The organism is Streptacidiphilus sp. BW17, from assembly GCF_041262485.1.
Taxonomy (GTDB): Bacteria; Actinomycetota; Actinomycetes; order Streptomycetales; family Streptomycetaceae; genus Streptacidiphilus.
Map to the genome: position 1 here is coordinate 339,120 of NZ_JBGCCR010000004.1, position 43,017 is coordinate 382,136.

The 43,017-nt window shown below is 69.9% G+C and carries 40 protein-coding genes and 2 rRNA genes (1 of these 42 cut by a window edge); 18 read left to right on the forward strand and 24 right to left on the reverse strand.

Annotated elements, in window-relative coordinates:
• Nucleotides 1–8: the 5' end (the start) of a pirin family protein gene (locus tag ABH940_RS07380; RefSeq protein WP_370104827.1), read on the reverse strand. 760 nt of this gene lie to the left of the window's left edge; only the first 8 of its 768 coding nucleotides appear in the window; the start codon lies at nucleotides 6–8; its stop codon lies off the left edge, out of view.
• Nucleotides 9–148: 140 nt separating this feature from the next.
• Here ABH940_RS07380 and ABH940_RS07385 point away from each other — a divergent pair, with 140 nt between their 5' ends.
• From ABH940_RS07385 to ABH940_RS07395, 3 genes are all read left to right on the forward strand, one after another.
• Nucleotides 149–652, forward strand: a complete 504-nt coding sequence (locus tag ABH940_RS07385; RefSeq protein ID WP_370104829.1) for a MarR family winged helix-turn-helix transcriptional regulator — start codon at nucleotides 149–151, stop codon at nucleotides 650–652.
• Between the two features lie 153 nt (nucleotides 653–805).
• The gene (locus ABH940_RS07390) at nucleotides 806–1,225 is read left to right on the forward strand and encodes a nuclear transport factor 2 family protein (RefSeq protein ID WP_370069098.1); all 420 of its coding nucleotides are present in this window, start codon (nucleotides 806–808) and stop codon (nucleotides 1,223–1,225) included.
• A gap of 104 nt (nucleotides 1,226–1,329) precedes the next feature.
• Nucleotides 1,330–1,863 (forward strand): YceI family protein, encoded by a 534-nt coding sequence (locus ABH940_RS07395; RefSeq protein WP_370104831.1) that lies wholly within the window; start codon nucleotides 1,330–1,332, stop codon nucleotides 1,861–1,863.
• A gap of 16 nt (nucleotides 1,864–1,879) precedes the next feature.
• Here the strand turns inward: ABH940_RS07395 and bla are convergent, their stop codons facing one another.
• Entirely contained in the window at nucleotides 1,880–2,797 is a 918-nt protein-coding gene (gene bla / locus ABH940_RS07400) for a class A beta-lactamase (RefSeq protein ID WP_370104833.1), read from the reverse strand.
• Nucleotides 2,798–3,080: 283 nt separating this feature from the next.
• Between bla and ABH940_RS07405 the strand changes: the two genes are divergently transcribed.
• Nucleotides 3,081–3,839 (forward strand): hypothetical protein, encoded by a 759-nt coding sequence (locus ABH940_RS07405; RefSeq protein ID WP_370104835.1) that lies wholly within the window; start codon nucleotides 3,081–3,083, stop codon nucleotides 3,837–3,839.
• Nucleotides 3,840–3,867: 28 nt separating this feature from the next.
• On the opposite strand, the gene merB is transcribed toward ABH940_RS07405, so the two are convergent.
• Both merB and ABH940_RS07415 read right to left on the reverse strand, forming a co-directional pair.
• On the reverse strand, nucleotides 3,868–4,572 hold the full coding sequence (gene merB / locus ABH940_RS07410) for an organomercurial lyase (RefSeq protein ID WP_370069090.1): 705 nt from the start codon (nucleotides 4,570–4,572) through the stop codon (nucleotides 3,868–3,870).
• Between the two features lie 128 nt (nucleotides 4,573–4,700).
• Nucleotides 4,701–5,339 (reverse strand): helix-turn-helix domain-containing protein, encoded by a 639-nt coding sequence (locus tag ABH940_RS07415; protein WP_370069088.1) that lies wholly within the window; start codon nucleotides 5,337–5,339, stop codon nucleotides 4,701–4,703.
• A 135-nt stretch (nucleotides 5,340–5,474) separates the two neighbouring features.
• Between ABH940_RS07415 and ABH940_RS07420 the strand changes: the two genes are divergently transcribed.
• The 3 genes from ABH940_RS07420 to ABH940_RS07430 are packed head-to-tail and all read left to right on the forward strand — an operon-like array spanning nucleotide 5,475 to nucleotide 8,523.
• Entirely contained in the window at nucleotides 5,475–6,599 is a 1,125-nt protein-coding gene (locus ABH940_RS07420) for an aryl-sulfate sulfotransferase (protein WP_370104837.1), read from the forward strand.
• A 41-nt stretch (nucleotides 6,600–6,640) separates the two neighbouring features.
• Nucleotides 6,641–8,059, forward strand: a complete 1,419-nt coding sequence (locus tag ABH940_RS07425; RefSeq protein ID WP_370104838.1) for a uracil-xanthine permease family protein — start codon at nucleotides 6,641–6,643, stop codon at nucleotides 8,057–8,059.
• Complete coding sequence (locus ABH940_RS07430; RefSeq protein ID WP_370069083.1) at nucleotides 8,056–8,523, forward strand: hypothetical protein; 468 nt, start codon at nucleotides 8,056–8,058, stop codon at nucleotides 8,521–8,523. Before ABH940_RS07425 ends, ABH940_RS07430 begins: the two co-directional genes overlap by 4 nt.
• Before the next feature lie 76 nt (nucleotides 8,524–8,599).
• Here ABH940_RS07430 and ABH940_RS07435 read toward each other — a convergent pair whose 3' ends face one another.
• From ABH940_RS07435 to ABH940_RS07445, 3 genes are read right to left on the reverse strand one after another with little or no spacing between them, the layout of a single operon-like run.
• Complete coding sequence (locus ABH940_RS07435; protein ID WP_370104840.1) at nucleotides 8,600–10,066, reverse strand: sodium:solute symporter; 1,467 nt, start codon at nucleotides 10,064–10,066, stop codon at nucleotides 8,600–8,602.
• Nucleotides 10,063–10,344 carry a hypothetical protein gene (locus ABH940_RS07440; protein WP_370104842.1) on the reverse strand — a complete coding sequence of 94 codons (282 nt, stop codon included), beginning with the start codon at nucleotides 10,342–10,344 and terminating at the stop codon, nucleotides 10,063–10,065. Before ABH940_RS07440 ends, ABH940_RS07435 begins: the two co-directional genes overlap by 4 nt.
• 28 nt (nucleotides 10,345–10,372) lie before the next feature.
• A complete protein-coding gene (locus tag ABH940_RS07445) occupies nucleotides 10,373–11,803 on the reverse strand; it encodes an amidase (RefSeq protein WP_370104844.1) in 1,431 nt (476 codons plus the stop codon).
• Between the two features lie 178 nt (nucleotides 11,804–11,981).
• On the opposite strand from ABH940_RS07445, the gene ABH940_RS07450 reads away from it, so the two are divergent.
• Nucleotides 11,982–13,205, forward strand: coding sequence for a CaiB/BaiF CoA transferase family protein (locus ABH940_RS07450; RefSeq protein ID WP_370104846.1), 1,224 nt, complete (start codon nucleotides 11,982–11,984; stop codon nucleotides 13,203–13,205).
• Nucleotides 13,202–14,755, forward strand: coding sequence for a carboxyl transferase domain-containing protein (locus tag ABH940_RS07455; protein ID WP_370069075.1), 1,554 nt, complete (start codon nucleotides 13,202–13,204; stop codon nucleotides 14,753–14,755). Before ABH940_RS07450 ends, ABH940_RS07455 begins: the two co-directional genes overlap by 4 nt.
• Here ABH940_RS07455 and ABH940_RS07460 read toward each other — a convergent pair.
• Nucleotides 14,657–15,664, reverse strand: a complete 1,008-nt coding sequence (locus tag ABH940_RS07460; protein ID WP_370069073.1) for an Lrp/AsnC family transcriptional regulator — start codon at nucleotides 15,662–15,664, stop codon at nucleotides 14,657–14,659. The genes ABH940_RS07455 and ABH940_RS07460 overlap by 99 nt on opposite strands.
• Before the next feature lie 171 nt (nucleotides 15,665–15,835).
• On the opposite strand from ABH940_RS07460, the gene ABH940_RS07465 reads away from it, so the two are divergent.
• From ABH940_RS07465 to ABH940_RS07475, 3 genes are all read left to right on the forward strand, one after another.
• Nucleotides 15,836–16,516, forward strand: coding sequence for an FAD-dependent oxidoreductase (locus ABH940_RS07465; RefSeq protein ID WP_370104848.1), 681 nt, complete (start codon nucleotides 15,836–15,838; stop codon nucleotides 16,514–16,516).
• Nucleotides 16,426–17,010 carry an FAD-dependent oxidoreductase gene (locus ABH940_RS07470; RefSeq protein ID WP_370104850.1) on the forward strand — a complete coding sequence of 195 codons (585 nt, stop codon included), beginning with the start codon at nucleotides 16,426–16,428 and terminating at the stop codon, nucleotides 17,008–17,010. Before ABH940_RS07465 ends, ABH940_RS07470 begins: the two co-directional genes overlap by 91 nt.
• A gap of 303 nt (nucleotides 17,011–17,313) precedes the next feature.
• On the forward strand, nucleotides 17,314–20,004 hold the full coding sequence (locus ABH940_RS07475) for a bifunctional YncE family protein/alkaline phosphatase family protein (RefSeq protein WP_370069069.1): 2,691 nt from the start codon (nucleotides 17,314–17,316) through the stop codon (nucleotides 20,002–20,004).
• 77 nt (nucleotides 20,005–20,081) lie between these two features.
• Here the strand turns inward: ABH940_RS07475 and ABH940_RS07480 are convergent, their stop codons facing one another.
• From ABH940_RS07480 to ABH940_RS07530, 11 genes are all read right to left on the reverse strand, one after another.
• Nucleotides 20,082–21,953 carry a carbohydrate-binding module family 20 domain-containing protein gene (locus tag ABH940_RS07480; RefSeq protein WP_370069067.1) on the reverse strand — a complete coding sequence of 624 codons (1,872 nt, stop codon included), beginning with the start codon at nucleotides 21,951–21,953 and terminating at the stop codon, nucleotides 20,082–20,084.
• 226 nt (nucleotides 21,954–22,179) lie between these two features.
• Nucleotides 22,180–22,986: a hypothetical protein gene (locus ABH940_RS07485; RefSeq protein WP_370069065.1), complete on the reverse strand. Its 807-nt coding sequence runs from the start codon at nucleotides 22,984–22,986 to the stop codon at nucleotides 22,180–22,182.
• Between the two features lie 156 nt (nucleotides 22,987–23,142).
• Entirely contained in the window at nucleotides 23,143–24,867 is a 1,725-nt protein-coding gene (locus tag ABH940_RS07490) for a carbohydrate binding domain-containing protein (protein WP_370104852.1), read from the reverse strand.
• 222 nt (nucleotides 24,868–25,089) lie between these two features.
• Nucleotides 25,090–25,707 (reverse strand): dihydrofolate reductase family protein, encoded by a 618-nt coding sequence (locus ABH940_RS07495; protein WP_370104854.1) that lies wholly within the window; start codon nucleotides 25,705–25,707, stop codon nucleotides 25,090–25,092.
• Between the two features lie 152 nt (nucleotides 25,708–25,859).
• Nucleotides 25,860–26,804 carry an alpha/beta fold hydrolase gene (locus tag ABH940_RS07500; protein ID WP_370104856.1) on the reverse strand — a complete coding sequence of 315 codons (945 nt, stop codon included), beginning with the start codon at nucleotides 26,802–26,804 and terminating at the stop codon, nucleotides 25,860–25,862.
• Between the two features lie 137 nt (nucleotides 26,805–26,941).
• Entirely contained in the window at nucleotides 26,942–27,580 is a 639-nt protein-coding gene (locus tag ABH940_RS07505; RefSeq protein ID WP_370104858.1) for a hypothetical protein, read from the reverse strand.
• A gap of 100 nt (nucleotides 27,581–27,680) precedes the next feature.
• Nucleotides 27,681–28,313: a lipid II flippase MurJ gene (locus ABH940_RS07510; protein ID WP_370104859.1), complete on the reverse strand. Its 633-nt coding sequence runs from the start codon at nucleotides 28,311–28,313 to the stop codon at nucleotides 27,681–27,683.
• A 185-nt stretch (nucleotides 28,314–28,498) separates the two neighbouring features.
• Entirely contained in the window at nucleotides 28,499–29,524 is a 1,026-nt protein-coding gene (glnII, locus tag ABH940_RS07515) for a glutamine synthetase GlnII (RefSeq protein ID WP_370104861.1), read from the reverse strand.
• A gap of 220 nt (nucleotides 29,525–29,744) precedes the next feature.
• Nucleotides 29,745–30,992 carry a beta-ketoacyl synthase gene (locus ABH940_RS07520; protein WP_370104863.1) on the reverse strand — a complete coding sequence of 416 codons (1,248 nt, stop codon included), beginning with the start codon at nucleotides 30,990–30,992 and terminating at the stop codon, nucleotides 29,745–29,747.
• A 226-nt stretch (nucleotides 30,993–31,218) separates the two neighbouring features.
• Nucleotides 31,219–31,854, reverse strand: coding sequence for a YigZ family protein (locus ABH940_RS07525; RefSeq protein WP_370069049.1), 636 nt, complete (start codon nucleotides 31,852–31,854; stop codon nucleotides 31,219–31,221).
• 96 nt (nucleotides 31,855–31,950) lie between these two features.
• The gene (locus tag ABH940_RS07530) at nucleotides 31,951–32,292 is read right to left on the reverse strand and encodes an antibiotic biosynthesis monooxygenase (protein WP_370069047.1); all 342 of its coding nucleotides are present in this window, start codon (nucleotides 32,290–32,292) and stop codon (nucleotides 31,951–31,953) included.
• A gap of 157 nt (nucleotides 32,293–32,449) precedes the next feature.
• Between ABH940_RS07530 and ABH940_RS07535 the strand changes: the two genes are divergently transcribed.
• Nucleotides 32,450–33,637: a DUF5685 family protein gene (locus ABH940_RS07535; RefSeq protein ID WP_370104865.1), complete on the forward strand. Its 1,188-nt coding sequence runs from the start codon at nucleotides 32,450–32,452 to the stop codon at nucleotides 33,635–33,637.
• A gap of 31 nt (nucleotides 33,638–33,668) precedes the next feature.
• Here the strand turns inward: ABH940_RS07535 and ABH940_RS07540 are convergent, their stop codons facing one another.
• Complete coding sequence (locus tag ABH940_RS07540; protein WP_370104867.1) at nucleotides 33,669–34,574, reverse strand: alpha/beta hydrolase; 906 nt, start codon at nucleotides 34,572–34,574, stop codon at nucleotides 33,669–33,671.
• A 138-nt stretch (nucleotides 34,575–34,712) separates the two neighbouring features.
• Nucleotides 34,713–35,651 (reverse strand): transcriptional regulator CynR, encoded by a 939-nt coding sequence (gene cynR, locus ABH940_RS07545; RefSeq protein WP_370069041.1) that lies wholly within the window; start codon nucleotides 35,649–35,651, stop codon nucleotides 34,713–34,715.
• A gap of 125 nt (nucleotides 35,652–35,776) precedes the next feature.
• Here cynR and ABH940_RS07550 point away from each other — a divergent pair, with 125 nt between their 5' ends.
• From ABH940_RS07550 to ABH940_RS07570, 5 genes are all read left to right on the forward strand, one after another.
• Entirely contained in the window at nucleotides 35,777–36,364 is a 588-nt protein-coding gene (locus ABH940_RS07550) for a carbonic anhydrase (protein ID WP_370069039.1), read from the forward strand.
• A gap of 77 nt (nucleotides 36,365–36,441) precedes the next feature.
• Nucleotides 36,442–36,912 (forward strand): cyanase, encoded by a 471-nt coding sequence (gene cynS, locus ABH940_RS07555; protein WP_370069037.1) that lies wholly within the window; start codon nucleotides 36,442–36,444, stop codon nucleotides 36,910–36,912.
• A 91-nt stretch (nucleotides 36,913–37,003) separates the two neighbouring features.
• Nucleotides 37,004–37,501, forward strand: coding sequence for a nucleoside deaminase (locus ABH940_RS07560; RefSeq protein WP_370069035.1), 498 nt, complete (start codon nucleotides 37,004–37,006; stop codon nucleotides 37,499–37,501).
• Between the two features lie 135 nt (nucleotides 37,502–37,636).
• The gene (locus tag ABH940_RS07565; RefSeq protein WP_370069033.1) at nucleotides 37,637–37,960 is read left to right on the forward strand and encodes a DUF6412 domain-containing protein; all 324 of its coding nucleotides are present in this window, start codon (nucleotides 37,637–37,639) and stop codon (nucleotides 37,958–37,960) included.
• Between the two features lie 163 nt (nucleotides 37,961–38,123).
• Entirely contained in the window at nucleotides 38,124–38,783 is a 660-nt protein-coding gene (locus ABH940_RS07570; protein WP_370104869.1) for a YidC/Oxa1 family membrane protein insertase, read from the forward strand.
• A gap of 24 nt (nucleotides 38,784–38,807) precedes the next feature.
• Here the strand turns inward: ABH940_RS07570 and ABH940_RS07575 are convergent, their stop codons facing one another.
• From ABH940_RS07575 to ABH940_RS07585, 3 genes are all read right to left on the reverse strand, one after another.
• Nucleotides 38,808–39,428, reverse strand: a complete 621-nt coding sequence (locus tag ABH940_RS07575) for a TetR/AcrR family transcriptional regulator (RefSeq protein WP_370069029.1) — start codon at nucleotides 39,426–39,428, stop codon at nucleotides 38,808–38,810.
• A gap of 90 nt (nucleotides 39,429–39,518) precedes the next feature.
• A 5S ribosomal RNA gene (rrf, locus tag ABH940_RS07580) occupies nucleotides 39,519–39,635 on the reverse strand.
• A gap of 66 nt (nucleotides 39,636–39,701) precedes the next feature.
• Nucleotides 39,702–42,804: ribosomal RNA gene (locus ABH940_RS07585) — 23S ribosomal RNA — on the reverse strand.
• Between the last annotated feature and the right edge of the window lie 213 nt (nucleotides 42,805–43,017).

Consider the following 43,017-nt stretch of genomic DNA (forward strand, 5'->3'; position numbering starts at 1 on the left):
CCGGGCATGGGCGCCTCGCCTTGCTAGATATTCAACATTCAACTTCAGACTATGCCGCCATGACATGAATGTTCAAGTGACAGCATGCGGAATCGATGCCTTCCCATCGCCCATGTCGTACGCAGCATGCGGCTGATACGCTGCCAGGATGAGCATTCAGGACGAGGCGCCGACCACCCAGTCAGACGAGCATGCGGCCCCGTGGCTCAGCTCCGGCGAGCTGGACTCCTGGATGGCGGTGGTCCGCCTGATGACCCGCCTCCCCTGGGCCATCGACACCCAGCTGCAGCGCGACGCCGATCTGAGCATGGTCGAGTACATGGCGCTCGCCATGCTCTCCGAGGCCCCGGAGTGGACCCTGCGCATGAGCGCGCTCGCCGAGCACACCAGCACCTCGCTGTCGCGGCTCTCGCACATGGTCAAGCGGCTGGAGAGCCGTGGCTACGTGCGCCGCGAGCCGGATCCGGCCGACGGCCGGTTCACCAACGCGATCCTGCTGCCCGCCGGCATGGCGAAGCTCGAATCCGCCACCCCGGCGCACGTGGCCTACGTCCGCCATCTCGTCGTTGACAACCTCTCCGGCGAACGCCTGCGCCGCCTCGGCCAGGACGCCGAGCGCATCCTGCAGCGCATCGACTCGCCGGCGCGGTGACCTGACGCGTCAAGCCATCGTCGATCAACTTGCTTGAAAATTCTGCAGTGCATCTCCTTGCGTTCTGGGATGACTTGAATGTTAAAGTTAATCCGTACGCGGAAGCCACCCGGCGACCACTCATCCGGCCGTCGACGGACCAGGAGAGTCGAGATGTCCCACGACAACGAGAAGATCATCCGCGCCGCATACCAGGCCGCCGAGGAGCAGGACGTCGCGGGCTGGATCGGGTCGTTCACCGAGGACGGCACCTTCACCGACATGTCCCTCCCGCTCACCTACAAGGGCCCGGACGAGCTGGGCAAGACCGTCGAGGTCTACGCCGAGGCCTTCCCGGACATGCACCGCTCGCTGGAGCGGTTCTACGTCACGGGCGACATCGTGGTCGTGCAGCTGCGCCTGCAGGGCACCCAGAACGGCCCGCTCCAGCTGCCCACCGGCACCGTCCCGCCGACCGGCAGGCGCATGGACGCCCCGTGCTGCGACGTGTTCGAGCTGGTCGACGGCAAGATCAAGCGCTTCGACTGCTACCCCTCCGGCACGGTCATCGCCGCCCAGCTCGGCCTCGCCTGAGCCATCCGGGGAATGCGACCCCGCTCCGACACGCTGCAACTTGAGCCTTCAATTCGGCGGGGCTAGGGTTTTAGTTGAAGGCTCAAGTCAAAGAGGAGGTCATCATGACCACCGCAACGCCGAAGCCGGGACGCTACGCCATCGACGTCCCCCGCTCAGAGATCACCTTCACCACCAAGCACATTTTCGGGCTGGGCACGGTCCGTGGCAGCTTCCGGCTGCGCGGCGGCACCGTCTCCCTGGCAGAGCCGCTCACCGAGACCCGGGTGGACGCCGTCGCCGACGCGGCCAGCTTCGACACCGGCAACAAGAACCGGGACCGCCAGGTCCTGTCCAAGGCGCTGCTGCACACCGAGGTCTACCCCGACATCGTCTTCGCCTCGACCGGGGCCGAGCTGGACGGGTCCGGCGTCTGGGCCCTCCAGGGACACCTGACCGCCCACGGCGTCCGCGCGCCCGTCACCTTCACCGTGGCCAAGGCCGAGGTCGACGGCGAGGAGATCACCGTCGAGGCGACCGGAACCGTCGACCGCTACGCCCACGGCGTCACCAAGCTCAAGGGCATGGCTGGACGCCACCTCGTACTGGTCGCCACCGTCCGCGCCCGCCGCACCGACGAAAGCACCGCCCAGTCCTGACAGTGAGCGGTGAGTATCAGGCGAACGCGGTCGCCAGCAGCGCGGCCGTCTCGGCGAGCAGCGGCTCGTCGGTCGGCGCGGTGGCGTCGTGTTTGGTGGACAGGACGGCCATGACGATCGGGCGCCGGGCGGGCGGCCACACGATGGCGACGTCGTTGGTGGTGCCGTAGCTGCCGCTGCCGGTCTTGTCCGCGACAGTCCAGCCGGTGGGCAGTCCCGCCCGAAGACGCTTGCCACCGGTCGTGTTCGCCAGCAGCCAGTCGGTCAGGCGCTCCCGGTCCGCCCGGTCGAGGGCGTCGCCGAGGGTGAGCCGGGCGAAGGTCCGGCCCAGGGCGCGCGGGCTGGAGGTGTCGGTCACCCGGCCCGGCTCCGCCGAGTTCAGCTCGGGCTCCCAGCGGTCGAGCCGGGTGACCTCGTCGCCCAGGGAGCGGCAGTAACGGGTGATCGCAGTCGGGCCACCGAGCAGGCGCAGCAGCAGATTCGCCGCCGCGTTGTCGCTGTAGTCGAGCGCGGCGGCGCACAACTGACTGACCGTCATCCCGTCGGCCAGGTTCTCCGGCAGGCCGGTGATCGGCGCGTAGCCCGAGCGCGTGACGTCCGCCTGCGTGTAGTGGATCCGCTCGGCGAGGAACGTACCGTCACGGTCGAGGTCCCGGAGCACCGCCGCGACCTCGACCGCCTTGTACGTCGAGCACATCGGGAACAGCTCGTCGGCCCGGTGGAGCACCGCCCGGCCGGTGTGCAGGTCGCGTGCGAAGACGCCAAGCCGGGCGGAGTGCGCCCGTTCGAGCGCGCGGAACCGCCCAGCGATCCCCGCCTGGGCGGCGTCGTCCGCGTCCTGGGCGAAGGCCGGCCCCGCGCCGGGAAGAGCCACGGTGAGCGCCGTCAGGGCAGCACCGGCAAGAAGGCCGCGTCGGCTCGGGTGCAACTCCATGAATGTCTTCCTCCACCTGTGCGTACGCGACATATCCCCGATTACTGACGCAACACGCTGCAGGCCAGTTCCCCGACGTGACGGCGACGGAGCTGACGGCCCATCAACTCGGACGGGTGCCCGCCATGCCGCCATCCGGTGCAGCTTGCGCGCCGTAATGGCGCGTTGACGGCTGGGCCACCAGGTCGTCTGTCACGGTGAATCACCCCGATCGGGGGCAACGACGCAGCTCACCGACCGACGTACTGGTTCGCCCGCAGGGGCGGGACATCACGGAGTCCTCATGCAGCAGAGTCCGCACCTCGACCGTCAAGCCCGCCTGGCCCGGAAGGCCCTCGGGCTGGCGCTCGCCCTCGGCGCCGTGGTGGGCGCCGGCGCCCCGGCCATGGCCGCGCAGAGCAGTGCAGCGAGCAGTGCGCAGAGCGGTACGCAGAGTGGCGCGCACGCGGTTCCGGCGCGGCCGGACGGCATCGGCCCGCGTACCTGGAGCCAGGTGCCCGGCTCCGCCCGGCAGATCGTCCTGGTTCAGGGCGCGGGCTGGAACTCCTCGCACAACACCGTGTCGCTCTGGCAGTTCAGCAACGGCAGCTGGCAACGCGTGGCCCAGTGGAGCGGCCACAACGGCGAGCGCGGCTGGACCTCGGACCACTATGCGGGCGACATGCACACCCCCACCGGCGTCTACACCCTGCACAACGCCGGCGGCCGACTCCCCAACCCCGGGACCCGGCTCAGCTACCAGTACTCCCGCGGCCTCTACGCCCTCGGCGGCCACTCCGCCAACGGGGCCTCCCGGTCCCGCCTCTTCGACTACGTCGTCGCCATCGACTACAACCGGGTGGTCGGCGCCCCGCCGACCGACCAGCGCCGCCCGATGGGCTACTACCGCGGCGGCGGCATCTGGTTCCATGTCAGCGACGGGAACTACACCGCGGGCTGCGTATCCAATCCGGAGAACGACATGCGGCTCACCGAGCGCTGGCTCGACCCCGCCGCCCATCCGGTGATCGTCATGGGACCGTCGTCCCTGGACGCGCAGTGACGATCGGGGCCGCCGTTGCCGTTCCGGCTCAGTCGGGCAGGCCCCAGAACGGGCCGTGCAGTCCCACCTCGGCGAAGTAGGCCGCGGCGGAGGCGGGATCGCGGCGCTGGTAACCCCGGTCCATCCGGCCCGCGTACCAGTGGCGGGCAAGACGCCACAGGGTGGGCAGGTCCATCACGTAGCCGCGTGGCCGGCCGGTGCGCTCCAGCCAGGCGTCGACGCAGTCGGCCGAGCAGAACAGGCGCTGGTGCGCGCAGGTGTGCACGACGTCGTCCCAGACGCGGTCCGCCGGGGTGAGGAAGTGGGCCATCTGCGCCCCCGGCGGCGGGGCCTGACGACCGACCACCCACGCGTGCGGGGTGTCGCACGCCGGGCAGCGGGTGGCGACGAGGACGTCCGGCTCGTCCTGCAGCAGGTGGGGAACGGCGAAGGAGTCCCAGGCGCAGCCGCCCCACCACAGGGTGCTTCGACCCATGACCGAGAAGCCGAGCGGGATCGACGCGAACGGATGCGCCATGACGATCCGGTCCGGATCCTCCGCGTCCAACACCACGTCGCGATGCCCGTGCAGGGCCTGCAGCACGCGCCGGACGACGGCCTGCGGCAGGCCGGTCCCGGCGGCGAGGTCCGCCGGGGACGGCGCGTCCCCGGTGCGGGCGAAGTGGGCGTAGACGGCCAGGCGGACCTGCTCGGTGTCCGCCGCGTGCAGCGGTGCGCCGGTGGCGTCGTTCACGGCGGCACTCCCTTGCTCTCCTGCGGGCTTGCGGTGCTGCGGGCTTGCACCGCTCCAGGCTTGCTCTGCTGCGGGCTTGCTGTCCTACGGGCTTGCTGTCCTACGGGACGGGGTCCGGACCGGCCGGGTCAGCGAGCGGGTGGCGGTCCTCCGGCGGCGTGGTCGGAGACCGCGACCACCAGCACGCGGGTGTCGGGACTGAGGCTGCGCCAGCGGTGGCGGACGCCGCCGGAGAGGTAGAGAGTGTCGCCGCGGCGGAGGTGGTGGATCCGGCCTTCGGCCTCGACCTCCGCCGCGCCGTCGGCGACGTACATCAACTCGTCGCCCAGGTGCAGGAATTCGCGGTCGGCCTGCTGGTCGCCGGTGAACTCCAGGGCGTGCAGCTGACGGCGTCCACGGACCAGCGGGCGGACTCCCGCGTCCGGGGACAGACCCGCGTCGGCCCCGGCCAGGACGACGTCGACCGGGCGGTCGGCGGCATCGGCGGTGGCGAGCAGGTCGACCGCGGTGGTCTCCAGCCCGTCGGCGATCCGTTGCAGCGAGCGCATGCTGGGGCGGGCCCGGTCGTTCTCGATCTGGCTGAGGAAGGGGACGGACAGGCCGGTCCGCCGCGCCACCTCGGCGAGGGTCAGGTCGAGGGCGCGGCGTCGGCGGCGGACCGCGCCGCCGAGGCGCTGCTCGGCGCGCTCGCCGTCACCGCCACCGGTCGTCCCCGCCTCTGCGTCCGCGCCCGTGCCCATGCCCGCGCCCGAGGCCGATTCACCCATGATCGCCACACCTCCCTGCGGCCACCTTACGCACCCGCACGGCACGTTTCGTACGGCTGCAACACAGCCGACACACCACGCTCCTATCGTCGAAGCACTTTGACGTCATCAAACAAACTTTGATGGGAGCGTTTCGTGGCACGAGTCGACCAGAACCAACGACGCCGTCGCGGCACCGGGCTGATCGCCCTCGATCCGGACGCCGCCTTCCCCGGCTTCACCCTCTTCGCCCCGTTGACCGGCGGTGGCGAGGTGCACCTGGTGGACCTGCACGGGCGGCCCGCGCACCGCTGGCGGTTCCCGTACCGGCCGGGGCGGCACGCCCGGATCGTGCGCGGCGGCGAGCTCGCCTACAACGGCGTGCTGCCCGGCGTGGCGGCACTCTTCCCGATGTGGCACAAGTACCGGGGCGGGGTGATGCTCCGCGCCGCACCGGACGGCGAAGTGCTGTGGGAGCACCGGGACCCGCGCCAGCACCACGACGCCCACCACCTCGACGACGGCGGAGTCCTCTACACCGGTGTCGAACCCCTGCGGGGCGCGGAGGCGTCGACGGTCCTCGGCGGGGTGTCCGGCTCGGAGGCCGACAGTGCGACGGTGTGGGCCGACACCATCACCGAGGTCGGACCGGACGGGTCGATGCGCTGGAGCTGGCGTGCCGCCGAGCATCTGGACCGTGCCGCGTTCCCGCTCCACCCGGACTACGCCCGTGAGCACTGGCCGCTGATCAACAGCGTCACCCCGCTCGCCGACGGCAACGTGCTGGCCAGCCTGCGCAGCGTCTCCGCGGTGGTGGTGATCAGCCGCAGCACCGGCGAGATCCTGTGGCGGACCCCGCCCGGCACGGTCTCCCAGCAGCACTGCCCGACCGAGCTGGACGGTGGCCGCCTGCTCGTCTTCGACAACGGCGTCTTCCGACCCGGCCACGACGTGCCGTACTCGCGGGTCGTCGAGATCGACCGGACCGACGGCAGTGTCGCCTGGGAGTACCACGACCCGGCCAAGGAGGCGTTCTTCGCGCCCTTCATGGGTGCGGCCCAACGGCTGCCGGGCGGCAACACCCTCGTCACCGACTCGCCCGCGGGGCGCCTCTTCGAGGTGACGGCGGACGGCTACCTGTGCTGGGAGTACGTGGTGCCCCACTTCGGCGCATACGCCGAGACGGAGGTCCGGTCGCTGTTCCCCGCCGAGCCCAACGCCGTCTTCCGCGCCTACCGCTACGCCCCCGAGGAGATCCCGTGGCTGAACACGCGCCCGTGACGGCCCCAGACATGAGAGCCGCGGACATGAGAGCCCCGGACATGGGAGCCGCGGACGCGCGGCAGCCGCTCCGACGTCTGGTCCCGCTCGCGTGCCAGCACGTCCTCGCCATGGCGGCCACGCCGGTCTCCGCCGTCTTCCTCGTAGGGACCTCGCTCCGGCTGACGCCTGGTCAGACCGCGTCCCTGCTGGCCACGGTGCTGGTGCTGTCGGGAGCGGGCTCGGTACTGCAGTCGCTCGGAGTGTGGTCCTTCGGGGCCCGCCTGCCCTTCGTCATGCTGCCGGGCGGGGCCGCCACCGCGCTCTTCCTGCAGATCGCCCATGTCCACGGACCAGCCGTTGCGTCCGGCTCCGTCCTACTCGCGGCGGCGCTGCTGCTCGCGGTCACCCCCGTGTACGGACGGGTGGTCAGGCTCTTTCCACCGCTGGTCATGGGGGTGACCGTGCTGCTGGTTGGGGTGTCGATGGTCCGGGTCACCACGCAGCTGCTCGTGGGCGCGAGCGGCAGCGCTTCGTCTCACACCCTGGCCGCCGCAGGGCTGACCGTCGCGCTCACCCTCCTCGCCCACCTGCTGCTGCGGGGTGCCTGGCGCCAGTCGGCGGTGCTGGTCGGCATGCTCGGCGGCACCGTCCTGGTGGTCGTCACCGGACTCGGCTCGTTCACCCCGGCAGCCGGGCCCGCGTTCTCGCTGCCGCACCTGCTGCCCTACGGCACACCGGAGTTCGACCTCCCGGCGGCGCTGCCCCTGTTGCTGTTCAGCCTCACCTCGCTGGCCGAAGCCACCGGCCAGACCGCCCTCAACAGCGAGAAACCCGATCTCGGCCGGGACGTCCCGCGTCTGGCGCGCGCCGACGCGCTGGTGTCGCTGCTCGGCGGATTCCTGGGCGCGCCACCGATGGTGACCAGCTCGGAGAATGTCGGCCTGACCCGGCTGACCGGCGTCCGCAGCCGCTCCGTGACGGCGACGGCCGGTGTCCTGCTGGTCGCAGCCGGCCTGTTCTCCCCGCTGTCACGGCTGGTCGCCGGGTTGCCGACGGCGGTCGTCGCGGGTTCGGCGCTGGTGGTCTACGCGATGATCACGGCGATGGGCGTGGAGATGCTCGGCCGGGCGCTGAGCCGGATACGGCCGGGCGGCAGCTCCCCCGACGCGCTGGTCGTCGGCCTGGCCCTGACGGTAGGTCTGCTGCCGGTGGTCGCACCCGACCTGTACCCCGACCTCCCCGACTGGGCCCGGACGGTCCTCGGCAGCGGCGTGGTGGCCGGGACCCTGACGGCCGTCCTGCTGCACGCGGTGAGCTCGCTTCGCTCCCTGACGCGCCGAGGGGAGGCGCCAAACGGGAAATTTCGTGCACGAGCCTTGCTGTCTCTTGTCGTGGATGCGTCAATGGGCGCGATCCGGAAGCCGACTGACTTCGTTCCGGAGGCTTCCTCGCGCACCACGGAAGGAGACTCTTCATGAAGCACGCAAGACTCGGCGCCGGCACGGCACTTGCCGTCTCGGTCCTCCTCGGTGCGGGCGTGGCTCAGGCGCCCCTGGCCGGCGCGGTCTCGCCCGACTCCGCCACCGTCGCGTTCGACTGCGGCTCCTACGGCTCGGGCACGGCCACGCTGACGGCCTCCCAGAACGGCACCGCCGCGACGATCACGCTGTCGACCTCGGCCATCACGGCCCCGCTCGACATCGGCGCCGACTCCGTCAGCTCCAACCTCACCATGACCAACACCGACGGCAGCACGGTGTCCTTCACCGGCGACGCCAACCCCGACATCCCGGCCGGCAGCGCCGTCTCGACGGGCCCGCTGACCGGGACGGTGGCGGCTGGTGACAACCTGTCCGCCACCTCGCTCACGGTCACCGTGTTCGGGATCACGGCCACCTGCACGGCGACCTCCGCGCAGACGCCCGGTCCGTTCTCGTTCTGACCACCCGCGCCATCGCGGGCGCGAAACCGGCCGACCGGACGTCAAAGCCCGGTCGGCCGCCACGCGTTCAGCGGATTCAGCCCAGTTCGGACGCAGGGACGGCGGCCTCGGGCGCAGCGGTCTCCGCCCGCGCCCCGGTGCTGTCGCGGCGCGTGCCGAGCACCAGGGTCGCGATGCCCGTGACGGCCAGGTTCGGGGCCAACGAGACCAGACCGGGGTCCCAGGTGCCGATGTCCACGCTGCCGAAGGTCAGCCAGGTGAGGCAGGCGACGCCGGTGACGATGCCCAGCAGCGCCGGGGTCGCGCCGAGGCGGTTGCGCCGGGCCAGCGCGGCCACCGTGGCGGGGGCGAGCTGGGCCAGGCCGCCGTAGGTGAGCAGCAGCAGGTTGGTGAGCAGGTCGGGCCGGGTGAGGCCGAGCACCAGAGCCGCTCCGGAGGCTGCGACGACGGTGAGGTGATTGGCCGTCAGACGGGCCCGCTCGCTCCGGGCAGGGACGAGATTGTGCGAGACCAGGGTGGAGATGCCCATGACGATCGCCGCCGAGGGCACCATCGCCGCGCCCGCCGCCGCCACGGCGATCAGGCCCACGACCCAGCCGGGCAGGCTGTGTGCGGCCATGGTCAGCAGCACCGACTTGCTCGACGTGCCGGGTGCCAGCGCCAGCACTCCGGCCAGGCCGACGATGACCGGGATGCCCAGGGCCACCTGGTAGAGCGGCAGCCAGATGTAGTTGCTGCGCAGCGCCTTGCCACTGCGGGCGGACAGGACCGGCAGCCACAGGTGCGGCATGGTGTTGAGGCCCGAGCCGAGCGCGCTGATCAGCATCGACGTGGTGAACCAGGTCGCGTCGTAGCCCGGCGGGTGCAGGGTGAGCAGTTGCGGGTGCGTGTGCTGGAGGGTGTGGAAGAGGTGGCCGAGGCTTCCGCTGACGGAGATCGGCACCGCGACCAGCAGCACCAGCAGGGCGAGCACCATCAACGCGTCCTTGAGGTACGCGACCCGGGCGATGCCGCGGATGCCGGACCAGAGCACGAAGCCGACCGTCAGCACGGTGGCCAGCACCATGCTCAGGTTCGCGCCCGCGTGGCTGCCCGTGGCCAGTTGGACGATCAACCCCAGGCCGGTGATCTGCAGTTGCAGGTACGGCAACAGGAACACCGCGCCGACGACGGCGACGACCTTGCCGAGCAGCGGGCTGCCGAAGCGGTGGGCGAAGAAGTCGGCCTGGGTGAGGTAGCCGTGGTCGCGGCCCAGACGCCAGGTGCGCGGGCCGATCCAGTACATCGTCACCAGACTGATCGCCAGATAGCCGATGGCATAGGTGGCGGAGACACCTCCGCCGAAGGCGAGACCGGCCAGACCCAGGAAGCTGAAGGTGGTGAAGAACTCGCCCGCCTGCAGGAACCAGGAGGTGGCGGCGGAGAAGTTGCGGTGCCCGACGGTCCACTCCCCCAGCTGCTTGCTGGGACGCCGACGCCCTGAGATGCCGAGGGCGGCGATCGCCACCATGCCCAGGACGGTGATGACCATGCTCGTGTTCATCTCGCGGCCTCCTCGGCCCGGGTGGCGGTCTTCGGGTCGGCGTCGTCGGCGTGCTCGGCGTCGTCGGCGTCGTCGGCGTGGTCGGCGTGGTCGGCGTGGTCGGCCGAGCGTTCGACCGCGTAGAGCGCGACGGTCGTGCCGACCGTCCAGAGCACGGCCCAGACCAGGACGGACGGCAGACCGAACCACAGATGTGGGCCGTTGACGAAGGGCAGGAAGGGCGCTGCGAAGAATCCGAGGACCGGAACGCAGGCCCAGACGACGTGCTTCGGCTTCATGGAGTTCCTGTCGGTCGCAGGGTGGGGGTCAGGGTGAGGTCGGCGTGCCGAAGGTCGGACGCCGCAGGTGGTGCCGGGTGGCGGACTCGAAGGCGTGGCCCGCGCGCAGCACCGCCAGGTCGGCGCGGGGCGGACCGACGATCTGCAGGCCGACGGGCAGCCCCTCGGCGGAGAACCCGGCGGGCACGGAGAGCGCGGGCGTGCCGAGGACGCTGATCAGGTAGGCCGAGCGCATCCAGTCCAGATAGGTGTGCTGCGGACGCCCGGCGACGACGGCCGGGTACTCCCACTCCACCGGGAACGGCAGCACCTGACTGACCGGGGCGAGCAGCAGGTCGTAACGCTGGAAGAAGGCGGTCGCCTCCAGGTGCAGCCGGGTACGGTCAGCCGTCGCACGAGCGATGTCGGTGCCGGTCAGGCCCCGGCCATCCTCGATGTTCCAGACCACGCTGGGCTTGAGCGCGTCGCGGTGACGGTCCAGCAGATCGCCGAGAGCGAGGTCGAACTCGTGGGCGCGCAGCGTCCGGAAGACGCCGTGGGCGGCACGCAGGTCCGGGCAGGCGGGTTCGATGCGCACGCCGAGCTCCTCGAAGACCTTCAGCTGCGCCTCGAGGACGGCGAGTACCTCCGGCTCGACGTCGACGGTGCCGCCGAGGTCGGGCGCCCAGGCGATCCGCAGACCGGACACGTCAACCTCCCCCAGCGTTCGGAAAGCCTCCCCCGGCGTCTCCAGGCTGGTCGGACAGCGCGGATCGGGCCCGGCCATGACCGAGAGCAGCAAGGCGACGTCGGCGACGGTTCTCGCTATCGGACCCGGCACGGCGAGCGTCTCCCACACGTGCGCCGACGGGTACGCCGGTACCCGCCCCGGCGTCGGACGGAAGCCGACGACGTTGCAGAAGGACGCGGGGTTGCGCAGCGAGCCGCCCATGTCACTGCCGTCCGCGAGCGGCTGCAGCCCGGCGGCGAGCGCGGCAGCCGCACCGCCGCTGCTGCCGCCCGCGGAGCGGGTGGGGTCGTAGGGGTTGCGGGTGGCGCCGAAGACGGTGTTGAAGGTGTGCGAGCCGGCCGCCAACTCCGGCACGTTCGTCTTGCCGATCCGGATCGCGCCGGCCGCCCCGATCCGCTCCACCAGCAGCTCGTCCTCGTCGGGGACGTGGTCGGCGAAGAGCGGCGAGCCGTGGGTCGTCCGCATCCCGCGGGTGAGGTGGGTGTCCTTGAACGCGATCGGCAACCCGTGCAGCGGACCGACCGGAAGCCCGCGGGCGAGCCGGTCGTCGGCGGCGCGGGCGGCGGTGAGCGCGCCCTCCGGGTCGAGCGTGACGATCGCGTTGATCCGGGGGTTGACCTGGTCGATGCGGTCGAGATGGGCCTGGACCACCTCCCGGCTGGAGAGCTCGCGACGCCGGATCAGGGCGGCGAGTGCGGTCGCGTCGGCGTAGTGGAGGGGCTCGTTCATGGGGTCCTCGGTGCGGCGGGTGACGTGGGTCGCGGTTGTTCCTCGGGTCGCCCATCCTGTGGGCCGAGACGAATCTCGTCAATAGATTGCTCAAAATGACGTTTCTAGTCATTCTTATGAGCGATCCCCTGCTTCTGGCCAAGGGGACCCCCATGCCGCACCACGCCTGGAGCAATCCATGACGCAGAAACCACGCCCGCGGGGCCCGCTCGCCGGACGGCTCGTGCTCGACCTGTCCCGTGCCCTGGCCGGGCCGCACGCTGCGATGATGCTCGGCGACCTCGGCGCCCGCGTGATCAAGATCGAGGCCCCGGGCCGGGGCGACGACACCCGCGGCTGGGGTCCCCCCTTCGTCGGCCCCGAGCACGCCCGGGAGTCGACGTACTTCCTCTCCTGCAACCGCAACAAGGAGTCGGTGACCGCCGACCTCAAGTCCGAGGCCGGGCGGGATCTGATCACCCGTCTGGTACAGCGCGCCGACGTGCTGGTGGAGAACTTCCGGCCCGGCGTGCTGGACCGGCTCGGCTTCCCGGTCGAGCGGCTGCACGAGCTCAACCCGGCCCTGGTGGTGCTCTCGATCAGCGGCTTCGGCCACGACGGACCCGAGGGCGGCCGGGCCGGTTACGACCAGATCGCCCAGGGCGAGGCCGGGTTGATGAGCCTCACCGGAGAGCCGGGTGCGCCCGCCAAGGTCGGCACCCCCATCGCCGACCTGCTGGCCGGGATCTTCGGCGCGACGGCGGTGCTGGCCGCGCTGCTGGAACGCGAGTCCACCGGACGCGGCCGGGTCGTGCGGACCTCACTGCTCTCCTCCCTGGTCGGGATCCACAGCTTCCAGGGCACGCGCTGGACCGTGGCGGGCGAGGTCCCGCGCGCGACCGGCAACCAGCACCCGTCGATCGCGCCCTACGGGCTCTTCCACTGCGCGGACGGCGAGATCCAGCTGGCGGCGGGCAGCGAGTCGCTCTGGCGCGCGGTCGCGCAGGTCACCGGCCTGGACCCGGACGACGACCGGTTCGCCACCAACGCCGATCGGGTGACGCACCGTCAGGAACTCGCCGCGCTGCTGGAGGGCGCCTTCGCGACCGACAGCGCCGCCCACTGGCTCGAACGGCTCGACGCGGCCGGGATACCCGCCGGGCGGGTGCGCAGCATCGACGAGGTCTACCGGTGGGAGCAGACCCGACAGCAGGGACTGGTGATCGACGTCGAGCACAGCACGCTCGGTACGATCAGCCTGCCCGGTACGCCGTGGTCCTTCGACGAGGAGGCCGCCGACACTGCGGTCCACCAGGCGCCGCCCACCCTCGGCGAGCACGACGCCTCCGTCCGCGCCTGGCTCGCGGCCACGGAGGCGACGGAGGTCGCCGCACTCGCGTCGACCCCGGGGAGCTCGAAGTGACGACCGCCCGCACCACGCCCGCGTCGTTGCAGTTCGCGCACCAGCTTCTCGACGAGGGCAGCTGGACGTGCTGGGACACCCCACCACGCGGCAACCCGGTCCACGGCCCCTACGCCGACGACCTCACCCGCGCCCGCGAGCGCAGTGGCGGTGCGGACGAAGCCGTTCTCACCGGCGAGGGCCGCATCCACGGCCGACGGATCGCCGTGATCGTCGGCGAGTTCGGCTTCCTCGCCGGGTCCGTCGGCGTCGCCGCGGCCGACCGGCTCCTGCTCGCCGTCCACCGCGCCACCGCCGAGGGCCTGCCCCTGCTCGCCTGCCCCGCCACCGGCGGCACCCGCATGCAGGAGGGCACCCCCGCCTTCGTCGGCATGGTCCCCATCGTCGCCGCCCTCGCCGCCCACAAGGCCGCAGGGCTCGCCTATCTCGTCCATCTCCGCCACCCGACCACCGGCGGCGTGCTCGCGTCCTGGGGCTCCCTCGGCCACACCACGACCGCAGAGCCGCACGCCCTCGTCGGCTTCCTCGGCCCCCGCGTCTATCAGGCCCTCTACGGCCGCGAGTTCCCGGGCGGCGTCCAGACCGCCGAGAACCTCGACCACCACGGCATCGTCGACGCCGTCCTCACCACCGACCAACTCCGCGCGCGGACCGGGGACATCCTGCGCATCCTCACCCCGGGCGCGGCCGAGACGCGCGCCGACAAGCCCGCCGCCGCACCCGAGGCACACCTCAGTCAACCCACCGACGACGTCTGGCAGTCCGTCACCCTCACCCGGGCCCCCGACCGCCCCGGCCTTGCCGACCTCCTCGCCACCGCCGACTCCCTCGTCCCCCTCCACGGCACCGGCGCGGGCGAACGCGACGACGCCCTCACTCTCGCGCTGGCCCGCTTCGACGCCACCCCCTGCGTCGTCATCGGCCACGACCGCGCGGCGGCCCGCACACAGGGCACCGACATCACCCCCGCCGGACTGCGCACCGCCCGGCGCGGCATGCAGCTCGCCGCAGAGCTCGGCCTGCCCGTGGTCACCGTGATCGACACCGCAGGCGCCCAGCTCGGCCCGGCCCAGGAAGAAGCGGCGCTCGCCGGCGAGATCGCCCGCTGTCTCCAGCAGCTGATCACGCTGCCGGCCCCCACCCTCAGTCTCCTTCTCGGGCAGGGAACCGGAGGCGCGGCCCTCGCCCTGCTCCCGGCCGACCGCGTCCTCGCCACGCAGCACGCCTGGCTCGCACCCCTGCCCCCCGAAGGTGCTTCCGCCATCCTGCACCGCACCACTGACAGAGCCGCCGACCTCGCCCGCGCCCAGCACATCGGTGCCCACGACCTCCTCCGGGCGGGCACCGTCGACCGGATCATCGCCGAGCCCGACACGCCGTCAGCCCTGATCCGCGCCGTCAGCGCCGCCGTGAGCGGCGAACTCGCCGAACTCGCCGCGCTCAGCGCCCGATCAAGCCCGGTTGCCGGCTCGGTGGCCGACCCCGTGCGCCGCGCGGAGCAGCGGGGTCGCCGCAGCGCTGCGCTTGTACGCCTCGACGACCAGGTGTGACTGGATCGCCTCGACGCGGTGGACCCAGGGCGAGGCGGTGAGGAACTCCTGCAGGGCCTGCTTGGACGGCTGCGTGACGTCCACCAGCAGTTGGTGCTCGCCCATCACGGTCGCGCAGTAGCGGACCAGCGGCGACTCGACGAGCATCGCGCCGACCGCCTCGACCTGGTCCGGTCTGGTCCGGATCCACAGCATCGCCTCGACCGGCAGGCCGAGCAGGGCCGGCTCGACGGAGGCCCGCACGCTCACCAGCCCGCGCCGGGTGAAGGTCTCCAGGCGGCGTCGGACCGTGGCCTCGGACATCCCCGTGACAGCCGCCAACTCCTCGTGGGTACGGCGGCCGTCCTCGGCCAGGGCCTGGAGGAGTCGCCACTCGTCCGGGCCGACCTCGACGTCCGGCGGGTCGACGCGGTCCGGGATCTGACTGCCGCCGTCCAGCTCGGCCTCCTCGGCCGGGGTCAGCACGGCGGGACGCCACTCGTGCACGGTCCGGAAGTAGCGCAGCACCGGCGAGACGTGCTGGGAGACCACGCCGGGGAGTGCCGGGATCCGGTCCAGCATCAGGTTGCCGAGCCGGCCGGGCGGGCACTGTACCTCGGCGACGCAGTCGACCGGTCCGGCCAGGGCGTAGCTGAAGATCGTGTCGTCCCAGTCCGCGGTGGCGACGGCGACATCCCGGACCGCTCCCGGGCGGCAGTTCAGCCGCACGATGGCCGTCTCGCCCTGGGTGATCAGCCCGGTCACCACGACCTGGCCGCTGTCGAGCAGCCGCAGTCCGCGCCGGGCGACCGTCCGTTCGCCCTCGCCGAGCACGGCGGCGATCCGCCGCCACGAGGCCCGTCCGTCGACCTGCAGCGCGGCGACGATGCGCCGGTCCAGCGCATCCAGGCCCTCTTCCGTCGCTGTCACCCTCACACACTAACCAGTGGCCGCTCCCCGGTCGCGCCCCCGGCCGTACCCCCGACCGCACCCTGGCCGCGGCCGGACGACGGTGCACCCGTGGACGAACCGTCTAGACTCGCCCGTCAGGGACCGTCAGGGACCGTCAGGGACCGTCAAGCCGGTGAAACGGGGGCACAGTTGAGCGGGATCATCGTGATCGGCGGGGGCATCGCGGGTTCGGCGGCGGCGTTGGCGCTGCACAAAGCCGGGTTCGAGGTGACGGTCCACGAGGCGCACCCGGTGAGCGGCGCGGACATCGGGGCGTTCCTGACCCTGGCGAGCAACGGCATGCGGGCGCTGGCCCAGTTCGACGCGGCCGAGGCGGTCGCCGCCGAGGGTTTCGAGCTGATCTGGATGAACGTGCTGGACGCGGAGGGCGCCGAGCTCGCCTCGGTGCCGCTGGGGGACGTGGAGCACCCGCTGACCCGGTTCCGCTGCCTGCGCCGCGCCGAGCTGGCTGCCGCACTGCAGCGCGAGCTGTCGCGGCGCGGGATCGCGATCCGCCACGGCGCGCGGCTCGTCGGCGTCGACGACACGGACGACGGCGTCACCGCACGGTTCACGGACGGCACGTCGGCGCAAGGCGAGCTGCTGGTCGCCGCGGACGGGCTCCGCTCCGTCGTCCGCTCGTCACTGACGCCCGACACGCAGCCGGACTACGCGGGGCAGGCGGTCTTCTACGGCTACACGACCGAGGCCCGGCCCCGCACGCCGACGGACGGATCACCATGGTCCGGGGCAGCGGCACCGCGTTCGGCTACGCGGTGTCACCCGCCGGGGAGACGTACTGGTTCGCTCGTGTTCCCGGACCGGCGCTGACGGCGGAGGAGATCGGGGGCACGAAGCCCGCCGAGTGGCGCGAGCGCCTGCTGCCTCTGCTGCGCCCGGACCGGACGCCCACCGCCGACATCGTGGCCGCCACCACCGAGAGCCTGATGGCGACCAACGCCATGCACCTCACTCCCGGCCTGCCCTGGCGCGGCCGGCGCACGGTCCTCATCGGCGACGCCGCGCACGCGGCCTCGCCCGCGACCGGCCAGGGCGCGTCGATGGCGCTGGAGGACGCCGTGGTGCTGGCGAAGGCGCTGCGGGACAGTGCCTCAGCCGATGCCGCGCTGGACGCCTACGAGGCGCACCGCAGGCCGCGCGCCGAGCAGAACGTGACGAACAGCGCCCGGCTGACCGCCTCCCGCACCACCGCCGTGTCGCCGGACACCACCCGCCGCCAGGGTCCCTCGACGCGGGTGGACGAGGACGTGCAGCGCACCCTGGACTGGAACACCACGCTCCCGGCGGCCCCGTCCGAGAACTGACGTTCCGTCAACAGCCCGACCGCGGACCGGACGAACAATCGGCGAACCTGACGCCACGCCAGTTCGCCGCCCCGTCATGTCCAATCCATTCAGACCCCCGGGCCGCCGAGCGGCTCCTGGGCAGAACCTCGTGCTCACCGGCATGGTGATGACCCCTCACCATCGGCTCCCCATACGTCCCATACCTTCGTGCCCGATCCTCCTGGTGTTCTGATCCTCTTCTCATGGGCCGTACACAGTCACGGGTTGGCCACCGGTGTCGCCAAGGGTGGTGGCCACTTCCCGTGCACGAGGAGCGAGTTCATGCGGACACGCACGATGGGCAGGCGAGCGGTGGTCCTGACGTCCACTGCGGCGGCGCTCGCGCTGGGCGTCGGGGTGACCTTCGCCGAGGGCGGCTTCGGCACCACCTCGCTGGGCAACAAGAAGGTCGGCCTCCAGGCCGACGGGTCCTACCTGACGCAGACCAACCAGTTCGTCACCCCGGTGGGCGACGTCATCAAGGAGACCGGCCGCCCTTTCGGCCTGGCCCTCAACCCGGACGGCAGGACCGCCGCGGCGCTCAACACCGGCGGCGCGACGACGGGCGTCGTGACGGTCTTCGACCTGGTCCACCACACCGTGCTGCAGCAGGTCGGCAACGGTGACATCTCCGACGGCGGCATCCTCTACTCCCCCGACGGGAAGTACCTCTGGGCCGCGCAGTCGGCCAACCTGTTGCGGTTCAGCGTCGCGGTGGACGGGACCCTCTCCGCGCCCGTCACGGTCGCCCTGCCGGGCGTCTCCGGCCGCCAGGCCGTCCCGGCCGGGCTCGCCTGGGCGCCCGACGGCAGCCTGCTGGTCACCCTCAGCGCGAACAACACGCTCGCCGTGGTCGACCCGGTCACCAACACGGTGGTCAAGCAGATCGCCGTCGGCAACGTGCCCAACACCGTGGTGGTCGTCGGCGGCAAGGCCTACGTGTCCAACCAGGGCGGCCGTCCCGCCAAGCCCGGCGACCGCACCGACGACTCCTACGGCACCCCCGTCGTCACCAACGACGACAACGCCGTCCCGACCTCCGGCACGGTCTCCGAGGTCGACCTCACCGCCGGGAAGCAGGTGCGGACCTTCGACGTCGGTCTGGAGCCGAGCGCGCTGCTGGCCGTCGGCGGCAACGTCCTGGTCGCCAACACGGACGACGACAGCGTTACCACCATCGACACCGCCAAGCAGCGGCTCGGCCGCACCTTCAGCGCCAACCCGGCACCCGGCGCGCCCTACGGCGCTCAGCCCAACGGCCTGGCGATGCTGGACAGTTCGCATCTCGCGGTCAGCCTGGGCCGGGACAACGCGGTCGCCGTCTACTCCTACCAGGGGGCCTACGCGCAGCCGAGCTTCGAGGGCCTGATCCCGACCGGCTCCTTCCCCACCGGTATCGCCAAGGACACGCAGCTGAACCGGCTGGTCGTGGCGAGCGAGCAGGGCGTGGGCTCGGTCGGGCCGAACGGCACCATCAACGAGGGCACCGGCACCAACTCCGCCACGTCCCACCTGGGTTACAACTTCATCGGCACCGTGCAGACCGTTGCCGAGCCGAACGCCCGTCAGATGGCCCAGTACACCGAGCAGGTGTTCAAGAACAACCAGTGGAACGGCCTGCAACAGCGCAACCAGACCGGTAACGGCGCGGCCAAGCCGGTCGCGGTCCCGCTGCGGGTCGGCGACCCGTCGACGATCAAGCACGTCTTCTTCATCGTCAAGGAGAACCGCACCTACGACCAGGTGCTCGGCGACGATCCGCGCGGCAACGGCGACCCGAGCCTGGCGCAGTTCGGCAAGCAGGTCACGCCGAACATCCACTCGATCGTCAGCCAGTTCCCGCTGATCGACAACCTCTACTCCGACGGCACCAACTCCGCCGAGGGCCACCACTGGCTGGACCAGGCGTTCGTCAACAACTACCTGCAGCAGATGTACGGGAACTACGCCCGCTCCTACCAGACCGGCGACCCGCTCAGCGACGTGAAGTCCGGCTGGATCTGGGACAACGCCCAGAGCCACGGCAAGTCGGTGGTCAACTGGGGCGAGCAGATCGGCAGTTACGTCGACGCGCAGGGCAACGGGACACAGGCCGGCAGCTGGACCAAGTGGCTCCACGACGCCGAGGTGATGCAGGGCCAGGCGTCGGGTCCGCTCAACTACCCGCTGGGCAGCTACACCGCGAAGACGGACATCCCCTCGCTGGCGAAGATCACCAAGCCGGACTTCCCCAACTTCGACCTCAACATCCCCGACCAGTACCGGGCCGACCTGTTCCAGAGCGACTTCGCCCAGTACGTCAAGAGCGGCAACCTGCCCGCGCTCAACATGATGTGGCTGATGAACGACCACACCGAGGGCACCAACCCGGGCGGGATCACGCCGCAGGCGCACGTCGCCGACAACGACCTGGCACTCGGCCGGATCGTCGACACCATCTCGCACAGCCCGTACTGGAAGGACTCCGCGATCTTCGTGATCGAGGACGACTCGCAGAACGGCGTCGACCACGTCGACGGTCACCGCAACATCGCCATGGTCATCAGCCCGTACGCGAAGCGCGGCGCGGTGGTCGACTCGTACTACAGCCAGCTGAACTTCATGCGGACCATCGAGCAGATCCTCGGCCTGCCGCCGATGAACCAGGAGGACCTGGCCGCGGAGCCGATGTACGACGTCTTCACCGACGAGCCGGACTTCACGCCGTACAGCTTCGTGCCGAACAACATCCCGCTGACGCAGACCAACCCGCAGCCCGCACAGGCACCCAACGCGGCGGCGAAGGCGTGGGCGCAGTGGTCGGCCAAGCAGGACTACGCGCACGAGGACATGATCAACATGCAGCAGGAGAACCGGGACATCTGGTACGCCTCCAACGGCTTCGCCAAGGCCTATCCGGGTGACTCCACGGTGCTGCTGCCGAACCAGGTCCCGGGCGCCGACATCGCGCCGACCGGCGACAGCGACGGCTGACCACACCGGAGCAAGTGCCCGAGGGCCGACCCACGCTGCCTGGTGGGTCGGCCCTCGGAGTTCTCAGAACTGACGTGTCACCAGCTGTCGTTCAGGGTCCCGCTGCCCGAACCACCCGTCGTGAAGGAGTGGTTGTTGCCCGGCTCCCACGTGATCGAGCCGTCGGGATTCTTGATGATGTACTTGTACTGGACGGAGGTGTTGGCGGGCAGGCTGACCGTGCCGCTCCACACCGGGTAGCCCGACGAGGAGAGCGGGATCGCCTGCGAGGTGTCCCAGCTGCCCAGCGCCGGGATCGAGCCGACCAGGAAGACGTTCTGGCCGTACGTCGTGGTCTCGTTGACGTTGAAGCTCTCACCGACCGTACCGGAGGCGGCCGTCGGCAGGTAGAGCGCGACCGCGTCGTCCGCCGGGACCGTGACGGTGGCGGTCCCGTTGGCGGCGACCGCGACGGTCGAGCCCGTGCACGCGCCGGTCGAGGGCGTCAGGTCGCCGTGGACGACGTCGCAGTAGTTGCCCGCCGGAAGGCCGGTGGCGACGGTGATGGTCTTGGCCGCCGACTCGTTGTTGATCGCGATCCAGCCGCGGTCGCCCCGGCTGAAGGCGATCAGGTTGGTGCCGTCGTCGTACCAGTTGGCGACCGGCTGCCCGGCGACCGCGTTGTGCCAGCCGACCATGTTGGCGACGCCCTGGTTGCGGTCGGTGCAGAACCAGCCGTTGGAGCAGTCGGTGTCCGTGACGTAGCCGTTGGCGTCGGCGGGCGGCGAGTCGTCGCTGTTGGTCCAGTCGAAGCTGGCGTAGACCTGCGGGACGTCGTAGCCCCAGGCCAGTTCGAAGAGGTTGGCCAGGATGTAGCTCGCACCGGACTTGTAGTTGAGCGTGCTGCCGTTGCGCTCGGTGTCGTGGTTGGTCACCATCGAGGTCGACGCGCTCGGCGGCTCAAGGCCCCAACTCTGGCCGAACGTCTTGAGGTTGGCTATGTCGCCGGTGAACTGCGTCTTGAGGTCCTGGGCGTAGGTGAACTCGATGACGCTGCCGTTGGACTCGAAGGCGGCCGGCTGCAGCGAGCTGTTGGTGCTGCCCGGGATCACCTCCTGGTAGACGTAAGGGCGCTGGCTGGTCCAGGTGGTGTTGTTCACCTGGGCCAGGATCGCGGCCATGTCGGCCTGGTTGATGTGCTTGGCGGCGTCCATCCGGAAGCCGTCCACGCCGTCGGCGACCAGGCTGTTGAGGTACCCCGCCTCGGTCTGCCGGACGTGGGTTGTCTCGGTGGCCAGGTCCTCCAGGTTGGACAGGTCGCACTCCTGGACCTGGGTCTGGTTGTTCCAGTCCTGGATCGACAGGTCCGAGTTGGGGCAGTTGCCCGGGTAGGCGTGGAAGTCCGCGGAGGTGTAGCCGGGCTGGGAGTAGCTCTCCGTCGACGAGTTGAAGGTGTCGCCGCCGTAGGAGTCGGTGCTGGTGTTGTTGTTCCCGGCCATGTGGTTGAGCACGGCGTCCGCGTAGACCTTGACGCCCGCGTTGTGGCAGGTGGTCACCATGGCAGCGAACTGCGCGGCGTCGCCCATCCGGCTGTTGAGGTCGTAGCCGATCGGCTGGTAGACCTCCCACCACGGGTGGGTGCCGGAGAGCCGGATCGAGTCCTGGGGCGGGGCGACCTCGACCGCGCCGTAGCCCTTCGGGCCGAGCTCAGTGGTGCACTCGTTGGCGACGGAGTTCCAGTTCCACTCGAAGAGGTTCGCGATGACGTCGCCGCCGTCGGGCCCGGTCGCCGCCCGCGCGGGCTCCGCCTGCGTGGTCAGCGGCACCACCGCGGCGGCGGCGACCAGCACGCCGACGGCGATCCAGCGGGCCGTGCTCCGGGCGGCGTGCCCGTTCGCCTTCCCGTTTGCGTGCTTCGACGTGCTGCCGGGCGTGGGGGTGCTGCGTCCGGTGTGAATGCGCTTCCTCATGGGCCCTCTCTCCAGAGCCAGGGGGGTGGGGGCGCGACTCTGGGCCGTGGCGGGCCGCCTGCCGCGTACCAGACCCTCTCGCGGCCCTGATGACCCCGTCAATAACTCTGTGCAAACAATTTCGGCAACTTTCTGCAAGTAGATGCGATCACCGACGGCCCACGAAACGCGTCGGGCCACCCCGGCATGCGGGGTGGCCCGACGGTTGAGAGCTACTGACGTTGGATCAGAGCGTGGCGCACTGCCCGAGCTTGAGACCCTTGACGTCGTTCGGCCCGGTGGAGGTGCCGAACTGCGGTGCGGGCGTGTTGTGGTAGCAGCCGAGGTCGCCGTTCACGGTGTTGGAACCCACCGCGTTGCTGTTCGGCACGAGCGTCCGGTCGTCCTGGATCAGGATGTTGGTGCCGACGTGGTTACGACTGGTGGCCATGTAGCACGAGCGCAGGTGGCTGCTGGTGATGTACCCGTGGACGGTGTTGTCCTCGAAGTCGTCGTAGGCCGGGGTGGGAGTGTTGCCCTGCGCCAGCGTGGTGAAGATCGCCAGACCGGGCTGCGGGTCGCAGTTGACGCCCGCTCCGTCGCCGATCGTGGTGACGTCACCCTTGACGGTGTCGGAGTGCAGGATCACCGCGAGCGCGTGGTCACTGTTGATGTTGCCGCCGACGACGTCGTCGGTCGTGGTGTCGCAGTTGGCGTGCGGGGAACAGCCGAGTCCCAGCGCCGCGCCGCGGCCCACCTGGATGTTGCCCTTGACGTGGACGGTGGCGCCGGTGATCGCGTCGAGCACGGAGTGCGGCGTGACGTAGAGCTGGGTCTCCACGGTGACCTTGCCACTCGGGATGGAGCAGGTGCCGTCGACCACCAGCTCGTAGTAGTAGCCGGGGGAGATGTCGCCGCCATGGCAGACCACCGTGGTGGCACCGTTCGGGACGGCGTGGTTCGGGACGGCGTGGGCGGTGGGCGCGCTGGTGAGAGCAAGCGCCGACAGGGCGGTCAGGGCCACCGGGACGGACCGGAGCACGGAACGGAACAACGTACGATCTCCTCGACTCTGCCCCCCATCTGACGTTCTGGCAGGAGTCACGCTATGCGCACCGCATCCGCCCCGCCACGCAGCGGGACCGAGCAGGTGACGCCCCGTCGGCGGGTACGTCACCTGCTCGGTCGCCCCGATGTCGCCGCTGACCGCTCAGCTGAGGTTGAAGTTGTCCGCGAAGACGTTGCCTTCTCCGTACCAGCCGTGGACGAAGACGGTGACCGTCCCGCTGCTCCCGGTGGTGAACGGCACCGTCAGCTGGTTCCAGCCGGAGTTGCTGGACCAGGTCGACGCGGTCGCCCCGCCGCTGACGCCGACGTAGGCGTAGCTGCCCTGCACCCAACCACTCAGCGTGTAGCTGGTGTTGGGCTGCAGGGTCACCGTCTGGTCGCACTCGCCGGTGGCGGAGGACGTCGGGGTGACCTGGAGGGCGTAACTCCCGGAGTGGACCGGGCTGGTGACCACGCCACTGCCGGACTGGCAGGTCCACGGGCTCAGAGCGCCCGACTCGAAGCCCGCGTTGACCAGCGATCCCCCGCCGGTCCCGCCGCCACCACCGCCGCTGCCCGTCACCGTCAGGTTGTAGATCGCGCTGTGACTGCCGCTGGACGCGGTCCCGGTGACCGTGATCGGGTACGTGCCCGCCGCGACCGAGGACCCGACCGTGGCCGTCAGCGCCGCGCTGCCGCCGGAGGTGACCGAGCTCGGGCTGAACGACACGCTGACACCGGAGGGCGCACCGCTCGCGGTCAGGCCGACCGACTCCGCGCTGCCCGCGGTGACCGCCGTGCTGACGGTCGCCGTGCCGCTGCTGCCGTCCGCGACCGACGCGGACGAGGGCGAGAGCGCCAACGAGAAGTCGCTGCTGGTCCCCCCACCGCCACCGCCACCGCCGCCCGAGGTGCCCTCATAGGGCACGAACGCGTCCGTGAAGGCCAGCGGGTTCTGGCTGATCTCACTGCACGTCGGCAGCGAGTTGGCGCTGCCGCTGCACGCCTGGTCCCGGTCCACCGACCAGTAGGCCAGCCGGCCCACGCCGTTCTGCGCGGCGAAGTTCTCCACCGTCTGCGCGTCGGCGAGCGTGAAGGTGGAGCCGTCGTCGTTCTTGCCGATCATGGGCGTGATGCCGAGGTTGGCATAGGTGTAGGACGAGTCGACCGCCTTCATCTGCGCCAGCGTCGCCTGCGCGGCGGAAACGGCCGCCTGGCCCATCTCCTCGCCGGTGCCCGCGTAGTAGTCCATGGCCATGATGTTGACCACGTCGATCTTGATGCCCACGTTCTTGGCGGCCTGCAGGATGTTGACGCCGTCCTGGGTCAGGCCGGTGGGCAGGACCGGCAGGGTCATCGAGAACTGCAGGTTGGGGTTGGTCGCCTTGAGGTCCTTCATCGCCTGCATCTGCCGCGCGGCGGAGGCGGTGTCGGCGACGGCGGCGCCCTCGACGTCGAAGTCGAGCTGGTTGACGCCGTAGTCGTTGATGATCGCCTGGTAGCCGGCGTCGATGCTGCTCTGTGTCGTACAGGTCCAGGCGAGCGGCTCACCGCTGGCGCCGCCGGAGGAGATGATCACCGACGCGCCCTCGGACTTGGCCTTGGCGATCTCGGGGTCGGTGTAGGAGTCGGCGCCGATCGGGAGCGTGTCGCCCCAGATCTGGTTGCACCCTTCACCGAGCACGAAGGCCGCGGTGTAGGCCTTCAACCCGTGCCCGGTGATGGCCGTGTCGAGCATGCCTTCCTGACCGTTCGACATGTCGACATAGGGAGCGACCGAGTACACGCTCGTCGCCGCGGTACTGGCCGTAGGCGCGAAGGCCCCGACCATCCCTGCGACGGCGAGCGCCAGCGCGCCTGCCGAGGCGGTGAATCTTGCCAAGTGCATGACACAAGTCCCTTCGGGGGTGCCCGACGCGACGGCGCCGACGGTGTGGGGCGTCGGCGCCGCTGGACTCGGCGTGCGTCGGGAACGGAGGTGTGGGGTGTGAAGGAGTTGCCACGCAGGCCTGGCGTGAGCACTACCAAACAACCTCCGTGAGGCTGCGTCAATAGGACTAGACCAAATTGCCTTGGCTGCAACAGGACTAGTCCACTCGCCCGCTCGGGGCTACTCGCCCGGCTTCTGCGCCAGGTGCTGCTTCGCGTCCTCGTAGCCCGCCGCGCCGGGAGCCTCGGACGGACCGTAGACGAGGTTGAGCACGCCGGTGCTGAAGGCCGCGGAGGAGAGCAGTCGCAGCGGGATCGGCTCCTCGCTCTCACCGAACAGCCGTATGCCCTTGCCCAGCGCGATCGGGTGCACCAGCAGGTGCAGCTCGTCCAGCAGGCCCGCCGCCAGCAACTGCCGCACCACGGAGACCGAACCGCTCAGCCCGATGTCCCCGCCGGGCTCGGCCTTCAGCGCGGTCACGGTGGCGACCAGGTCGCCTTCGAGCTGCTCAGAGTTGCGCCAGGTGAACGTCAGCCGCTGCTTCGAGACCACGATCTTCCGCATGTCCCCCAACGCCTTGGCGAACCCGGCGTCCTCCCCACCTGCCTGCTCCCGCGCCGGCCACGCCCCGGCGAAGCTGTCGTACGTCCTGCGCCCGAAGAGGACGGTGTCCGCCCCCGCCAGCTGGGTCCCGACGGCCGCGCCCATCTCGTCGTTGTAGTAGGGGAAGTGCCACTCGTTCGGAGCCTCCACGACGCCGTCGAGCGAGATGAACAGACCTGCCGTGATCTTCCGCATCGGTAGCCTCCGTGGGAGCGGTTCGTCTGCCGCGGACTCTACCGAAATGTCCGTTCCTCGCCGCAGCTTTGCCGCCCTCCGACGACACCCGGTTTTGCGCGACCGCAAGCACAGCGCTGTCAGCGGTGTCACCGCTGTCACCTGAACCGTGCCTAGGAGGCGAACGCGTCGACCGTCGCCGCGAACTGTCCCGCGTCCTGGAACAGGAAGGCGTGCCCGGCATCCGGGTACAGCAGGACATGGGCGCAGCGCAGGCTGTCGGCCAGGATCGCGGCGTTGGCCGCCGGGTCCAGGGCGTCCGAGGCGCCGTCAGCGACGAGGACCGGCACGTGTATCCGCCCCAGCTCCTGGCCCTCGCGGTCCGCGCCGGCCATCCACTGCTGGACAGCGGCGGTCTGCTCGGCCTTCACCGCGTCGGAGACGCCGTAGAAGCCCGGGTACCGGCCGATCTCCTCGGCGTAGGCACGCGCGGCCGCGAGCTGGTCGGGCGGGAAGAGGACGGACAGCACGACCGCAGGGTTCGGGCTGTCGAGCGCCGCCGCAGCGGCGGGCGGGATCGGCAGGGACTGCCCCGTCCCGGCCTGGGTGGAGGCCAGCCCCAGCCGCCCGACCTGGCCCGGGTGCCGCACCGCCAGCGCCTGTGCCAGCATCCCGCCCAGCGACCACCCGAGCACGGTGGGCTGGCGCAGCCGCAGGGCGGAGACCAACGCGCTGGTCTGCTCGGCCATCGCGGGCACGGTCAACGGACCGGGCAGCGCGCTGGTCTCCCCCACGCCCGCATTGTCGAAGACGACCACGGTGTGGTGCGCGGCCAGCGCGTCCACGAACGCGGGCGCCCAGGCATCCATCGAGCCGCCGTGCCCCATCACCAGCAGGATCGGGCTCCCCGCGCCGACCTCGCGGTAGGCGACGTCGCCCTCCTTCGTGTGCGCGATCAAGGTCGGCGCGCCCACGATCCCGCTCGCGGGCGCTGCCGGCGCTGCCGGTGCAACCGGTGCTGCTGCGGCAACCCCCGTGCCGCACAGAGCCGTCACCACCACCGTCGCCGCCGCGACCGCAGCCCCGACCCGTGCGCGCATGCTGCCGTTGTGCTGCATCCGGCTCCCCCCTTCGCTCCCCCACCGACGACCGTCAGTCGGGAGCGTAGCCACGAGCCGCCCGGAGCGCCTCAGGGTTTTGCCCGGGTCGTCCCCTGATCCACCGCACGCAGCACCCCTAAGGGCTCCGGGAACCGTCACACCCCCTTGGGACAACTGCCGCGCCAGACGGCAGTGCAGAACGTGGGAGGCATCAGTTTCATCAGGTCGAGGCCGGCCCACGAGGTGCCCACCCAGCCGTCGCGGAAGCCGTTCGTGACCATCTGGCACCCGGTCATGCCCTGGAGCAGCTCGACCTCGTGGCTGCCGTCAGTGAAGATCTCCAGCGCCGCCGACCCGGTGTCGTCGGGGCACTCGTAGGTCCCTCCCGACGGTGTCGGAAGCGCGTTGAGGGCACTGCGGAAGCCACTGATCGTCGCCTGGTCCGTGATCACCCGCGACGTCACGCGGATCCTCCGCACCCCGTTCGACGACAGGTTCGCATACCCGCAGAGCAACAGCCGGTTCGCCGCCAGGGGCTCGAGAACGTCACGCGTCCCGGTCACGTCGGTCGCCTGGTCCTGCGGCTCCTGCGGCTCCTGCGACGGGCAGTGCCCAGTCCGGACCGCTGTGAGGGCCGCCGCGACCGCCGTCGGGTCCTGCGTCTGCGAGTGCGCGTCCGCGCTGAACCAGCCGGTCGCATCGAGCGCCCACAGCACGGCCACCAGCGCCACCGCGACCGCCAGCGCCTCGGGCCACAGCTTCAGCCGACGTCTGCCGCCAGGTCTTCGCGCCACCCTCTGCCTCCTCGCGTCGTGCCCGTAGGACGAAGCGGGAGGGGCATCAGTTCCTGACGCTGTATCAGGCTCCTTGCCAGGCCCTGCGTCAGGCGCTGCGTCAGGCTCCCCGCAGCGCCCGCAGACCGGCGAACTCCCGTATCCGCAGCGCTTTGCCGAGCACGACGAACGCCAGCGCCATCGCCGCACCGCCGGCCACCAACCCCAGCAGCACCGACCCCTGGAGCACGTGCGCCGCGCTCCACCCGACCGCACCGGCCGCGCCCGCCGCCGCGACGAGCTTGCCGTAGGTGCGCACCAGGCGCCTCCCGTCGAGGCGGCGGTCCAGCCGACGCCGCAGCCGGACGGCCGTGACCACCATGCCGAACAGGTACGACACCGCATACGCGGCGGCCATGCCGGTGACCGCCCAGCGCGGCGGCAGCCACAGGTGGCAGGCGGTCGCCAGGACGATGTCGGCGACGGAGATCCACAGCGCCATCCAGAACGGCGTGCGGGTGTCGTCGAAGGCGTAGAAGCCGCGCAGCAGCAAGTACTGGGCGGAGAACGGGATCAGGCCGAGCGCGAAGGCGCGCAGCATCTCGCCCAGTGGGGCCGCGGTGCCCTCCGTACTGCTGCCGTGGGCGAACATGACGACCGCGATCTCCGGCCCGAAGACCAGGAAGAAGAAGGCCGCCGGCACCCCCCGCGCCCCACCGCGCGTCTTCACCTGCGTCGCATCAAGATCACGCATGCGGCACACCCTAGTACCGGAACGACAACGACAGCCCCGGAACGACGACAACCGCGCGCCCTCCGGTACGGGAAACCGGAGGGCGCGCGGAAGGGTGTCACCGGGCCGCGTCGACGAGCGACAGCCGAGCACGACCCGGAGATCAGGACATCAGGCCGGTCAAATCCCCAGGCCTGCAAGCAAACTCAGACCTGCCCGGCCTTCTCCAGTGCGGCGCAGCAGGTGTTGACCATCAGACGGGTCACCACGTACGGGTCGACGTTGGCGTTCGGGCGGCGGTCCTCGATGTAGCCCTTCTTGTCCACCTCGACCTGCCACGGGATGCGCACCGACGCGCCGCGGTCGGAGACGCCGTAGGTGTAGACGTTCCACGGGGCCGTCTCGTGCTTGCCGGTGAGGCGCTGCTCGACACCCGAGCCGTACTGGGTGACGTGCTCCATCACGATGTCCTGGCTGGCGCCGAGCGCCTCGCAGGCGGTGATGATGGCGTCGTAGCCCTCACGCATGGCCTTGGTGGAGAAGTTGGTGTGCGCGCCCGCGCCGTTCCAGTCGCCCTTGGCCGGCTTGGCGTCCAGGGAGACGACGACGCCGTAGTCCTCGGCGATGCGGTGCAGCAGCCAACGGGCGACCCACATGTGGTCGGAGACCACGAGCGGGCTCAGCGGGCCGATCTGGAACTCCCACTGACCCGGCATGACCTCGGCGTTGATGCCGCAGATGCCCAGGCCCGCCTCGATGCACGCGTCCAGGTGCTTCTCGACGATCTCGCGGCCGACGGCCTTGCCCGCGCCGACGCCGCAGTAGTACGGGCCCTGCGGGGCCGGGAAGCCGCCCTCGGGGAAGCCCAGCGGGCGGCCGTCCTCGGTCAGGAAGGTGTACTCCTGCTCGATGCCGAAGATCGACTCCTGCGCGGCGAACTGCTCGTCAACGGCCGAGAGGCGGGCGCGGTGGTTGGTCTCGTGCGGGGTGCCGTCGGTGTTCCACACCTCGCACAGGACCAGCACGTTGTCGCCGCCACGGATCGGGTCCGGGCAGGAGAAGACCGGCTTGAGCACGCGGTCGGAGGCGTGACCCTCGGCCTGGTTGGTGCTGGAACCGTCGAAGCCCCAGACCGAGAGCTCGGCGCCGTCGGCCAGAACCTTGGTCTTCGAGCGCAGTTCGGCGGTCGGCTCGGTGCCGTCGATCCAGATGTACTCGGCCTTGTAAGTCACGGGCGCTGACCTCGCAGGTGAACGTGCACGGGTGGGGAAACGATGCTGTGGCGCTCGGCGTCGCTCCTCTGCGCTGGGGAGTTACGGCCTTGGCTGTTGGACCAGGAGCCTCACAGCACGCAATTTCCCACTCGTTGCCCGTTTGTGAACTGCATGTTAACCAGGCCAGGAGTGGTGCAGTTCACACCCTCCGCAGTACACAGCGCGCCAACCCCGCAGGTCACACGCGCGTGAACACCAACGACACGTTGTGGCCGCCGAAGCCGTAGGAGTTGGCCAGCCCCGCCTGCCACTCGCCGTGCCGCACCCCGCCCGCGACCAGGTCGAGCTTGATCTCGGGGTCCGGGTGGTCGAGGTTCCGGATCGCCGGGAGCCGGCCCTCGCGGAGCGCCAACGCGGTGACCATCGCGCCGAGCGCCCCGGACGCGCCCAGCAGGTGACCGGTCATCGACTTGGTCGCGGTCACCACCGGGTGGCGGCCCAGCACGTCCGCGATGACCTGCGCCTCGACCGCGTCCCCGGCCGGGGTGGAGGTGGCGTGGGCGTGTACGAACCCGATGTCCTGCGGCGCGACCCCGGACTCGGTCAGCGCCTGCCGGATCGCCCGCGACTGCCCGTCGGCGTCGGAGGCGGTGATGTGGTCGGCACTGGAGGTGATTCCGGCGCCCGCGACCCGCGCGTACGCCCGCGCACCGCGCGCCCTGGCGCGGTCCGCGCGCTCCAGCACCAGCAGCGCGGCGCCCTCGCCGAGCACGAAACCGTCGCGCTCGGTGTCGAACGGCCGTGAGGCCAGGGCGGGTTCGTCGTTCCGCTTGGACAGGGCGGTCATCTGCGCGAAGCCCGCCATCGGCAGCGCCGCGACGCACGCCTCCGTCCCTCCGGCGACCACGACGTCCGCGCGGCCGAGGCGGATCAGGTCCAGGGCCATGGCGATCGCCTCCGCGCCCGAGCTGCAGGCGCTCACCGGCGTCCGCGCGCCCCCGCGTGCGCCGAGGTCCATGCTGACCCACGCCGCCGGGCCGTTGGCCATCAGCATCGGCACCACGTACGGGGACACCTTGCGGGCCCCGTACTGCTCCAGCACGTCGTCCTGCGCGAGGAGCGATCCGGCCCCACCGGTCCCGGTCCCGATCACCACGGCCAGCCGCTCACCGTCGACCTCCGGCCGCCCCGCGTCCGCCCAGGCCTCCCGCGCGCCCACCAGCGCGAGTTGCTCGCAGCGGTCGAGCTTGCGCGCCTCGACACGCGGCAGCACCTCGGCCGGGTCGACGGCCAGCTGCGCGGCGATCCGCACCGGCAGGTCCTTCGCCCACTCCTGCTCCAGCGCGCTCGCGCCCGACTCGCCCGCGAGCATCGCGGCCCACGTCGACGCCGCGTCCCCGCCGAGCGGTGTGCTGGCACCCATGCCGGTGACGACGACCTCGATGTCGGCGTGGGCCTGGGCCTTGTCAACGCTGTGCTGTCCCATCGGCGCTCTCCCCTTGTGTTCGTAGGCTGCCTTTTCGTAAGAAAGGCACGAGAGGGCGAGTTCGGTGGGCGGCCCGCCCTCTGGCGTTGATGCCCAGCCTGGCACGATCACCGGACCGGACCGGGGCACGGCAATGCCGCGAGTCTGCCTACGAATCTTTGTGGGGTATTGACAACCTGGGTAGCGACAGCCCGGGCAGCGACAGCCCGGGGTAGCGACAGTCGCGCTACCGGACGACCGGCACGTCGACGCGGGTCGTCCCGGTCCGCTCCGCCAGCGCCTCGCCGCCGGTGGCCTCGGCCAGCCAGGCGTCGAAGCTCAACACCGACTCCTCCGGCACCCCGACCTCGATCACCACGCCGACGGCGTCGTACGCGACGTCACGCACCCCGTACCCGGCCGACCGCAGGTCGTTCTCCAGCCGCCCGGCGCGGACGTGGTCGGTGGTCACCTCGATCAGGGCGACCGGCCGTCGCTCGACCGCGCCGACCTCGTCCAGCGCGGCCGACACGGCGCCGCCGTAGGCGCGGACCAGGCCGCCCGCGCCGAGCAGGACGCCGCCGAAGTACCGGGTCACCACGGCGACGGTGTCGGTCAGCCCGCGCCGGCGCAGCACCTCCAGCATCGGCGCGCCCGCCGTCCCGGCCGGTTCGGCGTCGTCGTTGGACCGCTCCCGGCGCGGGTCGTCGCCGACCACGAAGGCGGTGCAGTTGTGCCGGGCGTCCCAGTACTCCTTGCGGATCCGGGCGATGAACGCCTGCGCCGCGGCCTCGTCCTCGGCCCGGGCGAGATGGCAGATGAAGCGGGACTTCTTCACCTCGATCTCGTGGACCCCCGGCCCGGCCACGGTCAGGTACACCACGGACGGGCCTCCCGGTTCTGCTGCACTTGCGCTGTTCGCGTGCTGCACTTGCGCTCGTGTGCTGCTCTAGCGCTTCGTTCCTGGTCGCCTGCCAGGTTACTCGGGCCGCTCCCAGCTGTAGGCGCGCTCGACCTTGGCGACGTGCACGGCGTAGGACGAGTACCACTTCTCCCGGCCCAGGTTCCGCGCCATGGTGTGCTCGGCGTTGGCGCGCCAGGCCTTGACGTTCTCCTCGGTGTCGAAGTAGGCGACGGTGATACCGAGGCCGTCCGCACCACGGCACGCGTCCGAGCCGAGGAACCCCGGCTGCCGGGTCACCAACTCGGCCATCTGCTTCGCCATCTCGCTGTAACCGTGGTCGCCCTCCGCCCGGACGGAGGTGAAGACCACGCTGTAGTAGGGCGGTTCGGGCGTGCGGGCGGGGCGCCTGGCTTCCATCGGGGTCTCCTCCGGCTGCTGGTGCGGGCGTTGTTCTCGCCGCACTCGTCGTGACGATCATTGTGTCAGTCGGCTGTATGTCCGGACAGCCGCACCCACGGACGTCAGCTCGCACCGCTAAGGTGATCGGTCGAAGCGTCCGGGGGAGGACTTCCACATGTTCGGGATCATTCGTCCGTGCCGTCACCGGCTCGGCGAGAAGCTGCAGCGCAGCTGGATGGCGCATCTGTGCGGGCTCTGCCTCGCACTGCGCGACGGCCACGGCCAACTGGCCCGGACCGCGACCAACTACGACGGCCTGATCGTCTCCGTCCTGGTCGAGGCGCAGCGCCCGTCCACCCCGGACGACCGCCGTACCGCCGGTCCGTGCCCGCTGCGCGGGATGCGCTCGGCATCCGTCGCACGCGGTGAGGGCGCGCAGCTCGCCGCCGCCGTCTCCCTCGCGTTGGCGTCGGCGAAGGTCCGCGACCATGTCGACGACCGCGACGGCGCGTTCGCCCGGCGTCCGGTCGCCACGGCAGCGGGTGGCATGGCGGACCGTTGGCGACGCCAGAGCCTGCGCGGCGGCGCGGAGTTGGGCTTCGACATCGGCGTCCTCTTCGACACGCTGGCCCGCCAGACCGCGTTGGAGCGGTCCACGGGCCTCGGTTCCTCGGTGCTGCTGGTGACGGCCCCGACCGAGGATGCCACGGCCCTCGCACTGGAGCACACCGCCGCCCTCGCGGGACGCCCCGGCAACGCCGCAGCGCTGCGCGAGGCCGGCCGCTACTTCGGCCGCCTCGCCCATCTCCTGGACGCGGTCGAGGATCTGACGGAGGATCAGTCCACCGGCGCATGGAACCCGTTGGCCGCCACCGGTACGTCACTGGAGGAGGCCGAGCGCCTCTGCCGCGACGCCGTCCACGGCATCAAGCTCGCACTGGCCGAGGTCGAGATGGACGACCGGGTGTTGGCCCACCGCCTCCTGGTCCACGAGACAGACGCGGCGGTGCGCCGCACCTTCGGCCACGCCCGGGGCAGTTACCCACCGCCGCAGCCGCCGCCCGGCATGCCGCTACCGCCCATGGGCCCGAACCCCTTCGGCAACAGCCCCTTCGGGCCGCCGATCCCGCCCGTCCCGCCGGGCCGACGCCGCAACCCGTTGGCCGCGTGCGGGATCTGGGCGCTGCTCTGCTGCACCTGCCAGGCCTGCTGCCGCGAGGACTACGTCAACCCCTGCAACGGCCGTCACGTGCAGGGCCCGTGCAGCGACATGGACTGCGGCGACTGCTGCGACGGCCTCGAATGTTGCGAGTGCTGCGAATGCTGTGAGTGTCTGGAATGCTGCGACTGCGGCGGCTGCTGAGCACGCGTCAGGACGTGTCAGCACGGTCGGCTCATCGGCGGCCCAGATGCCGTTCCAGAAAGCCCAGTTCCTCCTGGACCGCCTGCTCGTGCGCGTCCAGGAACGGGGCGTAGTGCCCGCCAGGAAGGCTGACGACCTCGCCACGCAGGGCCCGTTCCGCCGCCGCGATCGCCGGTCCCGGCGGCGCCGTCAGGTCCTGGTCGCAGGCCACGACCAGCAGCGGGCAGCGCACCCGCGACGCCGCACGTCCGGGCCGGTGCAGCGGCATCGTCAGCGCGGAGCGCGCCGCGACCGCCTGCCGCCACTCCGGGTAGAGGCCGTCCGGATCGAGCGGATGCGGAACCACCCACCCGTCCGGCGTGGTCACCAGCGCCACCGTCCCCGGGGCCCCGGCCAGCGCGACGAGCAGTGGCTCACGCCCGAACACCCCACCGAGCGCGTCCCGCACGCCCCGCCCGACCAGTCGCAGCATCGCTCCGGGCGTCTGGTACCGCGCCGGCGCCCGTGTCGCGGCCACTCCGCCGACGTTGGCGCACTGCGCGACCACCGCCGCCACCTCCGGGGCCCGGGCCGCTGCCTCCATCACCAGCCCACCGGACGCCGAGAACCCCCACAGGGCGATCCGGCCCGGGTCCACGCCGGGCAACGAGCGCGCATACGCGATCGCCGCCAGCCAGTCGGCCACATGGTCCCGCAACCCCAGGACCAGCCGCGGACTGCCGCCGCTCTCCCCCAACCGCCGGTAGTCGAAGGCCAGCGCGCCGAACCCCGCCTGCTGGAACCGCCGCGCGAACCGGTCGGTCCCCGGCTCCTTCGGCACGGCGAATCCGCCCGCCATCACCACGCACGCCCCGTTGGTCCCGGGGTAGTACCACGCGACGCACTCCTCGCCGCCGCTGCTGAACCGGACCTTCTCCCGCTGCACGGACTCGAGCATGCCGACCTCCGGAACTCCGACGCCTGACGCCTGCGACGACTGCGACACCTATGGAACCTGTGGGAGCTGCGCTCCTGTGGCACCGACCGCCTGCTTCAAGTGAACCATCCGGTTCACATCACGTCCACCGGTTCTCCCTCACGCGGGTGGGGCATAGCCCCGCACCCGGACCAGATCGTCGATCAGCCGGACAAACGCCCTGGCGGCGGCGCTCTCGTAGGCGCCCTCTCGGCGCAGGAGGGCGACGGTTCGGGTCGGCAGCGGCGGATCGAGGGCGACGGGCACGAGGTGGGGGTGGTCGTGGGTGATGGCGTCGGGCAGGACGGTGGCCAGCTGAGTGCGCCGGACGATCTCGGTGAGTGCCTGGATGGAGTTGGCCTCGACCGCGATACGGGGCGCGATGCGGTGGCCCGCGAGATAGCCGTCGATATGGCCACGCGTGGCGAAGTCACCACTGAGGAGCGCCAGTTGTTCGTCCCTCAGGGCGCGGACGGGCAGCGGCTCCGACATCTCCCGGGTCCGCGCGGTGCCCGTGACCGGGCTGCCGGTGACCGGGCTGCTGGTGACCAGGCTCAGCGTCTCCGTGAACAGCGGGGTCGCGGCAATGCCGGGCAGGTGCGGGCCCGCGAAGGCGATACCGAGGTCCAGGTCGTCGGCGAGCAGGGCGGCCTCGACGCTGTCCTGGGTCGTCTCGGTGAGGGTCAGATCGACGCCGGGGTGGCGAGTCTGGAGCTCTGCGGTGAGCGGACCGACCAGGTAGGCGGTGAAGGTGGGGGTGACCCCCAGGCGCAGCCGGCCACGGGACAGGTCCTGGACGTCGTGGACGGCACGCTCTGCGGCGGCCAGGTCGCGCAGCGCACGACGGGCGTGGTCGGCGTAGACGGCACCGGCGTCGGTCAGCCGCACCGTCCGCCCGGTGCGGTCCAGCAGCTGCACCCCGAGGGTGCGTTCCAGTTGCCTGATCTGCTGGGAGAGCGTGGGCTGGGAGATGTGCAGGTCGTCGGCGGCGCGGGTGAAGTTGCCATGGTCGGCGACGGCGAGCAGGTAGCGCAGATGACGGAGTTCCGTAGCAGCCATGCGTACAACCATAGATGAGACCAATGGCTTCGATGTCCAGCAGCTCTTGGACACTATAGGAACAGGTCATGCATGGTGGATCTCACCAGCCCCCAGGGCCGGTCGCACCGAAGGGAGTGACCCACATGCAGGACCTCACCGAGGGTGTCGCGCGTTTCCAGCGGGACGTCTTCCCGGCCAGGACGGAGCTCTTCGCCCACCTGGCCACGCATCACTCGCCGCACACGCTGTTCATCGGCTGCTCCGACGCCCGCGTCGTCCCCGAGCTGATCACCGGCACCGAGCCGGGTGACCTCTTCGTCATCCGCACCGCAGGCAACCTGGTTCCCGCCTACAGCCCCGGCGGCGACGGGGTGACCGCGAGCATCGAGTACGCCGTCGCCGTGCTGGGCGTGCAGGACATCGTCGTCTGCGGCCACTCCGCGTGCGGCGCGATGACCGCGCTCGCCCAGGACCACGACCTCAGTGGCGCCCCGGCCGTCGCCGCCTGGCTGCGGCACGCGGACGCCTCCCGGGCCCGTGCCGCCGCCAACGCCGACGTTCCCGCCCTGGTCCGGCAGAACGTGCTGGCCCAGCTGGCGAACCTGGCCACCCACCCCTCCGTCGCCCGCGCCCTGGCGGAGAGTCAGGTCACCCTGCACGGCTGGGTCTTCGACATCGCCACCGGAGGCGTCGAGGAGCTGACCGCCACCGGCCCCGGCCTCGCGGCCTGACCCGCAACGGCCTCCCTGCTCTGATTTCGCCCGCCTCGCTCCGATCTCCCCACCGCAGAAAGAAGGACGTACCGATCATGGTGCACGCCCAGTTCGACCCGACCGCCCGCCAGGCCCTGGCCGTCGCCGCCGTCGACGCCAAGACCCGCAAGGACCTCTCCTGGCAGCAGATCGCCGACGTGTCCGGCCTGTCGGTGGCCTTCACCACCGCCGCCGTCCTCGGCCAGCACCCCCTGCCGGAGGCCTCCGCGAAGGCGGTCGCCGAGCTCCTCGGCCTGGACGAGGACGCGGCGCTGCTGCTCCAGACCATCCCGACCCGCGGCTCGATCACCGATCGGATCCCCACCGACCCGACCATCTACCGCTTCTACGAGATGCTCCAGGTCTACGGCACCACCCTCAAGGCCCTGGTCCACGAGCAGTTCGGCGACGGCATCATCTCCGCGATCAACTTCAAGCTCGACGTGAAGAAGGTCGCCGACCCCGAGGGCGGCGAGCGCGCCGTCATCACCCTGGACGGCAAGTACCTGCCGACCAAGCCGTTCTGACGACGTCCCCGCATCGGACGCCAATCGGCACCGGGGCGGGCCACCCTACGGGCCCGCCCCGACCCCCGCTCGTCACACTCCGGAGATCCCCATGGACTTCGTCCAACGCACCATCGACATCGCCCGCCAGAACGTCGCCGAAGGCGGCCGACCGTTCGCGACCGTCATCGCCAAGGACAGCCAGATCCTCGCCGAGAGCCCGAACCGGGTCGCCCAGACCAACGATCCCACCGCCCACGCGGAGATCCTCGCCATCCGCGAGGCCTGCACCAAGCTGGGCACCGAGCACCTGACCGGCACCACCATCTACGTCCTCGCCCACCCCTGCCCGATGTGCCTGGGCTCGCTGTACTACTGCTCGCCGGACGAGGTCGTCTTCCTCACCAGCCGCGACGCCTACGAGCCCCACTACGTGGACGACCGCAAGTACTTCGAACTCGCCACCTTCTACGACGAGTTCGCCAAGCCCTACCAGGACCGCCGACTGCCCATGCGCTACGAGCCGCGTGAGGACGCCGTCAGCGTCTACCGGCTGTGGCAGGAGCGCAACGGCGGCGAGCGCCGCGTCACCGGAGCCCCGACCGCGTGACGGCCGTGACGGCCGACCCTCCGATGCCCGACCGTCGGATGGATCTTTCGCGTTCCTCCCTCCCGTCCGTCCCGACTGGGGCATGATGCGGGAAGCTGCCGCACACAGCGGCACCAGTTCGGAGGGGAGGACAACGTGCAGCGCGCAACCGTTCTGCTCGGCGTCCTCGCCCTTCTCGGCAGGGTGCTGGACGCCCTGCTCCCGCACCCCGGCGCGCTGGGCTTCGCCGCCGTCGCGACGGCCACGCTCGCCCTGATGGTCTGCCTGGTCGCCGGCCAGATCCCCGTGCTCCACCTGCTCGGCCCGACGGCATCCGGTGGTCCGGAGCCGGCCGCCCGACGCGAGTACGCGTGGCTGACCGCCTTCATGCCGCAGCGCGACCCTGACGGACGCGGTCGCAGCCGCCCACGAGCACCGTCCGCCGCCTCCCGGGCGGCTGGTTCAGCATCCCGGGCCTGAGAGCTCGTTCTTCTCTCACGCCCGCATCTTGCGCGTCTCTTGCGCGAACCCTTCCGTGTCTCCCCACGGCCGTTGCTGACGGTCGCCCCCCGTGCCAGGACCTGTCACACGCCGCGCCGCGCTGACAACGCCGCGCGCCGAAAGGCCGGAGGGCCCACTCGTCATGTCAGCTTCCCTGTCGCCGTTCACCGTCCTCGACCCCGCGGTCGGCCTCGCCCGCGAGGCCGTCGGCCAGTTGTCCCACCTCATGCCCGTGGCCGTGGGCATCGTGGTGTTCACCCTCGCGGTGCGCCTGCTGCTGCACCCGCTCGCCCGCGCCGCCGCACGCGGCGAGAAGACGCGCAACCGCCTCGCTCCCCGCATCACCGCGCTGCGCGAACGGCACCGCAAGGACCCCGCCCGCATGCAACGCGAACTCACCACGCTCTACCAGGAGGAGGGCGTCTCGCCGCTCTCGGGCTGCCTGCCCTTCCTGCTGCAGGTGCCGTTCACCTCCGTGATGTACCGCCTCTTCACCAGCACCAGCGACCCAGCCTCGCAGGCCCTGCTGGGGCACACGCTGCTCGGTGTCCCCCTCAGCGCCCACCTGACCGCCCTCGCCGGAGCGGCACATGTCGCCGTCTTCGGCACCGTACTCGTCGGCCTGCTCGCGCTCGGCTACCTCGCCTACCGACGCACCCGCCGTGCGGCCGTGAAGTCCGGGCCACTGGCTTACCTCTCGTTCACCACGGCGGTCTTCGCGGCCTTCCTCCCGCTCGCGGCAGGCCTCTACCTGCTCACCACCACAGCCTGGACGCTCGGAGAGAAGGCCCTGCTGTCCTGATTCCTGTTCCCCTGCGCGGCCTCCTCACGGAGTCCGCTGCTCGCGTTCCAGCGAGCGCATCAGCGCTTCGAAGCCGACCCCTACGCCGGCTTCGTCGCCGCTGATCAGGCGCTCCAGCAGGAAGCCGCGCAGGCAGGCCAGGATCATCTCGGCCACCCCGAGCTTTCGCTCCTCGCTCCACTCGGGCGGACAGAGCGACACCAGGATCGGCAGGTACTGCGCCGACGCGTGCTGGCCCAACTGCCGGTGACGGTCAGGGTCGTACATGGCCAGCCCCATCGCCTGGTCCAACACCCGTGCAAGCCCGGGCTCCTCACCCATCAGCATCGGCCAGACCACGCGTACCCGCTCCGCCAGCGTCGACGCTCCGCCTTCCTCGCCCTCCTCACCCAGGGATGCGATCGCATGGTCGATCCGACGCTGCCGCAGTCGCCCGACAGCCTGACGGAGAAGGTCGTCGGCGCCGTCGAAGTGATAGAGCAGCACCTTGTGCGTGGTCCCGGCCGCGCGGGCGGCGCGGCGCAGCGAGAAGTCGACCAGCCCGTTGACGGCCAGGTCGTCGGTCACCCGGTCCAACAATTCCTGCCGCCGGGCCTCACCCCGCGGAGAGCCGGTTGAACGCCGGTAGCCTGCATTCGCTTCCACCTGCGGAGCGTACAACGCACGCGGCGGGGAAACACCCGCAACGCAGTGAAGCCCCCTGACACATGGTCAGGGGGCTTCACTGGAAAGATTGTTCGGCGGCGTCCTACTCTCCCACAGGGTCCCCCCTGCAGTACCATCGGCGCTGTGAGGCTTAGCTTCCGGGTTCGGAATGTAACCGGGCGTTTCCCTCACGCTATGACCACCGAAACACGATGAGATCATGCGATCAATAAAGTCGCTGTCTCAGAACAGCACAGTGGACGCGTAGCAACTATGGACAAGCCCTCGGCCTATTAGTACCGGTCAGCTCCACCCCTCACAGGGCTTCCACATCCGGCCTATCAACCCAGTCGTCTACTGGGAGCCTTACCCACTCATGGTGGTGGGAGTCCTCATCTCGAAGCAGGCTTCCCGCTTAGATGCTTTCAGCGGTTATCCCTCCCGAACGTAGCCAACCAGCCATGCCCTTGGCAGGACAACTGGCACACCAGAGGTTCGTCCGTCCCGGTCCTCTCGTACTAGGGACAGCCCTTCTCAAGACTCCTACGCGCGCAGCGGATAGGGACCGAACTGTCTCACGACGTTCTAAACCCAGCTCGCGTACCGCTTTAATGGGCGAACAGCCCAACCCTTGGGACCTACTCCAGCCCCAGGATGCGACGAGCCGACATCGAGGTGCCAAACCATCCCGTCGATATGGACTCTTGGGGAAGATCAGCCTGTTATCCCCGGGGTACCTTTTATCCGTTGAGCGACGGCGCTTCCACAAGCCACCGCCGGATCACTAGTCCCTGCTTTCGCACCTGCTCGACCCGTCGGTCTCACAGTCAAGCTCCCTTGTGCACTTACACTCAACACCTGATTGCCAACCAGGCTGAGGGAACCTTTGGGCGCCTCCGTTACATTTTAGGAGGCAACCGCCCCAGTTAAACTACCCACCAGACACTGTCCCTGATCCGGATCACGGACCCAGGTTAGACATCCAGCACGACCAGAGTGGTATTTCAACGACGCCTCCACACCAACTGGCGTTGATGCTTCAAAGGCTCCCACCTATCCTACACAAGCCGAACCGAACACCAATATCAAGCTATAGTAAAGGTCCCGGGGTCTTTCCGTCCTGCTGCGCGAAACGAGCATCTTTACTCGTAATGCAATTTCACCGGGCCTATGGTTGAGACAGTCGAGAAGTCGTTACGCCATTCGTGCAGGTCGGAACTTACCCGACAAGGAATTTCGCTACCTTAGGATGGTTATAGTTACCACCGCCGTTTACTGGCGCTTAAGTTCTCAGCTTCGCCCGACCGAAATCGGACTAACCGGTCCCCTTAACGTTCCAGCACCGGGCAGGCGTCAGTCCGTATACATCGCCTTACGGCTTCGCACGGACCTGTGTTTTTAGTAAACAGTCGCTTCTCGCTGGTCTCTGCGGCCACCACCAGCTCAGGCAGCAAGTGCCATCACCAACGGTGGCCCCCCTTCTCCCGAAGTTACGGGGGCATTTTGCCGAGTTCCTTAACCATAGTTCACCCGAACGCCTCGGTATTCTCTACCTGACCACCTGAGTCGGTTTGGGGTACGGGCCGCCATGAAACTCGCTAGAGGCTTTTCTCGACAGCATAGGATCATCCACTTCACCACAATCGGCTCGGCATCAGGTCTCAGCCTTAATGTGCGGCGGATTTGCCTACCACACGGCCTACACCCTTACCCCGGGACTACCACCGCCCGGGCTGGACTACCTTCCTGCGTCACCCCATCGCTCAGCTACTACCCTGTTGGATCGGCGGCTCCACCACTCCCTTCGGTCCGAAGACCTCCGGGCGGCTTCACGGCCTTAGCATTCAAAGGTTCACCGTTGGCGCTTCAAAGCGGGTACGGGAATATCAACCCGTTGTCCATCGACTACGCCTGTCGGCCTCGCCTTAGGTCCCGACTTACCCTGGGCAGATCAGCTTGACCCAGGAACCCTTGGTCAATCGGCGCAAGAGTTTCCCACTCTTGTATCGCTACTCATGCCTGCATTCTCACTCGTATACCGTCCACCACTAGGTTCCCCTGCGGCTTCACCCGGCACACGACGCTCCCCTACCCATCACAGCCTCCGTTGGGAGTCATGCTGCAATGACACGGCTTCGGCGGTGTACTTGAGCCCCGCTACATTGTCGGCGCGGAATCACTTGACCAGTGAGCTATTACGCACTCTTTAAAGGGTGGCTGCTTCTAAGCCAACCTCCTGGTTGTCTCTGCGACTCCACATCCTTTCCCACTTAGCACACGCTTAGGGGCCTTAGCCGGTGTTCTGGGCTGTTTCCCTCTCGACCATGGAGCTTATCCCCCACAGTCTCACTGCCGTGCTCTCACTTACCGGCATTCGGAGTTTGGCTAAGGTCAGTAACCCGGTGGGGCCCATCGCCTATCCAGTGCTCTACCTCCGGCAAGAAACACACGACGCTGCACCTAAATGCATTTCGGGGAGAACCAGCTATCACGGAGTTTGATTGGCCTTTCACCCCTAACCACAGGTCATCCCCCAGGTTTTCAACCCTGGTGGGTTCGGTCCTCCACACGGTCTTACCCGCGCTTCAACCTGCCCATGGCTAGATCACTCCGCTTCGGGTCTTGGGCGCGCGACTCATTCGCCCTATTCGGACTCGCTTTCGCTACGGCTACCCCACACGGGTTAACCTCGCCACACACCGCAAACTCGCAGGCTCATTCTTCAAAAGGCACGCAGTCACCCCAAAAGGGCTCCCACGGCTTGTAGGCACACGGTTTCAGGTACTATTTCACTCCGCTCCCGCGGTACTTTTCACCATTCCCTCACGGTACTATCCGCTATCGGTCACCAGGGAATATTTAGGCTTAGCGGGTGGTCCCGCCAGATTCACACGGGATTTCTCGGGCCCCGTGCTACTTGGGAGTTGCATAAGCGAGCCGTACAGATTTCGTCTACGGGGGTCTTACCCTCTACGCCGGACCTTTCGCATGTCCTTCGACTACCCATACGGTTTCTGACTCGCCCAGCCGCCGGCAGACGACTGAAACACAATCCCACGACCCCACAATGGCAACCCCTGCCGGGTCTCACACCACCATGGTTTAGCCTCATCCGGTTTCGCTCGCCACTACTCCCGGAATCACGGTTGTTTTCTCTTCCTGCGGGTACTGAGATGTTTCACTTCCCCGCGTTCCCTCCACACTGCCTATGTGTTCAGCAGCGGGTGACAGCCCATGACGACTGCCGGGTTTCCCCATTCGGACACCCCCGGATCAAAGCTCGGTTGACAGCTCCCCGGGGCCTATCGCGGCCTCCCACGTCCTTCATCGGTTCCTGGTGCCAAGGCATCCACCGTGCGCCCTTAAAAACTTGGCCACAGATGCTCGCGTCCACTGTGCAGTTCTCAAACAACGACCAGAAGGACAGCCTCGACAAGCGAGACCATTCCCTCAGGACCCAACAACGTGCCCGACACACAAACCCATCAGACCACCGCGTTCCACGCGCCGAAGCGCAGTACTAGCAGTCCCCTCAGGAACCCGTGTGCCGAATAGTCAACGTTCCACCCATGAGCAACCGTGCGAGACA

Excerpts from the sequence above, each read along its gene's own strand:
- ABH940_RS07570 (WP_370104869.1), top strand. The coding sequence starts at position 38,124 with ATGTCAGCTTCCCTGTCGCCGTTCACCGTCCTCGACCCCGCGGTCGGC.
- ABH940_RS07405 (WP_370104835.1), top strand. The coding sequence starts at position 3,081 with ATGCAGCAGAGTCCGCACCTCGACCGTCAAGCCCGCCTGGCCCGGAAG.
- ABH940_RS07560 (WP_370069035.1), top strand. The coding sequence starts at position 37,004 with ATGGACTTCGTCCAACGCACCATCGACATCGCCCGCCAGAACGTCGCC.
- ABH940_RS07470 (WP_370104850.1), top strand. The coding sequence starts at position 16,426 with ATGGTCCGGGGCAGCGGCACCGCGTTCGGCTACGCGGTGTCACCCGCC.
- ABH940_RS07445 (WP_370104844.1), bottom strand. The coding sequence starts at position 11,803 with ATGAACGAGCCCCTCCACTACGCCGACGCGACCGCACTCGCCGCCCTG.
- ABH940_RS07385 (WP_370104829.1), top strand. The coding sequence starts at position 149 with ATGAGCATTCAGGACGAGGCGCCGACCACCCAGTCAGACGAGCATGCG.
- ABH940_RS07430 (WP_370069083.1), top strand. The coding sequence starts at position 8,056 with ATGAAGCACGCAAGACTCGGCGCCGGCACGGCACTTGCCGTCTCGGTC.
- ABH940_RS07500 (WP_370104856.1), bottom strand. The coding sequence starts at position 26,804 with ATGCAGCACAACGGCAGCATGCGCGCACGGGTCGGGGCTGCGGTCGCG.
- ABH940_RS07415 (WP_370069088.1), bottom strand. The coding sequence starts at position 5,339 with ATGGGTGAATCGGCCTCGGGCGCGGGCATGGGCACGGGCGCGGACGCA.
- ABH940_RS07480 (WP_370069067.1), bottom strand. The coding sequence starts at position 21,953 with ATGAGGAAGCGCATTCACACCGGACGCAGCACCCCCACGCCCGGCAGC.
- ABH940_RS07395 (WP_370104831.1), top strand. The coding sequence starts at position 1,330 with ATGACCACCGCAACGCCGAAGCCGGGACGCTACGCCATCGACGTCCCC.
- ABH940_RS07435 (WP_370104840.1), bottom strand. The coding sequence starts at position 10,066 with ATGAACACGAGCATGGTCATCACCGTCCTGGGCATGGTGGCGATCGCC.
- ABH940_RS07425 (WP_370104838.1), top strand. The coding sequence starts at position 6,641 with ATGGGAGCCGCGGACGCGCGGCAGCCGCTCCGACGTCTGGTCCCGCTC.
- ABH940_RS07450 (WP_370104846.1), top strand. The coding sequence starts at position 11,982 with ATGACGCAGAAACCACGCCCGCGGGGCCCGCTCGCCGGACGGCTCGTG.
- bla (WP_370104833.1), bottom strand. The coding sequence starts at position 2,797 with ATGGAGTTGCACCCGAGCCGACGCGGCCTTCTTGCCGGTGCTGCCCTG.
- ABH940_RS07535 (WP_370104865.1), top strand. The coding sequence starts at position 32,450 with ATGTTCGGGATCATTCGTCCGTGCCGTCACCGGCTCGGCGAGAAGCTG.
- ABH940_RS07495 (WP_370104854.1), bottom strand. The coding sequence starts at position 25,707 with ATGCGGAAGATCACGGCAGGTCTGTTCATCTCGCTCGACGGCGTCGTG.
- ABH940_RS07390 (WP_370069098.1), top strand. The coding sequence starts at position 806 with ATGTCCCACGACAACGAGAAGATCATCCGCGCCGCATACCAGGCCGCC.
- ABH940_RS07540 (WP_370104867.1), bottom strand. The coding sequence starts at position 34,574 with ATGCTCGAGTCCGTGCAGCGGGAGAAGGTCCGGTTCAGCAGCGGCGGC.
- ABH940_RS07550 (WP_370069039.1), top strand. The coding sequence starts at position 35,777 with ATGCAGGACCTCACCGAGGGTGTCGCGCGTTTCCAGCGGGACGTCTTC.
- ABH940_RS07440 (WP_370104842.1), bottom strand. The coding sequence starts at position 10,344 with ATGAAGCCGAAGCACGTCGTCTGGGCCTGCGTTCCGGTCCTCGGATTC.
- ABH940_RS07530 (WP_370069047.1), bottom strand. The coding sequence starts at position 32,292 with ATGGAAGCCAGGCGCCCCGCCCGCACGCCCGAACCGCCCTACTACAGC.
- cynR (WP_370069041.1), bottom strand. The coding sequence starts at position 35,651 with ATGGCTGCTACGGAACTCCGTCATCTGCGCTACCTGCTCGCCGTCGCC.
- ABH940_RS07490 (WP_370104852.1), bottom strand. The coding sequence starts at position 24,867 with ATGCACTTGGCAAGATTCACCGCCTCGGCAGGCGCGCTGGCGCTCGCC.
- ABH940_RS07520 (WP_370104863.1), bottom strand. The coding sequence starts at position 30,992 with ATGGGACAGCACAGCGTTGACAAGGCCCAGGCCCACGCCGACATCGAG.
- cynS (WP_370069037.1), top strand. The coding sequence starts at position 36,442 with ATGGTGCACGCCCAGTTCGACCCGACCGCCCGCCAGGCCCTGGCCGTC.
- ABH940_RS07475 (WP_370069069.1), top strand. The coding sequence starts at position 17,314 with ATGCGGACACGCACGATGGGCAGGCGAGCGGTGGTCCTGACGTCCACT.
- ABH940_RS07510 (WP_370104859.1), bottom strand. The coding sequence starts at position 28,313 with ATGCGTGATCTTGATGCGACGCAGGTGAAGACGCGCGGTGGGGCGCGG.